Annotated in this window: 47 protein-coding genes and 1 tRNA gene; 4 read left to right on the forward strand and 44 right to left on the reverse strand. The window is 60.6% G+C overall.

Translation table 11 applies throughout. The annotated features are described in order from the left end of the window. Positions 1-398: 398 nt before the first annotated feature. Positions 399-860, reverse strand: coding sequence for a 2-thiouracil desulfurase family protein (locus I2E13_RS07250; protein WP_195404665.1), 462 nt, complete (start codon positions 858-860; stop codon positions 399-401). A 76-nt stretch (positions 861-936) separates the two neighbouring features. Continuing rightward, the gene (gene ftsH / locus I2E13_RS07255; RefSeq protein ID WP_195404666.1) at positions 937-2829 is read right to left on the reverse strand and encodes an ATP-dependent zinc metalloprotease FtsH; all 1893 of its coding nucleotides are present in this window, start codon (positions 2827-2829) and stop codon (positions 937-939) included. A 92-nt stretch (positions 2830-2921) separates the two neighbouring features. Between ftsH and I2E13_RS07260 the strand changes: the two genes are divergently transcribed. Then, on the forward strand, positions 2922-3407 hold the full coding sequence (locus I2E13_RS07260) for a cob(I)yrinic acid a,c-diamide adenosyltransferase (protein ID WP_195404667.1): 486 nt from the start codon (positions 2922-2924) through the stop codon (positions 3405-3407). A gap of 85 nt (positions 3408-3492) precedes the next feature. Here I2E13_RS07260 and I2E13_RS07265 read toward each other — a convergent pair whose 3' ends face one another. The 4 genes from I2E13_RS07265 to thyA all read right to left on the reverse strand — a co-directional run bounded on the left by I2E13_RS07265 (position 3493) and on the right by thyA (position 7368). Then, entirely contained in the window at positions 3493-4842 is a 1350-nt protein-coding gene (locus tag I2E13_RS07265; protein ID WP_195404668.1) for an MATE family efflux transporter, read from the reverse strand. Between the two features lie 125 nt (positions 4843-4967). Further along, positions 4968-5882, reverse strand: a complete 915-nt coding sequence (locus tag I2E13_RS07270) for a TrmH family RNA methyltransferase (RefSeq protein ID WP_055286414.1) — start codon at positions 5880-5882, stop codon at positions 4968-4970. Between the two features lie 109 nt (positions 5883-5991). Continuing rightward, positions 5992-6510, reverse strand: coding sequence for a dihydrofolate reductase (locus I2E13_RS07275; protein WP_195404669.1), 519 nt, complete (start codon positions 6508-6510; stop codon positions 5992-5994). Positions 6511-6519: 9 nt separating this feature from the next. After that, positions 6520-7368 carry a thymidylate synthase gene (gene thyA / locus I2E13_RS07280; protein ID WP_195404670.1) on the reverse strand — a complete coding sequence of 283 codons (849 nt, stop codon included), beginning with the start codon at positions 7366-7368 and terminating at the stop codon, positions 6520-6522. Positions 7369-7534: 166 nt separating this feature from the next. On the opposite strand from thyA, the gene I2E13_RS07285 reads away from it, so the two are divergent. Then, on the forward strand, positions 7535-8299 hold the full coding sequence (locus I2E13_RS07285) for a NifB/NifX family molybdenum-iron cluster-binding protein (protein WP_195404671.1): 765 nt from the start codon (positions 7535-7537) through the stop codon (positions 8297-8299). A 120-nt stretch (positions 8300-8419) separates the two neighbouring features. On the opposite strand, the gene ffh is transcribed toward I2E13_RS07285, so the two are convergent. From ffh to I2E13_RS07405, 24 genes are all read right to left on the reverse strand, one after another. Then, on the reverse strand, positions 8420-9895 hold the full coding sequence (ffh, locus tag I2E13_RS07290; protein WP_055251122.1) for a signal recognition particle protein: 1476 nt from the start codon (positions 9893-9895) through the stop codon (positions 8420-8422). A 10-nt stretch (positions 9896-9905) separates the two neighbouring features. Next, complete coding sequence (gene ftsY / locus I2E13_RS07295; protein ID WP_161115837.1) at positions 9906-10823, reverse strand: signal recognition particle-docking protein FtsY; 918 nt, start codon at positions 10821-10823, stop codon at positions 9906-9908. Then, on the reverse strand, positions 10823-14359 hold the full coding sequence (gene smc / locus I2E13_RS07300; protein ID WP_118080545.1) for a chromosome segregation protein SMC: 3537 nt from the start codon (positions 14357-14359) through the stop codon (positions 10823-10825). Before smc ends, ftsY begins: the two co-directional genes overlap by 1 nt. A gap of 10 nt (positions 14360-14369) precedes the next feature. Then, entirely contained in the window at positions 14370-15095 is a 726-nt protein-coding gene (rnc, locus tag I2E13_RS07305; RefSeq protein ID WP_117629289.1) for a ribonuclease III, read from the reverse strand. Between the two features lie 3 nt (positions 15096-15098). Beyond that, positions 15099-15341 (reverse strand): acyl carrier protein, encoded by a 243-nt coding sequence (locus I2E13_RS07310; RefSeq protein ID WP_035138134.1) that lies wholly within the window; start codon positions 15339-15341, stop codon positions 15099-15101. Between the two features lie 114 nt (positions 15342-15455). Continuing rightward, entirely contained in the window at positions 15456-16475 is a 1020-nt protein-coding gene (gene plsX / locus I2E13_RS07315) for a phosphate acyltransferase PlsX (RefSeq protein WP_195404672.1), read from the reverse strand. 88 nt (positions 16476-16563) lie between these two features. Beyond that, complete coding sequence (gene rpmF / locus I2E13_RS07320) at positions 16564-16743, reverse strand: 50S ribosomal protein L32 (RefSeq protein ID WP_022094017.1); 180 nt, start codon at positions 16741-16743, stop codon at positions 16564-16566. 64 nt (positions 16744-16807) lie between these two features. Beyond that, positions 16808-17362 (reverse strand): YceD family protein, encoded by a 555-nt coding sequence (locus I2E13_RS07325; RefSeq protein ID WP_195404673.1) that lies wholly within the window; start codon positions 17360-17362, stop codon positions 16808-16810. After that, a complete protein-coding gene (locus I2E13_RS07330; RefSeq protein ID WP_022094019.1) occupies positions 17362-17859 on the reverse strand; it encodes an ATP synthase subunit B family protein in 498 nt (165 codons plus the stop codon). Before I2E13_RS07330 ends, I2E13_RS07325 begins: the two co-directional genes overlap by 1 nt. Before the next feature lie 68 nt (positions 17860-17927). Beyond that, positions 17928-18425, reverse strand: coding sequence for a pantetheine-phosphate adenylyltransferase (gene coaD, locus I2E13_RS07335; RefSeq protein WP_118080536.1), 498 nt, complete (start codon positions 18423-18425; stop codon positions 17928-17930). Then, positions 18418-19062, reverse strand: coding sequence for a 16S rRNA (guanine(966)-N(2))-methyltransferase RsmD (rsmD, locus tag I2E13_RS07340; protein WP_229057877.1), 645 nt, complete (start codon positions 19060-19062; stop codon positions 18418-18420). Before rsmD ends, coaD begins: the two co-directional genes overlap by 8 nt. Further along, the gene (gene recG / locus I2E13_RS07345; protein ID WP_118080534.1) at positions 19059-21236 is read right to left on the reverse strand and encodes an ATP-dependent DNA helicase RecG; all 2178 of its coding nucleotides are present in this window, start codon (positions 21234-21236) and stop codon (positions 19059-19061) included. Before recG ends, rsmD begins: the two co-directional genes overlap by 4 nt. A gap of 10 nt (positions 21237-21246) precedes the next feature. Then, positions 21247-22908 (reverse strand): DAK2 domain-containing protein, encoded by a 1662-nt coding sequence (locus I2E13_RS07350; protein WP_006234030.1) that lies wholly within the window; start codon positions 22906-22908, stop codon positions 21247-21249. Between the two features lie 27 nt (positions 22909-22935). Next, positions 22936-23325 (reverse strand): Asp23/Gls24 family envelope stress response protein, encoded by a 390-nt coding sequence (locus I2E13_RS07355; RefSeq protein WP_172674604.1) that lies wholly within the window; start codon positions 23323-23325, stop codon positions 22936-22938. Positions 23326-23486: 161 nt separating this feature from the next. Then, positions 23487-23561, reverse strand: a tRNA-Asn gene (locus tag I2E13_RS07360). 164 nt (positions 23562-23725) lie between these two features. After that, positions 23726-25072: an RNA polymerase sigma factor RpoD gene (rpoD, locus tag I2E13_RS07365; protein ID WP_055251140.1), complete on the reverse strand. Its 1347-nt coding sequence runs from the start codon at positions 25070-25072 to the stop codon at positions 23726-23728. A 110-nt stretch (positions 25073-25182) separates the two neighbouring features. Beyond that, entirely contained in the window at positions 25183-27294 is a 2112-nt protein-coding gene (dnaG, locus tag I2E13_RS07370) for a DNA primase (RefSeq protein ID WP_195404674.1), read from the reverse strand. Continuing rightward, complete coding sequence (gene ribF / locus I2E13_RS07375) at positions 27287-28294, reverse strand: riboflavin biosynthesis protein RibF (protein WP_055251144.1); 1008 nt, start codon at positions 28292-28294, stop codon at positions 27287-27289. Before ribF ends, dnaG begins: the two co-directional genes overlap by 8 nt. Further along, complete coding sequence (truB, locus tag I2E13_RS07380) at positions 28291-29223, reverse strand: tRNA pseudouridine(55) synthase TruB (RefSeq protein WP_055251145.1); 933 nt, start codon at positions 29221-29223, stop codon at positions 28291-28293. The genes ribF and truB overlap by 4 nt, the downstream gene beginning before the upstream one ends. Before the next feature lie 15 nt (positions 29224-29238). Continuing rightward, positions 29239-30282, reverse strand: coding sequence for a DHH family phosphoesterase (locus I2E13_RS07385; protein WP_195404675.1), 1044 nt, complete (start codon positions 30280-30282; stop codon positions 29239-29241). After that, positions 30275-30685: a 30S ribosome-binding factor RbfA gene (rbfA, locus tag I2E13_RS07390; protein WP_195362079.1), complete on the reverse strand. Its 411-nt coding sequence runs from the start codon at positions 30683-30685 to the stop codon at positions 30275-30277. The genes I2E13_RS07385 and rbfA overlap by 8 nt, the downstream gene beginning before the upstream one ends. A gap of 11 nt (positions 30686-30696) precedes the next feature. Next, positions 30697-33411, reverse strand: a complete 2715-nt coding sequence (infB, locus tag I2E13_RS07395; protein ID WP_195404676.1) for a translation initiation factor IF-2 — start codon at positions 33409-33411, stop codon at positions 30697-30699. A 91-nt stretch (positions 33412-33502) separates the two neighbouring features. Then, positions 33503-34750, reverse strand: coding sequence for a transcription termination factor NusA (nusA, locus tag I2E13_RS07400; protein ID WP_195404677.1), 1248 nt, complete (start codon positions 34748-34750; stop codon positions 33503-33505). Position 34751: 1 nt separating this feature from the next. Beyond that, positions 34752-35246 carry a ribosome maturation factor RimP gene (locus I2E13_RS07405; RefSeq protein WP_195404678.1) on the reverse strand — a complete coding sequence of 165 codons (495 nt, stop codon included), beginning with the start codon at positions 35244-35246 and terminating at the stop codon, positions 34752-34754. A 368-nt stretch (positions 35247-35614) separates the two neighbouring features. Between I2E13_RS07405 and I2E13_RS07410 the strand changes: the two genes are divergently transcribed. Next, positions 35615-36187 (forward strand): hypothetical protein, encoded by a 573-nt coding sequence (locus I2E13_RS07410; RefSeq protein WP_195404679.1) that lies wholly within the window; start codon positions 35615-35617, stop codon positions 36185-36187. Positions 36188-36291: 104 nt separating this feature from the next. On the opposite strand, the gene leuS is transcribed toward I2E13_RS07410, so the two are convergent. Continuing rightward, positions 36292-38868 (reverse strand): leucine--tRNA ligase, encoded by a 2577-nt coding sequence (leuS, locus tag I2E13_RS07415; RefSeq protein ID WP_195404680.1) that lies wholly within the window; start codon positions 38866-38868, stop codon positions 36292-36294. A 370-nt stretch (positions 38869-39238) separates the two neighbouring features. Continuing rightward, complete coding sequence (locus I2E13_RS07420; protein WP_195404681.1) at positions 39239-40750, reverse strand: IMP dehydrogenase; 1512 nt, start codon at positions 40748-40750, stop codon at positions 39239-39241. A gap of 193 nt (positions 40751-40943) precedes the next feature. Between I2E13_RS07420 and I2E13_RS07425 the strand changes: the two genes are divergently transcribed. Further along, complete coding sequence (locus I2E13_RS07425) at positions 40944-41288, forward strand: winged helix-turn-helix domain-containing protein (protein WP_195404682.1); 345 nt, start codon at positions 40944-40946, stop codon at positions 41286-41288. On the opposite strand, the gene I2E13_RS07430 is transcribed toward I2E13_RS07425, so the two are convergent. From I2E13_RS07430 to I2E13_RS11290, 12 genes are all read right to left on the reverse strand, one after another. Then, positions 41278-42282 carry a PLP-dependent transferase gene (locus I2E13_RS07430; protein ID WP_195404683.1) on the reverse strand — a complete coding sequence of 335 codons (1005 nt, stop codon included), beginning with the start codon at positions 42280-42282 and terminating at the stop codon, positions 41278-41280. The two genes, I2E13_RS07425 and I2E13_RS07430, sit on opposite strands and share 11 nt — an antisense overlap. Positions 42283-42394: 112 nt before the next feature. Then, complete coding sequence (locus tag I2E13_RS07435; RefSeq protein WP_195404684.1) at positions 42395-43060, reverse strand: DUF4956 domain-containing protein; 666 nt, start codon at positions 43058-43060, stop codon at positions 42395-42397. A gap of 3 nt (positions 43061-43063) precedes the next feature. Next, a complete protein-coding gene (locus tag I2E13_RS07440) occupies positions 43064-43855 on the reverse strand; it encodes a polyphosphate polymerase domain-containing protein (protein ID WP_195404685.1) in 792 nt (263 codons plus the stop codon). Next, entirely contained in the window at positions 43842-45611 is a 1770-nt protein-coding gene (locus tag I2E13_RS07445; protein ID WP_195404686.1) for a CotH kinase family protein, read from the reverse strand. Before I2E13_RS07445 ends, I2E13_RS07440 begins: the two co-directional genes overlap by 14 nt. Further along, a complete protein-coding gene (gene pelG, locus I2E13_RS07450) occupies positions 45601-47145 on the reverse strand; it encodes an exopolysaccharide Pel transporter PelG (RefSeq protein WP_195404687.1) in 1545 nt (514 codons plus the stop codon). The genes I2E13_RS07445 and pelG overlap by 11 nt, the downstream gene beginning before the upstream one ends. 3 nt (positions 47146-47148) lie before the next feature. Then, a complete protein-coding gene (gene pelF / locus I2E13_RS07455; RefSeq protein WP_195404688.1) occupies positions 47149-48576 on the reverse strand; it encodes a GT4 family glycosyltransferase PelF in 1428 nt (475 codons plus the stop codon). Next, positions 48573-50453, reverse strand: a complete 1881-nt coding sequence (locus I2E13_RS07460) for a DUF2194 domain-containing protein (protein ID WP_195404689.1) — start codon at positions 50451-50453, stop codon at positions 48573-48575. The genes pelF and I2E13_RS07460 overlap by 4 nt, the downstream gene beginning before the upstream one ends. Next, positions 50450-51355, reverse strand: coding sequence for a hypothetical protein (locus I2E13_RS07465; protein WP_195404690.1), 906 nt, complete (start codon positions 51353-51355; stop codon positions 50450-50452). Before I2E13_RS07465 ends, I2E13_RS07460 begins: the two co-directional genes overlap by 4 nt. After that, positions 51352-53490 (reverse strand): DUF4118 domain-containing protein, encoded by a 2139-nt coding sequence (locus tag I2E13_RS07470; protein ID WP_195404691.1) that lies wholly within the window; start codon positions 53488-53490, stop codon positions 51352-51354. Before I2E13_RS07470 ends, I2E13_RS07465 begins: the two co-directional genes overlap by 4 nt. 623 nt (positions 53491-54113) lie before the next feature. Continuing rightward, positions 54114-55523, reverse strand: a complete 1410-nt coding sequence (locus I2E13_RS07475; protein ID WP_195404692.1) for a hypothetical protein — start codon at positions 55521-55523, stop codon at positions 54114-54116. 551 nt (positions 55524-56074) lie between these two features. Beyond that, on the reverse strand, positions 56075-57007 hold the full coding sequence (locus I2E13_RS07480) for an Abi family protein (RefSeq protein WP_117779136.1): 933 nt from the start codon (positions 57005-57007) through the stop codon (positions 56075-56077). A gap of 271 nt (positions 57008-57278) precedes the next feature. Then, a complete protein-coding gene (locus I2E13_RS11290; RefSeq protein ID WP_195404693.1) occupies positions 57279-57506 on the reverse strand; it encodes a DUF2188 domain-containing protein in 228 nt (75 codons plus the stop codon). Between the last annotated feature and the right edge of the window lie 165 nt (positions 57507-57671).

Consider the following 57671-nt stretch of genomic DNA (forward strand, 5'->3'; position numbering starts at 1 on the left):
CAACCGTATTCCAGGTTCCTGGACGCCGAGCCGACTCGCTTCGGATCGAGCGCTACACCAACTTTCTCGACACTACCGCTGGCGGGGGTCCAGTCCGACCAGTCCCTGCCGTACCAGAACTCCTTCTTGAGCAGGCCGAAGAAGCCCTCCATCGCCGCGTTGTCCGGGCTGCAGCCCTTGGCGGACTGGATTGGCTACACTGATGTGGACAGTTCCGGGAGGGGCGCAAGAGACGGGAAGGCCGTGTGCGCGTTCCTGCGCGAGGGCCGCGGGGAGGGGCTGCCTGGGTACGGCGCCTGTCAACTCGGTCTACGTCTTTGATGACCGGGTCGTACTCAATATCAACTTCACGGATGATGCCAAAACGGTCACCCGTGAGGAAGTGTTGGGTTCGAGTGCTATGGACAATGTTCCAGCATGCTGGGATCGAACTCGCTAGCCGGAATCACACGGTACCCGTGACGCAGCAGCAGATCGACAAAAACACCGTTGCCCGCTGTGAGGGTGCCGCTGAATGTTCCATCGTAGATGCGGCCGGCACCGCACGAGGGACTGCGATCCTGAAGAATACACGCGGCAATCTCAGACGGGCCACCCGCCTGCTCGCACATATCGAGTGCGCGCTGGGCGCCCAGGCGAAACTCGCGATCGACCGAGATGCCCTCGCAGGTACGGACCTCGCCGTTCACAATCTCGGACGGCTTGCGCGGCGTGGGCAGGCCGCCAAAGACCTCAGGGCACACCAAGAGTACCTCGGTCCCCGTGCATTCGCACGCTTCGACCAGCTCGCGATGGTAGTTATCGAGCCCGTTATACTTGCAGCTCTCGCCCATCAAGCAGGCACTTACCACGATCTTCATATTCAACTCTCCCCACGCAAAACGCCCCATTTGAGATGGACACTCAAATGGGGCGATAGACACTGCGCAACCAGTATTACTGCTGCTTTGGCATCAGCGGATTCTCGCGCGTGAGGAGATTCATAAACTCCTCGCCCGTGATCGTCTCCTTCTTGTACAGATAACGAGCCAGCTCGTGGAGCTTAAACTTGTTTTCCCTCAGGATCTGCAGGGCGCGGTCGTGCGCATCCTCGATCAGCTTGGCGACAATTGCATCCACGCGCTCGGCCGTACCGGGGGCGCAAGTGAGCGACGTATCCTGGTTGAGGTACGCGTTCTGGACAGTACCGAGCGCCATCATGCCAAACTCGTCGGACATACCAAAGCGCGTCACCATGTTGCGGGCAAGCTTGGTTGCCTGCTCGATATCGTTGGCCGCGCCGGTCGTCATCTCGCCAAAGATGAGCTCCTCGGCCGCGCGACCACCGCAGTAGACGGCGAGCTTGTCCAGCACCTCCTGGCGCGTGGTCAGGAAGCGCTCATCCTCCTCGACCTGCATGGTGTAGCCCAGAGCGCCGCTCGTACGCGGCACGATGGTGATCTTGGTAACCGGCGCAGAACCCTTCTGGCGGGCGGCAACGATGGCATGGCCGATCTCGTGATAGGACACGACCTGTTTCTCGTGGTCGGACAGAACCGTGGACTTGCGCTGCTGACCGGCGATGACAACCTCCACCGACTCCTCAAAATCGTCCTGTGTAGCGCGCTTGCGACCCTCGCGGACGGCACGCAAGGCGCCCTCATTGATGATGTTGGCCAGGTCGGCACCCGAAGCGCCGGGCGTGGCGCGGGCAATCGCGGTCAGGTCGATCGGCGGCTCCGTCTTCACGCTCTTTGCATGCAGCTCGAGGATGTTCTTGCGGCCGGTCAGGTCGGGCAGCTCAACGGGGATGCGACGGTCAAAACGACCGGGGCGCAGCAGGGCCGGGTCAAGGCTGTCGGGGCGGTTGGTAGCAGCAAGAACGACGATACCCTTGTGGTTATCGAAGCCGTCCATCTCGGTCAACAGCTGGTTGAGCGTCTGCTCGCGCTCGTCGTTGCCACTAAAGCCGCCGCCATCGCGCTTCTTACCGATGGTATCGATCTCGTCGATAAACACGATGCACGGGGCCTTTTCCTTGGCCTGCTTAAACAGATCGCGAACCTTAGCGGCGCCGCGGCCAACGAACATCTCAACAAACTCAGAACCAGAAATACTAAAGAACGGCACGCCCGCCTCGCCGGCCACAGCCTTGGCAAGCAGGGTTTTACCGGTACCCGGAGGGCCAACAAGGAGAGCACCGCGCGGCAGCTTGGCGCCGATCTCCTCGTAGCGCTGCGGCTTCTCCAGAAAGTCGACGACCTCCTTGAGAGACTCCTTAGCCTCTTCCTGGCCGGCGACGTCCTTAAAGGTCACGCCCACATCCTTGGAGGCGATAACGCGAGCGCCAGACTTACCCAGTCCACCGCCGCCAAAACCACCGCCGCCAAAGTTCATCGAGGGACCGTCATCACCCATGGCCTTCTTCATGCGGCGGTTGAGCCACCAACCGATGAGGAAGAAGATGGCCATGGGAAGGATGAGCGTGAGCAGGTAATAGGTCATCAGACCCGAGTTTTTATCGGGAACGACCGATTCCAGGGACGCACCGGATTCAAGCACGCGATCGGTAAAGCCCGCATCGTTCGGCACACCGGTCGTCTTGTAGGCGATGTTCTCGTCCTCGCCCTTTTTGGTGTAATAAATCGTGTAATCGTCCGTGTTGTATTCGACCTTGTCGACACTCTTCTTATCGAGCGCTTTGACAAAGGTCGAATAATCGGTCTTCGTAATCTGCTGCGTGTGACCGATGTTGGGGAACAGAACGGTCGAGAGCACGAGGTAGACGACGAAGGCGATGAGCACGTAGAGGATCATATTCCGTCTACGTTTGTTGTCATCCATCTCCATCTGCTTGAACTCCATCTACTGGGGTTGATAATGCTATCTAGAATACCCAACCCAGACGGCGATAAACCGACGCCGGGCACGAAAGGACAGAGATGGCATCACTGGAAGTCGGCAAGGTTCAAATCTACACGGGCGACGGAAAGGGCAAAACCACGGCCGCCTTGGGGCTGGCTTTGCGTGCCACAGGTTATGGTCTCAACGTACTCATGCTGCAGTTTGCCAAGAAGCTGTACTGCGCCGATCACGATGCCGCACCGCGCCTGGGACTGCGCATTGTGCAGGCCGATCGCGACACGCCCGAGGCTTGCGCCGCGCAGATCATGGAGCTCGCACGCGAGCAGATTAGCCAGGTAGACATGCTGATCTTGGATGAACTGGGAGAAGCCATGCGACGGGGCTTTGTGACGCGCGAAGATGTCGAAGCGTTGATCACGATGAAACCGACCACCACAGAGCTCGTGCTCACCGGCCGCGGCTTGCTGCCCCTCGCCGACCTTGCCGACCTAGTAACCGAAATGCGTCCCATCAAACACTACTTCGACGAAGGCCTCCTAGCCCGCCAAGGCATCGAATACTAATTGATCCGAAGGGGACGGAGGCAAACGGATCATCGACATCACGACGGAGAGCAATGATCCGTTTTCCTCCGTCCCCCAGGGATCATTAGGCAGTGGCGCGGCCTAGCCAATTGCCGCTGTGATGGTAGACGGTGAACATCGCGGCGGTGATTACCCAGGTTACGGGGTAGACCAGCAGCAGATGCTCGAGCGAGGGGTCAAGCGGCATAATCGCGAACACCCACGCCACGCGGAGCACGACCGTGCCGAAGATCGTGAGCATCATAGGCTGGAAGCTCACGCCAGCGCCGCGGATGGAGCCGGACGCGTTTTCGATAATCGAGAAGATCGCGTAGAACGGCGCGATGAAATGAAGAATCGTCGTGGTGTAGGCCGAAATCGAAGCATCGTCGACAAACAGACGCGACAACGGACCCGAGAACACCAGTAGCACGGCAGACAGGCCACCAATGAGCATAAACGACAGCACAAGCGACGTATGGTAGCCCTTGCGCATGCGCTCGTAGTTGCGCGCGCCAAAGTTCTGTGCCGAGAACGTGGTGATCGAAACGCCAAGCGCCTCGGTAACCATCCAGACAATGCCATCCAAACGGCCCGAAAGACCCCACGCCGTGGTGACATCGGCACCAAACGAGTTGACCGACACCTGAATCAAAACGTTGGAAATCGAATACGCAGCAGACTGAAAGCCAAGCGGCAGACCACACGAGATCATGCTCTTACAAATGCCAGGATCAATGCAGAGTTTGGACAGTGAAAGCCGCCACGCACCCGGAGCGTGCATCATACGAATCACGATCATCGTGGCATTGGAGCAAATGGTCAGCGCCACCGCGATGCCGCAGCCCAGAGCCTCCATATGAAGCACGGCAACGAAGATGACATCCAGCACCGCATTAACAAGGCAGCCGGAAGCAATGATCACAGCAGGACCGCGTGTGTCGCCCACGGCGCGCAGCAGCGCCGTTCCCATATTGAGCAGCAGCGCCGCAACCATGGCGGCAAAATAGCAACGAGCATAGGCCACGCCCTCGGCCAATAGTTCATGCGGCGTGTTCATAAGTACCAGCATGGGCTCAACGAACACTATGCCAAGAATCGAGAAAACGATACCGCCCACCAGCGCGAGCGTCATGGCCGTATGGACCGAACGACTCAATCGCTCATCATCGTGCTGACCAAAATACTGACCGGTAATGACCGCGCAGCCAGCGCCAACGCCAACGCAAAAGCCAATGCAGAGCTCGGTGAGCACCATCGTGGCTTGAATGCCACCCAGCGCGAGCTTGCCGCCAAACTGCCCGACGATATACGTACCAATAAGCGTGTAAGCCTGCTGAAAAAACGAGCTAAAGAAGATAGGGACGCACAGCGACAGCAGCTGTTGCCAAATGACACCCTGCGTTACATCGATAGCCGTAGATTTCTTAGCCACACGCCCTCCCCACCAGCGTACGTCAAACAACAAAACGGCAATTTAAGACCAAAGCCAATACCAGCTTAGCACCGACCGACGTCGGCCGAAACGCCCCGAACCAGAGCCCGGTGCTAACTATCTGCCTAGTGATACAGCCCCGGCTGGTAGTGGTACTCGTTGCTCACATGCGGGCACAGCTGCCAAAAGGCAACAGCGCTTGCCGCGGCCACGTTGAGTGAATCGACCCCATGCGCCATCGGAATACGCACGGCGCGGTCGCAGCCTGCAATGGTCTTGGCGCCCAAGCCAGCACCCTCGGTGCCCATAAAGATTGCCAGGCGGTCAATCTCCTGGAGCGCGGGATCGTCCAGCGACACCGAATCATCCGTCAACGCCATAGCGGCACACGAAAAGCCGGCATCGTGTAGCGCCGCCAGCCCATCATGCGGCCATACGCGCGCTTCGCTGCCAATGCGTGTCCAGGGCACCTGGAACACCGTGCCCATGCTCACGCGGGCCGAACGACGATACAGCGGATCACAACACGTAGGACTGACCAAAATGCCGTCGACGTTGAGCGCGGCCGCCGAGCGGAATATTGCGCCCACATTGGTATGGTCGACAATGCCCTCGAGCACGCACACGCGCACCGGGCGCTCCCCCGCCGCCTCGACGACGCCGCCCAAGAACTCATCAACCGGAATCTGTCGCGGGCGACGAAATGCCGCGAGCGCACCGCGCGTCACGTTAAAACCCGTCAGACGCTCCATAAGCTCCATCGAGGCAACGAACACGGGAACCGGACCCGCGCCCTCGCGTACCGCCAGGCGCTCAAACAGCGGCATCATCTGGTCGAGCCAGCGCTCGCCCAAAAGAAAGCTCACCGGCTCGTATCCGGCGCGAACCGCACGTTCGATGACCTTGGCACTCTCGGCGATAAAAATGCCCTTCTGCGGCTCCAGCACGCAGCGCAGCTCGCGCTCGGTCAGTCGCACGTAGGCATCGAGCCGCTCGTCCTCGAGCGAATCAATTCGCAGAACCTCAACGGCATCAGTCATAGCAGCCTGCCCGCACCCTTCTTTACAGCACATCTATACCAAACGAGGCGACGCTAAGCGCCGCCCCATGCATTCAATCAACCCGATGATACCGTTCGCGCCAGGCGATTTACGCCCCAACGCGACGATACGTCACGAACTCATAATCGACACCTTCGTCGCCCTCACCCGCGGCAATCGTGGCAACCCCGCCAGCCCGCGAAACTTCCCATGCAGGATCGGCATCCAAATTGGGAAAATACGTGTCCACGGGATGGACGCAGTGGTTATGCGTGACCTCGGCCTCCACGCAGTACGGCAAAAATTGCCGATAGACATCGCCGCCGCCGATCACCCACGCAACGGGCTCATCGGCAACCGCAGCGAGCGCCTCGTCGATGCTATGCACCACGTCGACGCCCTCGGGAGCAAAGCTCTCGTCGCGGGTGAGCACGATATTGCGGCGGTTTTTGAGCGGACGCCCACCAGGAAAACTCAGTAGCGTCTTGCGCCCCATAATGACCGCGCAACCCTTGGTGCAGGCCACAAAATGGCGCATGTCGGCGCGATTGGAAACCACCATGTCGCCCTCACATCCAATGCCCCAGTCGTCACACACGGCGACGATGGCAGAAAGCTTACACGTCATGAGCGCCACCTACACCGCAATGGGAATGTTCTTGACCTGCGGGCCGTGCTCGTAGCCCTCGACGATGAGGTCATCGGTCGTAAACGCATAGAAATCGTGCACGTCGGGGTTAAGCGTTACCTTGGGCGCCGCAAACTGCGGACGCTCGATAAGTTCACGGACAATATCGACATGACGGTCGTAAATGTGGGCATCGGCAATCACATGCAGCAGCTCACCGGGAATCATATCGACCGACTGCGCGACCATCATCAGCAAAATGGCGTACTGGCACACATTCCAGTTGTTGGCGGCTAAAATGTCCTGGCTGCGCTGGTTGAGAATCATGTTGAGTGTGGGTTTATCGTCCTGCGGGCGCTGCGTCACGTTATACGTCACGCTGTACGCGCACGGATACAGGTGCATTTCGGACAGGTCGCTAAACACGTACGTGTTGGTCATGATGCGGCGGCTGTACGGCGTGTTCTTAAGGTCGTACAGCACGCGGTCCATCTGGTCAAAGTCACCCTCGGCATAATGGCTTTTCTGCCCAATCTGGTACCCGTAGGCCTTGCCGATGGAGCCAGTCTCGTCGGCCCACTCATCCCAAATATGGCTGTTGAGGTCGAGGACGTTATTTGACTTCTTTTGATAGATCCACAAGATCTCGTCCATGGCAGACTTAAGCGCCGTGCGACGCAGTGTGAGCGCGGGAAACTCCTCACGCAGGTCGTAGCGAGCCGTAACGCCAAAGTTTTTAATGGTATAGGCAGGGGTGCCGTCCTCCCACACCGGTCGGACCTTTTGGCCCTCGGTGGTGGTGCCATGGTCCAAGATATCGCGGCACATGGTTACAAACTGTTGATCAGCCTTGCTCATTGACCCTCCTGTCAGTCGCCTATAAGCGAAATTCATTGTAGCCTAGGCGCACGCGACCCCACAGCCCAAACATAAGCCCTCATTTTCTGACATATGCCAGAAATTCCTTGCGCAAATCCGTACGGTCGATATTCTATTGTTGACATATGTCAGATAAGGAGAGTGAATGGCAGGAAGACGAGAAAAATTGCGCCGCGTTGGGATCATCCCCGAATATCGCGGTTTTACCCCCGACGGCCTTGCCAGCGGAGATGCCATCGACATGACGGTCGACGAACTCGAGGTCCTGCGACTGTGCGACCTGGAAGGACTCAATCAGGAGGCAGTCGCCCAACAAATGGGTATCGCTCGCGCCACCGTGGCGGCCATCTGCAGCCGCGCACATCGCAAGGTGGCAAACGCGCTGGTCAATGGACGGGCGATTGTCATCGAAGGCGGCAACATCGCGTATTCCCCCATCACCACGACGACGGCCGCATGGCCAGCAAAGGAGGTCGACACCATGAGGGTGGCAACGACGTACGACGACGGCAATATCTTTATGCACTTTGGCCGCAGCGAACAGTTCAAGATCTACGACATCCAGGATGGCAAGGTGCTCAACGAGCAGGTCGTAAACACCGGTGGCACCGGCCACGGCGCCTTGGCGGGCCTGCTTGCCAACGGTGGCGTTGACACGCTCATCTGCGGCGGCATCGGCGGCGGCGCCATCAACGCGCTCGCCCAGGCCGGCATCACGGTCTATGCAGGAGCCCAGGGCAACTGCGACGCTTGCGTCGAAGCCCTCATTGCCGGTACGCTCGCGCAGACCGGCGAGGCCACCTGCGACTGCCACGGCCATGACTACGACCACGCCCACGAACATGGCGAGTCCTGCAGTTGCCACGGCCATCACGAGCACGAGGGCCACGAGGGCTGCGGCTGCCACTAACGGCACGGCACCGCGAGCTCGGGGCGCGACACTGAACGCAGCCCAACTATCAAAGCCAACAACAAAGGCCACCCGGTAACTTCCGAGTGGCCTTTGCCATATCAAGCTGGAATTACAGCCCTATTTCTTATTGCGCATCTGCGCTTCCATTTGGCGCAGCAGCTCCATATCGGACTTGGGACCGCCCGTACCCAGGCCGCCCATACCGCCCAGACCCATAGCGTCCAGCCCAGGGATATTGGGCATGCGCATCTTTTTGCCCTTCTTGCCCTTTTTGCCCTTCTTGCCGCCGGCCTGTGCCTGATTGGCCATCGTGCGCATGCGGCCCATCATCTTGTTCATCTCGCCCCACTGCTTCATAAGGCTATTGACCTCGGTGGGGGTCACACCGGCGCCCTTGGCGATACGCGCGCGGCGCTGGCCGTTGATGATGGAGGGACGCAGGCGCTCCTCCTTGGTCATCGACATGATGATGGCCTCGTTCTTATCGAAGATGCCCTCGTCCAGGTTGCCGCCCATCTGGTTGAGCGCGCGCTGACCGCCGGGAAGCATACCCAGAATGCCCTTCATGCCGCCCATCTTCTTGACGGCCTTCATCTGGTCGAGCATGTCGTTCATGGTAAAGCCCTCGCGCAGCATACGCTCGGCAGCCTCGAGCTGCTCGGCGTCGGCCGCCTCCTGGGCCTTCTCGATGATGCCGACAACATCGCCCATGCCCAAGATGCGCTTGGCCATGCGGTCGGGGTAGAACGGCTCCAGCGAATCGGGCTTCTCGCCCATGCTCACGAACTTAATGGGCTTACCGGTCACCTGGCGCACAGAAAGCGCGCCGCCACCACGGGCATCGCCGTCGAGCTTGGAGATAATCACGCCGTCAAAGTCGGTGCGCTCGGCAAAGGTCGAGACGACGTTGACGATATCCTGGCCGGTCATGGCATCGACGACCATCAGCACCTGATCGGGCTTGACGGCCTTCTTGATGTCCACGGCTTCCTGCATCATCTGCTCGTCGATCTGCAAACGACCGGCGGTATCGACGATGACCACGTCACGCAGGTGGTCGACGGCCTCCTGAATGGCGCCCTTGGCGATATCGACCGGGTGCTCGCCGTCACCGCGGAAGACCGGCACGCCGATCTCTCCGCCGAGCGTGGCCAGCTGGTCGGCAGCGGCGGGACGGTAGACATCGCACGCGGCGAGCAGCGGCGAGCGGCCCTGCTTCTTGAGCAGGTAGGCCAGCTTTACGGCAGCCGTAGTCTTACCGGAGCCCTGCAGGCCGACGAGCATGATGACATTGGGAATGCGGTTGCTAAAGACGAGCTTGCTCTCGGTGGAACCGAGCATCTCGGTGAGCTCGTCGAGCACAATCTTGACGACGTTTTGCGCCGGCGACAGCGACTCCATGACCTCGGCGGTCATGCAGCGCTCCTTGGTCTTGGCGACGAACTCCTTGACGACCTTGAAGTTGACGTCGGCCTCGAGCAGCGCCATGCGAATGTCGCGCATGGCCGAGGTAATATCGGCCTCGGTCAATTTACCCTTGCCGCGCAGGCGGTCAAATGTGTCGTTGAGGCGATCGCTCAGAGAATCAAACACTAGTCACTCCTTAATTGGACTCGCCCACCAGGGCGCGGCAGAAATCTTTGGCATTGAACTCCTGCAGGTCATCGACCTGCTCGCCCACGCCAATGCGCAGGATTGGGAGCTTGAGCTTCTCGGCCACGGCCATGGCGATGCCACCCTTAGCCGTGCCGTCCAGCTTTGTCATGATAATACCGTCCAGACCCAACGCCTCGTTAAACTCGAGCGCCTGGTTCAGGCCGTTTTGGCCCGTCGCGGCATCGATTACGAGGACGACCGAGACGGGCATGGGGCCGGCGGCCATATTGGCGGCGCGCTTACGCGTCACGTTGACCACCTTGGCAAGCTCGCGCATGAGCTCGGGGCTCGTGTGCAGACGGCCGGCGGTGTCGATAAGCACCAGGTCGCTGCCGCGCTTGTCGGCCTCGTCGAGCACGTCGTAGCAAACGCTCGCCGGGTCGGAGCCGCGGTCGCGCTTGATGACGGGGACGCCGGCGCGCTGGCCCCACACATCGAGCTGCTCGATGGCGGCGGCGCGGAAGGTATCGGCCGAGCCAATCACGACATTCTTGCCGCGGGCAGCCATGGCGCTCGCGATCTTGCCGACCGTGGTGGTCTTGCCGGCACCGTTAATGCCCACAAACAGCACGCAGCTCGGCGTGTCGGCGAACGGATCTCGCTCGGCGGGCACAAAATGTTGCTCGAGCTGCTCGGCCAGGGCGCGACGGAGTTGCGGGGCGGTCTTGAGGTTCTTCTTGGCCGCGGCATCGCGCAGGTCATCGGACACCTTAATCGCGACCTCGGCACCCATGTCACCCATGACGAGAGTGTCCTCAAGATCCTCCCAAAAATCCTCGTCGACCTCGCCGCCAAAATAAAAGACCTCGTTGAGGGCCTCGCGGCTGCGCTCAAGTCCGCGCGAGAGAGCATCGAAGAATCCCATTATGCATTCACGACCTTTCCGGTTTCGCGATCGAGTTTTTGCGAGACGACGCGGCTGACGCCGTCGGCTTGCATCGAGACGCCGTAGAGGACGTCAGCGTCCTCCATAGTACGGCGCTGATGCGAGATAACCAAGAGCTGCGTATCGGAACGCAAAACATCGAGCGCGCCGATGAGCTTGGACAGGTTGGCGTCATCGAGCGCCGCCTCGACCTCGTCCAGCACATAGAACGGCACCGTACGCGTGCGATACACGGCAAAGAGCAAGGCGAGCGCCGTCAGGCTCTTCTCGCCGCCCGACATGAGCATCATCTTGGTGATGCGCTTGCCGCGCGGCTGCGCCACGACCTCGATGCCCGTCTCGGCAGGATGCTCGGGGTCGGTCATCTCCAGATGCGCCTGGCCACCCGGGAACAGCATGGCGAAGATCTCGCGGAAGTTCGCATCGACCTTCTCAAAGGTCACCAGGAAGGCTTTACGCATCTTACGGTCAATGGCCACGGTAATCTTGGTGAGCGCCTTGCGCGCGCTCTCCAGATCGGCCAGCTGCTCCTCGATATAATCGGCGCGGCGCTTGAGCTGCTCGTACTCCTCCATCGCAACCTGGTTCACAGGGCCCAGGTTGTTGATCTGACGCACGAGCTGGTTGAGCTCGCGCTCGGCGGCGTCGCGGTCGGTGGGCGCAGGAAGCATGAGAGCTTCCTCGAGCACCGTGGTGCCATCGGCGGTAATGGCCTTGATGGCCGCCTCTACCTGCACCTCGAGTTTGCCGCGTGCGACCTTGAACTCGTTTTGCGTCGCCGTGGCGGCATCGACCCGCTCCTTGGCGCGGGAGACCTCGGCCTTGGCGTCCTCGATGGTCTTCTTGAGCGAGGCCGAGTCCGCCTCCTCGAGCGAAGCCTGGTCACGCAGGCGCGCGGCCCAATCCGACGCGCGCTCCAGCAGGGCCGAATAGCGCTCGTGCATGGGGTCGACGCGCAGGCGCAGCAACTCGAGCGAGCGCGAGGCCTGGCGTGTTCCGCGGATACGGCGGTCGATGCCCTCCAGACGATGCTCAAGATCGGGCACGCGGCCCTTCAGCGAACGCAGGCGCTCGCTCGTCTGAGCCAGGCGGACCTTGGCATCGGCGAGCTTACCGGCTGCCTCAGAATCGTCACGGCGCACGCGATCGAGCTCATCGTTGGCTTCGGCAATCTGAAGACCAAGGTCGCTTGCCTGCGCACGGGCCTCGTCGCGCGAACGGGTGAGCTCGTCAACGCGCGGACGCGCAGCGCGGACGGCCTCGGCGGCCTGCTCGCGGCGCTTCGAGATGCGCACGCGCTCGACCTCGGCATTGTTGGCGCTTTGCTCCAAGCGGCCGATCTCGGAAAGCAGCGAGCGGCGCTCGCCCTCAAGACGGGCGATCTCGCCGGCGGCATCGCCCTCGGCGGCACGCGCCTCCTCGACGGCCGCATTGGCCTCGACGACCTGGTCTGACACATGCTCAAACACGGCAGCCAGATCGGGCTCCAGGCCCTCTAACTCGCGAATGCGACGCTTGCGCTCCAAGGCACCCGAAGCCTCGCCGGCATCGAGCCCCACGCGCACCAGGCCGCCACAGCTCACGCGGGCGCCATCGGGAGTCACGTAGGTCACACCGTCAACGACTGGTGCCGCCAGCGCGGCGGCCAAGTCATCGACCACGTAATAGCCGCCGAGCAGGGCCTCGACAACCGGGCCATAACCGGAGCGCACGGACAGACGATCGACCAGACGCGAACCGGCAGCACCCTTAGCAGCAGCACCGCCGCTCACGCCGCGCGCCATCAGCAGCGCCTCGCCCGAGGCCTTCTTTTGGTCCAGAGCCGCACGACCGGCGCGCTCAAGCGTAGCGGCATCATCAAACAAAAGAGCATCGATATCGCCAGAAAGCAGCTGCTCGACCAGGCCCTCGAGCTCACGAGGAGCCTCGAGCACGTCGCCCAGACGACCCGAGACATCATCGCCCAGCGCACCCATCAGACGGCTCACCAGCGGCGAGCTGTCTGCCATGCGGGCATCGAGCTTCTTTTGGCTCGCGAGCTCAGAGCGAACCTCGGACAGTTTGTTGCGCGCCTCGCTCTCGCGATTACGCAAGTCCTTCAACGCCGCACGAGCGACCTCGGTGGCCTCACGCGCATCGACCTGGGCTTGACGGGCCTGATCGAGCGCGCCTTCGAGCTCCTCAGCGCGGTCGCGACGGCTCTCGAGCGAGGCCGTGACCTCCTCGAGCTGCTCGTCGATCTGCTCCAGGCGCGAGGCGTACATGTTGTCCTCGACCTCGGCGTTGCTCAGCGAGTCCTTCACCTTGGCAAGCTCGAGCGCGGCGTTGTCGGCCACACGCTGCACATCGCGCTGCTCGCGCGTGAGCTGCGAAATCTGATTGTCAAGCGCAACGCGACGCTCGTGGAGCTGGGCGGCAGCAGGACCGGCGGCGTCAACGTCGGACTGGGCCTGCATGTGCGCACCGGTCACCTCCTCAAGCTGGGCACGTGCATCCTCGAGCTCCTCGACAACGCGACGACGCTGATGCTCGGAGCTCGAGATCTGGCCGCGCATGTCGGACAGGCGCGACACCATGTTGTGGCCCTTTTCCTCGAGCAGGCGCATATCGGAATTGATGCGGCCGACCACGTCTTGCATATGGCGGCGCTGCTCGCCCAGATCGCCCACAAACAGGCCCTTTTCCTCGAGCATAACCTGGAGCTTCTCGAGCTCGCGCTCTTTCTCACCCAGGCGGTACTGCGCGAGCTCCAGCTCGGCGGCGCCCTCCTTAGAGCGGCTCTCCAAGTCGTTCCACTGCGACTGCAGCGAACGAAGCTCGTCGACGGCCAGCATCTGCGTAAGCTCGTTCGCGCGCGAGGACAGCTCTTTGTACTTGCGCGCGCGATCGACCTGACGCTCCAGCGGCCGCAGCTGGCGGGCGATCTCCTTATTGATGTCGCGGGCACGGGTCAGGTGCTCGTCCATCGACTTGATCTTTTTGAGCGCACGCTCCTTACGGCGCTTGTGCTTGGAGATGCCGGCAGCCTCCTCAATAAGAGCGCGGCGCTCCTCGGGGCGGCTCTGCAAAATGGCATCGAGCTTGCCCTGGCTGATGATGGAATGCGTATCCTTGCCCAGGCCCGAATCGTGCAGGATGTCCTGAATGTCCATCAGGCGGCACGGGCTCGAGTTGATGAGGTACTCACTCTCGCCCGAGCGATACATGCGGCGGGTGATAGCCACCTCTTCAAAGTCGACGGGAAGCATATGGTCCGAGTTGTCGAGCACCAGCGTAACCTCGGCCACACCCACCGGCTTGCGCGCCGACGAGCCCGAGAAGATGACATCCTCCATGGCCTGGCCGCGCAGCTGCTTGGCGCTCTGCTCGCCCAGGACCCACAGAATCGAGTCGGAGATGTTCGATTTTCCCGAGCCGTTGGGACCGACGATGACGGTCAGGCCAGGCTCAAATGACATATGGGCGCGGTCGGCAAACGACTTGAACCCTTTGAGCGTGAGGGACTTGAGATACACGGTTCCTCGCTTAAACAGGCTTCTTGTTGAGAATCACGCCGTTGGTGGTGTAGCCCATGCGGTCGAGCGCCTCGAGCGCAGCGGCTCCCTCGGCCTCCTTCTTGGAGGAACCAGTGCCGCGGCCTTGACGAATACCGTCGATGAGCACCACAGCGGTAAAGGTGGGCGCATGCGCGGGGCCCTCGGAGCCGACCAGCTTATACGCGGGAGGCTCGTGGCCGTCTGCCTGCACGCACTCCTGCAAGAACGACTTGGGGTTCGCGGGGTGCTCGGCACGCTCGGAGGCCAGGTGCGGCTTGAGCGTACGGTGGATGAACTCCGCCGCCGCATCCCAACCGGCATCCAGATACAACGCACCCACGAGCGACTCGTAGACGTTCTCGAGCGCCGAATGCAGGCCGCGGGCGCCGGTACCGGTCTCGGAGGCACCAAAGATGATGATGTCGTCGATACCCAGTTCGTGCGACACCTCGGACAGCGTAGCGCCCGAGACAAGGGACACCTTCAGGCGCGTGAGCTTACCCTCGTCAAACTCGGGATAGGACTCAAAGAGCGAACGGGCCACCACGGCGCCCAAAATGGAATCGCCCAAAAACTCAAGGCGCTCATAGCTGGCAGAGACCGGCTGACCCTCGACGGCCGAGGGATGCGTGAGCGCCGCGCGCAGCAGCACCTTATTATTGAACTCATGGCCCAGAATCTCCTGGGCGCGCGTGAGTCGTTCAGACAAAGCCAAGACTTAGGCCTCCTTGGCGTTTTCAATAGCGTCGACAGCGTCGGCGACAGAGTTGAGCGACAGCAGGGTCTCGTCATCGATCTCGAGGTCGAACTCGTCCTCGATGGCCGTCACCAGCTGCAGACGCTCGAGCGAATCGGCATCGAGATCGTCAAAAGTGGTCTCGTCGCTAATGTCGGCGACATCGACACCCAGCACGTCAGCGGCGACTTCGGCGATCTTATCGAAGATTTCGGAGCGATCCATAGCGCTTCCTCTCGTATGTCATGGAACACAACACAACACGGCAATCGGAGCCGCGTTGCAATACGGCTCCGATTCTACCCCACGCGGTACAGGTTGAGCCACGTAACGCGGCCTTTATAAAACGATACCGTCCATAGAATTGGCAACGTCCTGGACAAGCCCGGCGCGCACGGCCTGGGCCGCGGCAAGCGTACCGTTCTTGACGGCCTCGACCGACGTGGCACCGTGGCCGATCAACACGACGCCGCGCAGGCCCAGCAGAATCGCGCCGCCCTTGGCGTCGCCCGAAAGCTTGGCCTTAATCTGGCGCATCTGCTTTTTGATGAGCAGCGCGGCGATCTTGGTGCCGAGCGAAGACATAAAGGCACCCTTGAGCTCCTGCAGCAAAAACTTGGCAGCGCCCTCGGTGGCCTTGAGCGCAATATTGCCCGACATACCGTCGGCGACCACGACGTCAAAATTGCCCGACGTAAGATCGGTGCCCTCGCAGTTGCCCACAAAGCCGGGAACCGCGGCCTTCATGGCCGGGAAGCACGCCTTGGTAAAGTTGGAGCCCTTCTCGTCCTCGGTGCCGTTGGCAAGCAGGCCCACACGCGGATGCTCAATGTCCAAAACCACGCGGGCATAGGCAGCACCCATCTGGGCGAAACGCACCATGTCGTCCACCGTGACATCGGGATTGGCGCCCATATCGCACAGCACCGTCAGGCCGCCGGCGCGATTAGGCAGTGCGTTAGTCAGGCACGGACGGACCGGCTGCTTCTTGCCCTCCGCCAAATACCTAAACGGCGTGACGTAGGCCGTGGCGGCAGCGGTCATGGCACCGGTCGAGCCGGCCGAGAAAAACGCGTCCGCATTGCCCTTCTTAATGGCACGGCATGCAAGCACGATCGAGGACTTGCGCTTAGTCATCACGGCGCGGATGGGATCGTCCTCCATGCTGATGACGTCGGGGGCCTCCAAGGCCTCCACGCGGGCATGCGCCGCTGCAAAGGGGTTGACGATTTCAGCGGGACCGACGGCCAAGACCTCAATCTCGGGATCTGCCGCAAGCGCAGCCTCGATACCGTCGAGGACAACCTGGGGCCTCTCGTCTCCGCCCACAACGTCTACACAAACGCGAACGTTACTCATTTCATATGCTCCTTATACAAAAATGGCCGACTCATTGAGCCGGCCATTGTGGTTCCAGTTGGAACGGCATCGTATCCAGAGTATACAGTTACTCGGTAACGATAACCTCGCGGTCCTTGTAGAAACCGCAGCTGGGGCACACGTGGTGCGGGAGCTTAACAGCGCCGCAACGGGGGCACGTGGACTGAGCCGCAGCCGAGATCTTCATGTTGGCGGAACGACGGGTATGGGTGCGGATACGACCCTGCTTTTGTTTAGGTACGGGCATAGTGACCTTCCTTATGAACTATCCAGTGTGGCGATTACGCGCAAGTAGCGATACTACCACAGTTTTACTCGTCAAGCTTGAGATTCTTCAATGCTGCAAATGGATTTTCCGTGGCAGCGGCCCATTCGGCCTCCGCCTTGGCGGCGCACTCACATTGCTCGACGTTGAGATTGTTGCCGCAGGTGGGGCAAAGGCCGCGGCAATCGGGCTTGCACAGGACAACGAACGGCGTGTCCATGACGACCGCGTCGTTGATGGGCTCACCCAGATCGACGATGCGATCCTCGCCCAGCAACTCGTAGCCGTCTTCGTAGGCCTCGGGGTCCTCGGGCTCCTCAAAGAGGTAGAACTCCTCGATCTCGCCTGCGATATCAAACGAGGCGGGCTCCAGGCAGCGATCGCACTCGCCGGTGGCGTGAGCGCGGACCATGCCCGAAAGCAGAACACCGGTACCGGCGTTGGTAAAGACCACGTCGTAGGCAATGCCGTCCTGCAGCTGGTACTCCTTCTCGCCCACCGTGTAGGTGGCGACATCGACCTTGCCGGTCAGCGGGTATGAGTCTCCGGGAAACTCGAGCTGCTCGGAAAGATCGACGGTTACGCTCGGGAACTCGGCCATTACCACTGACCGTTCTGCTGAGCGGCGCCCTCGTTGAGCTGCTGACGGCAACGGGTGACGGTGCCGGTCAGGCTCTTAAGGTTCTCCTCGAGGTGCGTAAAGACCTGCTCGGCGTAATCCTCGGCGGCATAGCGCGTCTCGCGCTCGTACTGCTGGGCACGGTCGCGGATGTCGTCGGCCTGCTGCTGTGCCAAGCGGACAATTTCCTGCTCACCGGCAATGGTGAGCGCCTGCTGCTGAGCATCGGCAATGATGGAATCGGCCTGAGCGGCGGCGGAGGCCATAAGCTCCTCGCGCTCTTTGAGGATACGGCGGGACTTCTGCCACTCCTCGGGATAGCTCATGCGGATCTCATCGAGGATGTTAAAGAAGACGTCGGCGTCGATAACCTTCATCTGGGCGTTCTTGCCGAACGGCGTCTTAGCCTCTTCGATGAGCCCCTCGAGCTCGTCGACAAGACTCACGATCCTGTCGCCAGGAAAATTCTCGCCCGGCATCCGGTCTCCTTTCATAGGTAACATATCATCGTGTTAGTTTACCACATGCCACCAGGCAATAAAAAACGTCACGAAAAGCGATGTTTGAGCGCTGCGACCACGTTGGGCGGCACAAACGTCGATACATCGCTGCCAAGCGAAGCGATCTGGCGCACCACCGAGCTCGAGATGTACCCGTACTGCGGAGCACTCATGACAAAGATGGACTCCAGCTCGCAATCCAGGCGATAGTTGAGGTCGGCCTGCTGCAGCTCGTATTCAAAGTCGGTCATGGCGCGCAGACCCTTAACGACGGCACCTGCCCCCTGCTCACGTGCAAAGTCGACCAGCAGGCCGGTGAAGGGCAGCACCTCGACGCCGTCCAAATCGCCGAGGGCCTCGCGGGCCAGCGCCACGCGCTCGTCGAGCATAAAGGTGGTGCCCACGCCGTTTTTACCCTGCGATTCGGCCACGGCGACGATCACGCTGGGAAAGATGCGGCGGGCTCGGCGGATCACGTCAATATGGCCAAAGGTGATGGGATCGAAGGTGCCCGGGACGATCACGCGGTTGATGGTGTCATTCATGGGTGTCCTCCGAAGGCGCATCCTCGTCATTTTCGTTCTCGTCAGCATGGTCGCTCTCGTCCTCGGTCACCCAGTGCAGCAAGTCAACCGAGGTAATGCCGTAGCGCTTCTCTCGTACAGTCTCAAAACCAGCTGGATGAGCGCCCGCATCGGTTGCGGCATGCTCAAACAGGGCAAAGGCCCCGGGCGTCAGCAGTCCCTGCTGGGAAAAATTTTGCAGCAGCTCCTCGACCGGCTCGGCGCCAAAGGCATACGGTGGATCGAGCAGGACCAGATCAAAAGGACCACCTGGCACGCGGCCGCGCGAAGCGCTCGCCAGCACATCGCCGGTAACGACGCGCCAGCGCGAGCGGTCGCGGCACAGCGACTCGATATTCTTGGTGATCAGACGAGCGGCATTGCGATCGATCTCGAACGTGGTGAGCGAGCGGGCGCCACGCGAGAGCATCTCGATTCCCAGGGCGCCGGAGCCGCCAAAGGCATCCAGCACGCGGACCTCGTCCAAATCGAAGTCGAACGCCGACATGACCATGGAAGCACATGCCTCGCGCACGCGATCGGTCGTGGGACGGGTGACATCGCGCCCACGCGGCTCTTCGATCTTGCGGCCGCGCCATTCACCGCCGATGATTCTCATCCTCCGCTGACCTCCTTAAAGATATGTCGATAGCGTGTGGCGACCGCGTCGCGCAAGGGGCGCGTCGCCACGGAGTCAAGGTTGCAAGCATACCGCAAGAGCTCGACCGCGTCCAAATGGGCCCATTCGATAAGATCCTCGTCGGCGTCCAGGTCCACAAAGCGCAAGGTCACGCCGCCGTGCTGACGGTAGCCCAGGATTTCGCCCTCGTGGCGCAGGCGCAGGTCCATCTGGGCGAGCGTAAAGCCGTCCGAGGTCTTTTCGAGCGACTGGAGACGGTCTTGCGCCGCCGATGCGCCGCCATTGCCCTTGGAGTGCGTCATGACCAGGCAGGTGCCCGACACGCTGCCACGGCCCACGCGACCGCGCAGTTGGTGCAGGGCCGCCAATCCAAAGCGCTCGCCGTTCTCGATGACCATGACGGTGGCGTTGGGCACGTCGACGCCCACCTCGACCACCGTGGTCGAGACGAGCACATCAATCTCGCCACGCTTAAAGGCATCGATGACCCGGTCCTTCTCCCCCGCCGGCATGCGGCCGTGAAGGCGCTCGATGGTAAGTCCCGGCAGGGCCAGACGCAGTCGTTCGAGCTCGGTTGCCGTATCGTGCAGCGGCACGGGGACGGTCACGCGGCCCTCGTCGTCGCGGGCGATACCGGGCACGTCTTCCAGCTCATCGGCCGAGTCACTCGGCTCCACGAGCGGGCAAATCACGTAGGCCTGCTGGCCCTTTTCGCGCGCCTCGCGAATGGCGCCGTAGGCAAGGTCGCGGCTCGACTCGGTGAGCACACGCGTCGTAACGCCCGCCCCCGGAACAGGCCGATGGCGGATGATGCTCGTGTCCAGGTCGCCGTAGACCGAGAGCGCCAACGTGCGCGGAATCGGTGTCGCCGTCATAACAAGCAGATCGGCACCCGGGCCCTTGGCACGCAGGGCATTGCGCTGACCCACACCAAAGCGGTGCTGCTCGTCGATGACGACAAGCGAAAGATGCTTAAACGCCACGTCATCCGAAAGGACCGCGTGAGTGCCAAAGAGGACGTCAAGCTCGCCCGATTCCAACTGCGCATGGATCTGCTCGCGCTCGGCCGCCGGCGTGGCACCCGTCAGGAGCGCCCAGGACATACCAGCCTGCGAGAGCAAGGGACCGGTCTTATCGGCATATTGGCGCGCCAGCACGCCCGTTGGCGCCATAACGCAGGACTGGGTGCCCGAATCGGCCGCGACAGCCAGCGCGCAGGCGGCGACGGCCGTCTTGCCGGTACCGACGTCGCCCAGAAGCAGGCGGTTCATCACGCGCCCGCCATCACGCATATCGTTCAGGATGTCTTGGAACGCGCCCTCCTGCTCGTCGCTCAGCGAAAACGGTAGGGCTTCCCTGAGCGCCGCCAGGTGCTCGCCCGCGGTATGGGCGTAGGGAGCGACTTCGACCAAGCCGCCGTCGTTGCGCAGGCGCAGCGCCAGCTGAAGGCAGAGGCACTCCTCATAGGCAAGGCGGCGGCGCGCGATATCGCGCTCGGCCATGCTCGAGGGAAAGTGAATTGAGCGCAGCGCGCGGGCATTGCTCATCAGGCGGCGCTTGGCGCGTAAGCGGGCGGGAATCGGGTCGAAGGGATTGCCGACAACCTCGAGCGCACCGCTAACGATGCGGCGCATCCATGCCTGGCTCACGCCATCGCTCACGTAATGGACCGGCAGGATAGTACCCGCGGCACGTCCTTCCTCGAGCTTTTCGAAATGCGGAGAGGCCATCTGCTTAAAGCCGTAGGCAAACTCGACCTTACCCATCACGGCCAGGCGGTCGCCCTGCTTAAATTGCTGGGCAATCCAGGGCTGACGGAAAAAGGCGACTTGCAGCACCCCCGTCTCGTCCACCAGCGAGACCTCGGTCACCTGCATACGCGGACGGGGCTGCTTTTGAACGATACGATCGACCGTGGCGACAATCGTGCACACGGTACCGATGGGCGCCATCTCAATGGACCAGGAGCGCGTAAAGTCGAGATATCGGTGAGGGATATGGAGAAGGAGGTCCCCCACCGTCCGAATTCCCAGACGGCGAAGGGCCTCCTCACGTTTACCCGAAACATATTTGAGTCGCGCGATATCCTCGTCGAGCGCATTGCTCTGGGCAAAGCGCTCCGAGACGCGCGGCACGGAGCACAGCTCGGACATGGGCAGATGCCTACTCGATCGAGAAGATCACGGGATAGAGCGGCTGCTCGCCACGATGAGCGTCGATCTCCAAGTCGGGCTGAGCCTCCTCGATGGCGTCGACGATCTCCTGGAAGGCCTCATCGGACAGCTCCTCGCCGGCCAGAATCGTCAGCGCATCGCCCTCCTCTTCCTCCTGCATGCGGTTGATGCAGTCGAGCGTGACCTGCTTAACATCGGAGCCGACCACGTCGATGGAACCGGCAATGATACCCATGACGTCACCGGAGTGAATCGGAGAGCCGTCAGAGGCACTGGAATCGCGCACGGCACGGGTAACCTCGCCATCGCGAACTTCGCTGATGGCGTCGACCATAGCGGCAACGGCGTCCTCGAGCTCGGAATCGGGCAGGACCGCGAACAGTGCGGAGAACGCCTGCGGGACGGTCTTGGTGGGAACGACGGCGACCTTCTTGTCGGTGCAAGCAGAAGCGGCGGCCTCGGCAGCCATGCGGATGTTGCCGTTATTGGGCAGGATAATGACCGAGGTCGCGTTGACCTGGTCCACCGCGCCCAGCAGGTCGGCGGTCGAGGGGTTCATGGTCTGGCCACCCGAGACGATCACGTCGACGCCGAGGGACTTGAGGATATCGGCCTCACCGGAGCCGGCGGCAACAGCGACAAAGCCCAGCGCCTTGGCGGGCTCGGCGGCCTTTTCCTGGTCCTCGTGAATCTTGGCGGTACGGTCGTGGGCCTCCATCTCCATGTTGTGGATAAAGACCTCGTAGATCTGACCAAGCTGCAGCATGTGCTCGAGCACCAGGTTGGGGGTGTTGGAGTGCACGTGGATCTTGTAGTCGGGGTAGGCACCCACGAGCAGCTCGCAGTCGCCCATGGAGCCCAGGAACTTAAGGCACTCGTCCTCGTCAAACGGGGCGTCGGCCTTAAAGAGGAACTCGTTGCAGTAGCGGAACTCCGAGCCCTCCCAATCGTCGTTGGCCTCAATCTCAACGCGACCGAGGGCCGCGTCGCGGGCAGAGCCAGCGGAATCAAACGTGGCGGAGAAATCCTCGACAACGGTGCTGCGGCCAAGCGCGGCGGCGACAAAGTTCTCCAGGAAGATGGCAAAGCCAAAGGCGCCGGAGTCGACCACGCCGTTCTCCTTCAGAACGGGCAGCAGGTCGGGCGTGCGGGCGACGGACTGGTAGGCCTCGACGACGATGGCGTCGAGCGCGTCCTCGGCCGAGAACTTCTTCTTTTCGCACTCGTCGGCCTTGGTCGAGACATCGCGCAGGACCGTGAGAATCGTGCCCTCGATGGGCTTGCGGACGGCCTGGAAGGCGACCTTGACGGCGCGGCGGAAAGCGAAGGCGATGTTGGCGGACGTGATGGGCTCATCGGCAGAAACGAGACCCTCGGCAACACCGCGCAGGATCTGCGAGGTGATGACGCCGGAGTTGCCGCGGGCGCCCATCAGGGAGCCGTGGGTGATGGCGCCGGCGATGGCCTCCATATCGGCATCGGCGGGAAGGGCGGAAAGCTCCTTGGTCACCGAGGCGAGCGTGAGCGACATGTTGGTGCCGGTGTCGCCGTCGGGTACGGGGAAGACGTTGAGCTTGTTGATCTCCTCGGCCTTGTCGGAAACGGCAGCCGCAGCGATCGGAAAACAGGTGCGAATGGTCTTTGCAATCATGGGTATTTGAATCTCCGTTTTCGGATGCTAGTTCAGACGGCTCTTGAGCGCGTCGATGTGGATGCCGATCTTAAGGCTGGCGGGATCGATCTGGGCGATCTCCTGCAGGGTGAAGGCAACGGAGCTCGAAAGATTGTGGCAGACGGACTTCATGTTGACGCCGCTCTCGAGCACGACGTGAAGATCGACCGTAAGGCCGTTCTCGTCGGCGGAGACAAGCACGCCCTTGCGGAGGCGCTGACCGGCAAGCAGGCGCACGCTCTCGGCGCCCTGGAGCTGTTCGGCCATACCGACGACGCCGTAGCACGTCATCGCGGCATAACCGGCAATATCGGCAATAACGTCGTTCGAGACGCTCAGGCTGCCGTTAATGGTCTCAGACACAAGAATCTCCTTATCTGGTGCTCGCGGCACCATCTCGTGGGAGCAATCATTGCAATATTCTACAACGACCGCGCCGTGTTGAGGTGGTGGGCCGCGGGATTACATCCTCGACACGAAATGTTGATATGGCAACGTTCGCGCTAGGAGATCGCGGCATGAAAAAACCCGCCGCATAAGCGACGGGTTTTACAACCTGGCTCCCCGGGTAGGACTCGAACCTACAACAGCGCGGTTAACAGCCGCGTGCTCTACCATTGAGCTACCGAGGAATAGGTGCGTGCTCTCAAGCAACGAAGTTTATTATACGGACGAATCAGCTTAGGGCAAGAACTTTTTTGAGAATTTTTCCGACCTAGTCATTGGGGACGTCCCCAATGACTACATGAAAGCGCCCCCAAGCGGATGTGCTTGAGGGCGCTTCTTGCTTGCGAGGTTAAGACTCGATGTAGTCCTTAAGCTTGCTGGAACGGCTGGGATGGCGGAGCTTGGCCAGAGTCTTGGACTCGATCTGGCGGATGCGCTCGCGCGTGACGCCAAACTCGCGGCCGACTTCCTCGAGCGTACGGGGATGTCCGTCGACAAGGCCAAAACGTAGCTCGATAACCTTGCGCTCACGATCGGCAAGCGAGTCGAGCACCTGGGTGAGCTGCTCCTGCAGCATGGAGAAGCTGGCGGCATCGGGCGGAACGATAGCCTGGGAGTCCTCGATGAAGTCGCCCAGCTGGGAATCCTCTTCCTCGCCGATGGGGGTCTCGAGCGACACGGGCTCCTGCGAGATCTTCTGGATCTCGCGGACGCGGTCGGCACTCATGTCCATCTCGGCACCGATCTCCTCGGGGGTCGGGTCGCGACCCAGGTCCTGAAGAAGCTGGCGCTGCACGCGGACGAGCTTGTTGATGGTCTCGACCATGTGCACGGGAATACGGATGGTACGGGCCTGGTCGGCGATAGCACGCGTGATGGCCTGACGGATCCACCATGTGGCGTACGTGGAGAACTTAAAGCCCTTCTGGTAGTCGAACTTCTCGACGGCGCGAATCAGACCGAGGTTGCCCTCCTGGATCAGGTCCAGGAACAGCATGCCGCGACCGACATAGCGCTTGGCGATGGAGACGACCAGGCGCAGGTTGGCGCTGATGAGCGCCTGCTTGGCCTCGAGACCCACGTTCTCGATACGGGTCAGGCGACGCATCTCGACGCGGGTGAGCTCGATCTCGCCCGCCTCGGCAGCCTCGAGCTTCTCGGTGGCGTCAAGGCCGGCCTCGATCTTCATGGCCAGATCGACCTCTTCGGAAGCGGTCAGCAGGTCGACCTTACCGATCTCCTTAAGGTACATACGAACCGGGTCGCCGGTCAGCATCACCGTGGAGGCATCGATGCCGCGCACGCGCGAACGCGAACGGGACGTTCGCACGGTGCGCTTCTTCTTGCTCTTGGAAGAACCCATCTCGGCGTCGGCCTGACGGGCCATCTTAAGCTCGTGATCGTCGAGCGAGCCGGAATCGTGCTCGTCGTCATCGAAATCATCGGTATCGCTATCGTTATCGTCATCGTCGACGTCCATGGGGGCGTCGTCGTTTCCGCTCGCGGAGATAATCTGGATGCCGCTGTTGCGCAGCGCGGAATACACCGCGTTGAGCTGCTCGTCAGACACATCGATATCCTTCAGGGCGACCTGAATCTCGTCCTCGGTTACCGAAGTCCTGTTTGAGCCGTTGCCCATGAGCTTTGCAACGTAGGATTCCAGCCCAGTACCCGTGCTCTCACTCTTTTTTGGCACAGATTCTCCCTTCATAGTCCACAGGACTCATTACTTTAGCACACACATTGACGTCTATACCCAAAAATCAGACAGGATATAGGCGCAAATACGCTGGTTGACCACAACATCTAGGCCTGATCGGCACCCGTTGTCTCCAAACCGATCAAACGGAACGGGTCAGCCACGCCGCCGATCGACTTTTGGAGCTCGCGCTGGCGCTGAGAATCTTGCATCGCCTGCATCGTCAGCACACGGCGCGCCTCATCGTCGAGCGACCGGTCCTGACGAAGCTTTGCCTGCGCGGCGCGCATGCGGCGCTTGATGGTGTAGAGCTCAAGGGTATCAAGCATAAACACGATGTTCGTCTCGGTGGGATGCTTACTCGTCGACGAAATGCGTCCGGCGCTGACAAGCGACGCTGCCTCGGGACACACCGCGCGCGCCGCATCCATACACGCCGTGGGGTCGGTGCCCGGCGGCGTCGCGAGCACGGCCCATGCGATGGACTCGTGGCGCGGATCTACCCACTCGATCGAGCAGATGCGGTCGGCATACGTGCGGAGCAGGTCGGGATAGCTCGTGAGCATCGTCAGCAGCTCGCGCTCCCCCGCCAAAGACTTTCGCTCCAGGTCGGTCAGCACGATTGGCATCGTCGGCGCGGACGCGCCAGAAGCATCGGCGGCCGGCGCCGCGCCATCCATACCAGCCGGCACATCGATAGGCGGCATATCGTCGACGACCTCGGCCGGCGCGGCCCCGTAGGCCTCAAGCGGCACATAATCATACGGCTCTTCCTCGACCGGTGCGGACACCGGCGGCGTCACCCCCGACGCCCAGACACCGCGAGACACCCCCTGCGAACCTGATGCCCGAACGCCCGCGCTGCCTGCACGCTCGGTTTGCGCCCGCTGGCGCTCGTAGTTCTGCTCGCGACGACGCTCGGCGTCCTCGCGCTTGGCAACATCGCGAAACACACGGCCCGAGCTCGAACGCACCGTCTCCAAGTCCAACCCCAGCAGGTCGGCAATCTGGATAAAGTACGTATCGATCATGTAGCTATTGCGCAGCGGATAGATGAGCGTCAGCGCATCCTCGAGCGCCTTGGCACGACCGCCCGGCGTGGAAATGTCGCTCGACTCCTGCACTGAGCGGTACACAAAGTCCATGAGGGGCTCGGCGGCGTCGATACGCGCCTGCAACGCCTCGCCACCATGCGCGGTGATGAACTCCATGGGGTCGTTGCCGTCGGGAAGCACCACGCAGCGCAGGTCCATCGAATCCTGCTCGATAAACTGAATCGCGCGGCGCGCGGCCTTTTGACCGGCAGCGTCGCCATCGAACATATATACAATGCGCTTGGCAAAACGGGTGAGCGTCTTTACATGATGTTCCGTCAACGCCGTACCCAGCGTGGCGACGACGTTTTTGATCCCCGCCTCCCAGCAGGCGATACAGTCGGTATATCCCTCCACCACGATGGCGGTATCCTGCGCGACGATAAACTCCTTAGCCCAGTTAAAGCCGTAGAGGTTTCGCTTTTTATGGAACACGCTCGTCTCGGCGGTGTTGAGGTACTTAGGCTGGCCGTCGCCCATAATGCGCCCGCCAAAGGCGATGTTATGACCCTGCTCATCAAAGATGGGAAACATCACGCGGTCGTAAAAACGGTCGGCAAGCTGCCCGCGCCCACGGCTCACGGCCACGTTGGCATCGATCATTTCCTGCGGGGTAAAGCCTGCCTGCGACAGATGCGACACCAGCGCGTTGCGACCCGGCGCAAAACCCAGGCAGTAGCGGCGGCAGACGTCGCCGCCCATACCGCGGCTGGCGAAATACTCGCGCGGACGGCTGTCCTTACCGCGCATGAGCATGGTGTGGTAGAACTGGGCGGTCTCGGCGCACAGGTCGTAGATGCGGGCACGCTTGGTGCCGCGCTCGCGATAGGCGCCGGTATCGTGCAGCTCAATGCCGGCACGGTCGGCCAGGTAGCGAATCGACTCAGGGAAGCTCAGGTTCTCGCGCTTCATGATGTAGGTGAAGACGTCGCCGCCCTCGCCACAGCCAAAGCAGTGCCACACCTGCGTGGCGGGGATAATGTGAAACGACGGGGTCTTTTCGCCATGAAAGGGGCAGCAACCCCAAAACTCATGGCCGCGGGGCTTGAGCTCAACCGTTTCCTGCACGATGGCAACCAGGTCGGACGCAGCGCGCACCTGGTCTTTTTCCTCATCGCTAATCACGGATGCTCACCCCCTGCTCACCCAAATGATGACGGATATCGTCAATATTACCCTCGACGGTCGCGATAAGCTCGTCCAGCGAATCGAACACGCGCGACGGGCGCAGCCAACGTGTAAACGCCAGCGAAACCGAGGCGCCGTACAGGTCGCCTGCATACCCGATCAAGTTGGCCTCGAGATGAGCCGAGGCGGCATCGTCGGCATACGTCGGCGGCAGGCCCACGTTGACGGCGGCAGGCCATACGGTATCGTCGACCAGCACCAAGCCCTCGTAGACGCCATCGGCAGGCACCTGAATGCCCTCGGGCACCTGAATATTTGCCGTGGGAAAACCCATGTCGGAGCCCTGGTGACGACCGCCGGCAACAATACCTCGCAGCATATACGGGCGGCCGAGCAGCTCGGCGGCAAGCTCAACATGACCCCGGCGCAGCTCCTGGCGAATACGGGTGGCGCAGATCGTCTGCCCATCGACGCACAGCAGCTCGTGGCCATAGACGTCAACGCCGCGCTCGGCTCCCCATGCCTGCATCTCGGCAACGCCCGAGGCACCGCCGCGGCCCAACCTAAAGTCGCTACCCACGCGAATCGAGCGGATATCGACGACGCGCGACAGCAGCTTAAGAAAGCCTACGTGGTCGAGTGCCGCCACCGCGGGCGTAAAGGGAACGGCCACGACTGCATCGACCCCGGTGAGAGCCAGGGCATGCAGACGGTCAGCCGTCGTCATCAATTTTTGCGCGGGCGTAGGGCTCACCACCACGTCCGGGTCGGGATCGAAGGTGACCACGACCGCCTTGCAGCCATGGTCACGCGCATCGCGAACGACCGCGTCGATCAATTCGCGATGCCCCCGATGCACGCCGTCGAACACGCCGATGGCGATCGACGCGGCACCCAGGCACGCGCAATCATCAAATGCATCGGCGGCGACGATGCGGGCCTCATCCGACTCGCCCGCGAAAAAAATACGCGCGAGCTCGTGGGAGGCCAGCATCATCGAACACCGCCGATCGCCTGCGGAAAGACATGCTCCATAACAAAGCGGCCGCCCTCGATACGGGCAAGCGCCTTGAGCCCGCCATCGAGCACCAGCGCAAACGGCGCCTTCGACGCATCGAAGCTCGCAAGCGCGCGCTCAATAGGAATACGACGTCCGCACAGCAGATCGTCGGCAAGATCACCCGGCAAGTCGACGCGCGTGGCGCCCAGTGCCGCAATGGGATCCAGGGCAAAGCCGGCAGCGGACTCGGCAGAAAGTTCCTCGACCGCATGACAGGCACCGATGGAAACAACACCGGAGGCCGTACGGCGCAATGCAGAAATATGCGCCGCGTTGTCGCAGGCACGACCCAGGTCGCGAGCGAGCGCACGGATATAGGTGCCCTTACTCACCGAAAACGCCACGGTCCAAACGCACGCTTCGCCCTCGCCGCTCACGGCAATCAGGTTAGCGGAGTACACCTCGACCGGACGCGGGGGCAGCGACACGGCATTGCCCTCGCGCGCAGACTTATAGGCGCGCACGCCGTTGACCGAAATGGCCGAAAACGCCGGCGGCACCTGCATCTGAGGGCCCAGCATGGCGCACAGGCGCTCGCGGGCATAGGCCGGATCGCGCAAGTCGGCGGCAATGGGCACTGTGCGGACGGCCTCGCCCTCCGCATCATCGGTATTGGTCTCGACGCCAAACGAAATGTCGGCGACGTAGCTTTTGGTATCGAGCGTGAGCATGCCCAGCAGACGCGTTGCCTGGCCTACGCCCACCACCATGACACCCGATGCCATGGGGTCGAGCGTTCCGGCATGACCGACGCGCCGCTCATGGAGGGCGCGTCGGCATTGCGAAACCACGTCGTGGGACGTGCAGCCCACCGGCTTATCGACGGCGAGCAGCATATTGAGTTGAGAAGGTGTACGACGAGCCATGTACCATCCAAAAAGTTAGAGCTCGACGGTCACCGAAGCGGGATCCTCCCCTACCAGCTCGGCCAGCATGGGAAGTGCCGCGGTGAGCGTCTCGGAAATCGTTCCGGCGTTGGTAAAGCCGGCGGCAGCGTGGTGCCCACCTCCGCCAAAGTTGGCCGCAATCTCGGAAACATCAAGATCGCCCTTGGAGCGCAGGTTGCCGCGCACCTTAGTATCGCCCCCGATGCCCTTAAGGAACAGGCAGACCTCGACGCCCATCACCGAGCGCACCACATCGACCAGGCCGTCGCACTCATCCGAGGTGACGCCGCATTCCTTGAGGTCACTCTCGTACGCGTAGCTATATGCCACGCGCCCGCGCGCGACCGTCTTGATGCGACCCATGACGATGGACTTGAGGTGCAAGAACTCGACACGCATGCTCTGATAGACCTCGAGCGCGACGCGCGCCGGATCGGCACCGTGCGCCACCAGACGCGAGGCGGCATGAAAGGCTGCGGCATCGGCATTCTGATACTGAAAACGACCGGTATCGGTGACCAGGCCGCACAGCAGGCAGGTGGCGATGCTATCGCTTGCGGTAATGCCGCAATCGGCCAAAAAGCGGTCGATAATCATGGCGCAAGCAGCGGCATTGACACACCTAAGGCTGACCTCGGCAAACTCCTCGCGTGCCGGATGATGGTCAAAGCACGCCACGTGGGCCGAACGACGCAGCACCTCGGCGGAATTATTGAGGCGCTCGACGACCGGCACGTCCACCGAGATGAACAGGTCCGGGTTGCCGGTGTAGGCAGATGCCGGCACCAGCAGATCGGAGCCCTCCATAAATCGGTAGATGCGCGGAACGGGATCATCGTCTGCCAGCAGCAGGGCGATGTCCTTGTCGGGGAACACCTTCATAAGCGAAAGGCCCAGGCCCAACACGGAGCCCAGGGCATCGCCGTCGGGAGAGGTGTGACCCGAGATCGCAATGGAGGACGCATCCTCGATGAGCTCGAGGATGCGTCGTTTAATATCTGCAGACTCGCACGAGGCGAGGTCGGCGGAATTAGTCATCTAAAGCTGCCTCCTGGGCGGCATCCACAATTGGGTAGCCGTCCTCGTCCTTTTCGATCGCAAGCGTGGCCGGAACGTTCTCCAGCGCACGCGTGATGCGCTCGGCCTCATCGGTCGAGCGATCGATGCGAAAATCGAGCTCGGGCGTGACGCGCCAATCGAGCGAGCGAGCCAACAGACTGCGAATACGGCCCTTGGCGCTGGCGAGTGCCTCCATGACCTCATCGTAGCGGCTCGCATCGCACGACACGTACACGCGCGCGAACGAACGGTCCACCGCGACCTCGACCGCAGTCAGGGTGACCAGGTCGAGACGCGGATCGGAAACCTCAAAGAGCAGGATATAACCAAGCTTCTCGCGAAGCTGCTCGCCCAAACGGCGGGTTGCCTGCGTTTGCTTCATAGCGCTACCCCCTACTCGGTACGGGCAACCTGGTCGATGCGATAACCCTCGATCTGGTCGCCGGGCTTGATGTCCTGGAAGTTCTCCAGGCCAATGCCGCCCTCGGAACCGCTCTTGAGGCTCTTGGCCTCGTCCTTGTAGTGGCGCATCGAGGCAATCTTGCCGTTGAAGACCACAATGCCGTCACGCACCAGGCGCACGGAATCGGTCGCGGCGATCTCGCCCTCCTCGACGCGGACACCGGCGGCGATGCCGACTTTGGGCACCTTGAAGGTGTCCAGGACGGTCGCGGTACCCGTGGAGACCTCGACCTCGGTGGGCTTGAGCATGCCGATGCGGGCAGCGTCGAGCTCCTCGAGGCACTTGTAGATAACGTCGTAGCAACGGATCTCGACGCCCTCGCGCTCGGCGGCGGAGCGGGCCTTGCCGTCGGGACGCACGCCAAAGCCGATGATGATGGCGTTGGAGGCGTCGGCCAGGACGACGTCGGTCTCGTTGATGGCACCGACAGCGGAGTGGATCGTGTTGATGCGGACCTCGGACTGATCCATCTTGTCGAGCGAGTCCTGAAGGGCCTCGATGGAACCCTGGACGTCGGCCTTGATGATCAGGTTGAGCTCCTTGACCTCGGCGTCGGCGATGGTCTCGAAGAGGTTCTCGAGCGTGACGTGCTTCACGCGGCTCTGCTCCTCGATACGGGCCTTGAGCGAGCGCTCATCGGCCAAGGCGCGAGCCTCGCGCTCGTCCTCGAACACGCGGAACTCGTCACCGGCGTTGGGCACGGACTGCAGGCCCAAGATCTCGACGGCGTCGGAGGGACCGGCCTCGGTGACGGCGTTGCCCTTGGGATCGAGCATGGCGCGGACGCGGCCGTAGGTAAGGCCGGCGACCAGCGTATCGCCCACGTGCAGGGTACCGCGGGTCACGAGAACCGTGGCAACCGAGCCGCGGCCCTTGTCGAGCTTGGCCTCGAGAACGTTGCCGGAGGCAAAGGTGTCCGGGTTGGCCTTGAGCTCGAGCACGTCGGCCTGGAGCAGCACGGTCTCGAGCAGGTCATCGATACCGATCTTCTGCTTGGCCGAGATATTGACGAACATGTTCTGTCCGCCCCACTCCTCGGGAATGATGCCGTACTCGGTGAGCTCCTGGCGCACGCGGTCGGGGTTGGCGCCCGGCTTATCGATCTTGTTGACGGCGACGACGATGGGTACGCCGGCGGCCTTGGCGTGGTTGATCGACTCGATGGTCTGAGGCATGACGCCGTCGTCGGCAGCCACGATCAGGATGACGATGTCGGTCACCTTGGCGCCGCGGGCACGCATAGCCGTAAAGGTCGCGTGACCAGGGGTATCGATGAAGGTGATCTTGCGGTCGTTGATCATGACCTGCGAAGCGCCGATGGCCTGGGTAATGCCGCCCGCCTCGCCGGCAGCGACACCGGTGTGACGGATGGCGTCGAGCAGGCTCGTCTTGCCGTGGTCGACGTGACCCATGACGGTGACGACCGGGGCGCGGGGCTTAAGGTCGGCGGGATCGTCGTAGAACGAGAAGGTGTTCTCCTCCTCGGGGGTGATGATCTTGATCTGACGGCCCAGGTCGTCGGCAACGAGCTCGACGAGGTCGTCGGACATGGACTGCGTCATCGTGAGCGGCGTGCCCAGCAGGAACAGGCGCTTGATGATGTCGTTGGCCGGAACGTCGAGCGCCTCGGCGAGCTCCTGGACGGTAACGCCCTGGGAGACCTTGATGGCGTCGAGCTCCTCGGGGTTCACGCCCTGGGCCAGCGCCTCCTCAATCTTGCGCTCCTCCTGAGCCTTAGCAGCCTCGCGCTCGCGCTTCTCCTTGCGCTTCTTGCGGCGACCGGTGGACTCGCGAGAGGCCTCCTCGACGGCGGCGCGGGCCTCCTCGAGCACCTTCTCGCGGCTGTACTCCTCGGCCTCACGCGCCATGCGGCTGTAGTGGTCCTCATCGTTGCCGTGACCGCCCTTGCGCTTCTTGCCCTTGCCCTGCTTATCGGGGTTGGGGAAGTCCATGCCAGCAGCGACGTTGTTGCTGGCGTTGGTGCGATGGCTGTGCGGACGGCTCTCGGAGGCGTTACGCTCGGAGTTGTTGTCGGAGGCGTTGCGGTCGTTACGACGACCACCGCGACGGTCGTTGTTGCCGCCACGACGGTTGCCGCGCTCGGCGGCACGCTCGGCCTTGGCCTTCTCCTCGGCGTCCTTCTTCTCCTTGAGCACGGTCTCCTGTGCGGCGATCTGGTCAAGCAGCGAACGGAAGCGCGAACCGGAGTCGGAAGCGGGGACGGCGCGGCGCTGGGCCTCGCGGGCGGCCTCCTCCTTCTCGCGGGCAAGGCGCTCCTGCTCGGCCTTCTTCTTGGCCTCGGCCTCGGCGCGGGCGGCCTCCTCGGCAGCCTGGGCGGCGGCGAACTGGCGGCGCTCCTCCTCGCGTGCCTTCTCGGCGGCGATGCGCTCACGCTCGGCCTCGGCAGCGCGCGCTGCCTCCTCGGCGGCGGCTGCCTCCTCCTCGGCCTGCTTGGCGGCCTCGACTTCCTTGGCGCGGGCCTCGATCACCGAGGCGAGCTGCTTGCGGACCATGGCGACGTAAGCGTCCTCCAGAGCGGAGGAAGCGGACTTAGCGGGAATCTTCATTTCGGCGAGATGACCCATCAGTTCCTTGGAGGTCATGCCGAACTCTTTGGCCAGGGTGGACACACGGACTTTTGCCATATGACTTCACCTACCCTTTCTGGCACCTTGGGTGCCTAGAGACTGAACGAGCGTGGGAGATGCGCCGGGACCCGCCCGGCGCGACCGCGCGCTAGATCAGGTCCTCCGCATCATCGAAGGCGTCGGTGTCGTGGACACCGCAGAAACGGGAGCCGGGACGGGCCTGGTTGCGGCACTGGATGCCGTCCTCGGACACGTACTCGCAGCGACGGACGTCGTCGTCCTCCTCGTCACCGATCAAGTCGGCGGCGGGCTCCTCGTGAACGGGGACGTTCTTGAGGATGTCGGCGGCAAGGGTCTCAGACTTGATGTCGATGTGCCAGCCGGTCAGACGGGCGGCGAGGCGGGCGTTCTGGCCCTCCTTGCCGATGGCGAGCGAAAGCTGGTCGTCGGGCACGATAACGCCGGCGTAGGCCTTCTCCTCGTCGATGAGGACGCGGGTGACCTTGGCGGGCGACAGGGCGTTGGCGACGTAGACGGCCGGATCGGCATCCCACAGGATGACGTCGACGCGCTCGCCGCGAAGCTCGCCTACGACGGCACGAACACGGCTGCCCTTGGGACCGACGCAGGCGCCCACGGGATCCAGGCGATCGTCGAGCGAGTGGACGGCGACCTTGGAGCGCTGGCCGGGCTCGCGGGCGATCGACTTGATCTGGACGGTGCCCTCATAGATCTCGGGCACCTCCTGCTCAAACAGACGACGCATGAGCTCGGGATGGGTGCGGGAGATGACGATCGGCGGACGGCTGTGCTCGCCGCGAACCGGCTGCAGGTTGGAGTTGGGGTCGCGGACGTCGATGATCACGGCCTTGATGTGCTGGTTGTGCAGATAGCGCTCGCCCATCGGACGCTCGTTGCGCTCGTTCTCGTAACGACGCTGGTCAAAATGCGGCAGCTCGGCCTCGACGCCATCGCGGATCTTGACGATCGTGAAGTCGGGCGTGGACTGCAGCACGGTACCGCTGATGAGGTCACCGATACGGCCGGAGAACTCCTCGTAGATCTGCTCGCGGGCGGAGTTGCGCACGATGGCGTTGATCTCGGCCTTGGCGTGCTGGGCGGCGATGCGGCTCGTGTTCTTGGGGGTGACGTCGATCTCCTCGAACTCGGTGAAGTTGCCCTCCTCGTCCATGGAATCGTCGATCGGCTCCAGGCGGTAGACGTAGATCTTGCCGGTGGTGCGGTCGATGGTCACCTTGGCGCCCCACTCAAGATGCAGGATCTCGGCATAGCTCTTGGCGAGCGACTGCTCCAGGCGGTCGATCAGGTAGAGCTGGTCGATGTGCCTCTCCTGGCAAAGCTCCATCAGGGCGGACATCATGTCGGATGCTGCCATGTTAGTTTCCTTCCTTCGCGGGCTTGAAGTCATAGGTGGGCTTCAACTTGCACTTTTTAACATCAGAGAAATCGAGGGTGACGGACTCGCCGTCCTCGAGCTCGAGGGTCACGTTCGTCTCGGTCGCGGCGGCAATCTTGCCGGAGTACTTGCGACGGCCCTCGGTGGCGGTGGAGGTGAGCTCGCAGTCCTCGCCCACAAAGCGGGCAAAGTCGCGCGGACGGCGCAGCGGGCGCGCCATGCCCGGGCTCGACACCTCGAGCGTATAGCTCGAAGAAATGGGGTCGAGCTCCTCGATCACGTCGCCGACCCACTTGGTATTGGCCGTGACGTCGTTGAGCGACAGGCTCTGACCCTCGGCACCCTCGATACGCACACGCACGCAGGGGGCCTTGGTGGCGCCCACGAGCTCAACGTCGACAATATCGACATCGTGCTGGGGAGCGACGGCCTCGAGCGCGTCGATGATCGCCTGCTCGGTCTTGGTCTTGACCATTGCGGCACCTCCATCCATACAAAAAAGAAGCGGGGCCGAAACCCCACTTCTTTCAATTACAACTTCATTTGCAAACAAACTATACCAATACCTGCGAAAACGTGCAAGCGTCAAAGAAATTCGCAGGTCAGCGCGCCCACAGCTTCTCCACAAGAATAGGACAATTAGACGAGGGCTCCTGTGCGGTGCTCCCCAAAAGCCCCAAAACGGGCCATGCGTCCCAGCGCAACGACCGAATCGGGCCCTATGGGCATTCCATCCCCAGGCGCACATAGGCCAGACTAGAGCTGAGAGGCATTCTGTAACGAGAAAGCCTGCCGCACGCATTGACCGCACATCTTCCAGTATCTCTACGGCAAGGAGACACCATGGAACGCCTAGGCACCCTCTGCGCGACCGCGCTCGTCGTCACTGCCTGCTCGTTCGCTCTGATGGGCTGCAGCAACATCGACGGCAACACCGGACCATGCGAGCCGGATCTCGGCAGCTCCAAAGCAATCGAGAAAACGACACCTTCGGAGCGCTTCGACAAAATAGACGAAGATATAGTCGACCCCCAGGGCTTAGGTCCCGACCCTCAAGAACAGTTCCCCATTGACCTTGAGGCAGACGAAAACGTCCATGTTACCTGCGTGGGCAAGGACACGGATGGCTACGGCGACGCCGTATTAGTCTTTACGGTGACAAACAGCACCGATGTCGACATGATGTTTGGCGATGTCGATGCTTATGCCTACGTCAACGGTGTCGTCCGCGACGTGCGCATGCGCCAGCCTGTCGCCGCAGGCGAAGAAACGACCGCGATGCTCACCTTTGTAGGCACCTTCGACGATCCGGACTTTGACGTGAACAACGACCTCAACGACATCTACCTCAACATCTGGATGTTCGAAGAGCAGACGGGCAACGTCTACTTTAGGGACCTGGTGCACATTCCGTAGAGGGTGACGCTCGGCACAAGCCAAGCGGGCCATACAACGCAAAACGAGGGACGACCCCATCGGATCGCCCCTCGTCTTTTATGCGTCAGTTATGCTCGCAGTGCTTACTTGACCACAAGATTGACCAGCTTGCCAGGCACGCAGATGGCCTTGACGACCGTCTTGCCCTCGAGCCACTTGGCGACGGCGGCCTCGGCGGCAGTCTGCATTTCCTCATTGGAAGCATCGCGGGGCACGTCGATGCGGCCGCGGACCTTGCCGAGCACCTGGACGACGATCTGCACCGTATCCTCGATGGACTCGGCCAGGTCAAACTCGGGCCAGGCGGCGGTGTAGGCGTTGCCCTCGCAGCCGAGCGCCTCGTGCCACAGCTCGTCGGCCCAGAACGGGCAGATGGGCGCCAGGACGCTCACAATGTCCTTGGCCACGCCGTAGCACAGGGCCTTGTCGCGGTCAGCGCCCTCGGTGGCGTTAAGGTAGGCGCTCGCCGCGTTGACGAGCTCCATGACGGCTGAGATCGCGGTGTTGAACTGGCCGCGGTCGAAGTCCTCGGTGCACTTGGCGATGGTGCGGTGACGCTCGCGGTAGAGCTTCATCGCGGTCTCGTCGAGCACGGACTTGTCGAAGGCCACGCTGGCGTCACCCGACTGGACGAGCTGCCACACGATACGCCAGGCGCGCTTGATAAAGCGGTTGGCGCCCTCGACGGCCTTGGGATCCCAGTCGAAGTCCTTCTCGGGCGGGGCGATAAACAGGATCGCCAGACGCATGGTGTCGGCGCCGTAGGGCTCGATAACCGAGCTCGGGGGCACGACGTTGCCCTTGGACTTGGACATGGTGTCGCCGTTCTCGTCCTTGACCATGCCCTGGCACAGCAGGTTGGTGAAGGGCTCGTCAACGCTCAGCAGGCCCAGGTCGCGCAGCGCCTTGGTAAAGAAGCGGCTGTAGAGCAGGTGCAAAATGGCGTGCTCGATGCCGCCGATGTAGTTATCGACGGGCATCCAACGGTCGGCGGCCTCACGGGAGAAGGGCAGCTCGGTGTTGTGCGGATCGGTATAGCGCAGGTAATACCAGCTGGAGCAGGTGAAAGTGTCCATGGTATCGGTCTCGCGCTTGGCCGGGCGGCCACAGACCGGGCAGGTGGTCTCGTAGAACTCCTTGCACTCGGCGAGGGTCTCGCCGGCGCCCAGGTCAAGATTCTCGGGCAGCGTCACCGGCAGCTGGTCCTCGGGCACGGGTACGATGCCGCAGTGCTCGCAGTGGATGGCCGGGATGGGGTTGCCCCAATAGCGCTGACGGGCAATGAGCCAGTCGCGCAGACGGAACTCGACCTTGCGACGACCGCAGCCCATGGCCTCGAGGTCGGCCACGATCGCAGCCTCGCCCTCGGAGTGCTTGCCGCCGCGCATGCCGGTGTACTTACCGGACTGGACGAGCGTGCCCTCGGCAGCGTGGGCGCAATCCCAGTCGACGGTCTCGGCATGGAAGGTATCGATGGTCTCACCGTTAGCCTCGACGGCTGCGCGGTCGTCATCGTCCAGGATGATCGGCACGATCGGCAGGTCGTACTTGCGGGCAAACTCAAAATCGCGCTGGTCGCCGCAGGGAACGGCCATGACGGCGCCGGTGCCGTAGTCGGCAACGACATAATCGGCAACCCACACGGGGACCTTCTCGCCGTTGACGGGGTTTACCACATAGCGGCCCGTAAAGGCACCGTGCTTCTCGAGAGTGCCCTGGGCACGCTCGACGGCGGAGATATGCTTGGAGTCCTCGACAATCTTGGTCACGGCCTCCTCGTACTCCGTGCCCTCGACGAGCTCGTGCAGACGAGCGTACTCGGGGGCCAGGACAAAGAAGGAGACACCAAAGAGCGTGTCGGCTCGCGTGGTGAAGACGGTGATCTTACCCTCGTCGCCCTCGATGGGCTCGCCATCCTGGTCGCACAGGGTAAAGTCGACCTCGGCGCCCTCGGAACGACCGATCCAGTTGGTCTGCATCTGCTTGACGCGCTCGGGCCAGCCGGGGAGCTTCTCCAGGTCGTCGAGCAGTTCCTGGGAGTAATCGGTGATCTTGAAGTACCACTGCTCCAGGTCGCGCTTCTCGGGCTCGGTGCCGCAGCGCCAGCACTTGCCCTCGGTGACCTGTTCGTTGGCCAGAACGGTCTTGCAGGTGGGGCACCAGTTGACCGGGTTCTTCTTGCGGTAAACCAGGCCCTTTTCCCACAACTTCTCAAAGATCCACTGACCCCAACGGTAATAATCGGGGCTGCAGGTCTTGACCATGCGATCCAGATCGTAGGAGAAGCCCATGCGCTTCATCGTGGCGAGAGCCTGGTCCATGTTCTTATACGTCCAGGCGGCAGCCTGCGTGTTGTGCTTGATGGCGGCGTTCTCGGCAGGCAGGCCAAAGGCGTCAAAGCCGATGGGGTGCAGCACATCGTAGCCGCGCATGCGGGCCTGACGGGCCATGGCATCGCCGATGGTATAGTTGCGCGCGTGGCCCATGTGCAGGTCGCCCGACGGATACGGGAACATCTCGAGCACGTACTTCTTGGGCTTGCTGGCGTCGGTGTCGACGGCAAAGAGGTTGGAGTCCTCCCAGGCCTTCATCCACTTGGACTCAATGGCCTGCGCGTCGTAGGCAGGGATCTCATCCTTATGATCTGTGCAATCGCACATATCAGCTCCTTTAATCTTTAATGGGGTCGGTCGGCTTAGCTTTATTCGCTACTGCGGACAGTCCTGCGCAAGACGAAGAGCACATTAAGTGCTCTTCTTTGCGTGCGGAACTTGTAGCGAACAAAGCTAAGCCGCCCGACCCTAAGGTTAACTTGACTGATGATAGCAAATACAACAAGCGAGATGCCTGCGACTTGCAGGCATCTCGCTTTATCTTAATAACGTGGTTGTGAATCAACCGCTATTTGTTACCCGCCCAAGCATGATCGGGTTTTCCAAGTGCCGCAGATTGCCGTGAAAGAGGAGCGAAGCGTACTTTGGTACGCGAGCGACGGTTTGAACGGCAAGGTGCGGTGCTTGGGAAAGCCGCTTAGCGGTAGGTGACACTCTGCTGGGAGTCTTTCACTACAACGTCGTGGGCTCCGCCTTCGACGATGGAGGTGGAGCTGACCAGGGTCAGGCGTGCCTTTTCCTGGAGCTCGGGGATCGAGAGGGCGCCGCAGTTGCACATCGTGGACTTGACCTTGTAGAGCGTGCCGCCCACACCGTCCTTGAGGGAGCCGGCGTAGGGAACGTAGGAGTCGACGCCCTCGACGAAGCTGAGCTTCGCGGCGCCGCCCAGGTCGTAGCGCTGCCAGTTGCGGGCACGCGCAGAACCCTCGCCCCAGTACTCCTTCATGTACTGACCGTTGACGTTGACGCGCTCGGTCGGGCTCTCGTCAAAGCGGGCGAAGTAACGGCCCAGCATCATAAAGTCGGCACCCATGGCAAGGGCGAGCGTCATGTGGTAGTCGTAGACGATACCGCCGTCGGAGCACACGGGCACGTAGACGCCAGTCTCCTCGTAGTACTCGTCGCGAGCGCGGCAGACGTCAATCAGCGCGGTGGCCTGGCCACGACCGATACCCTTGGTCTCACGGGTAATGCAGATGGAACCGCCGCCGATACCGACCTTGATGAAGTCGGCACCGCAGTCGGCCAGGAAGCGGAAGCCCTCAGCGTCGACGACGTTGCCGGCACCGACCTTGACGTCCTCGCCGTAGTTGGCGCGGATCCACTCGATGGTGCGCTTCTGCCATTCGCTGAAGCCCTCGGAAGAGTCGATGCACAGGACATCGGCACCAGCCTCGATGAGCAGCGGCACGCGCTCGGCATAGTCGCGGGTGTTGATACCGGCGCCGACCATGTAGCGCTTGTCGTTATCGAGCAGCTCGTTGGGGTTGGTCTTGTGGCTGTCGTAGTCCTTGCGGAAGACGATGCCCATAAGGTGATCATTGTCGTCGACGATAGGCAGAGCGTTGAGCTTGTTATCCCAGATGACGTCGTTGGCAACCTTGAGGCTGATGTTCTTGTCGCCCACGATGAGCTGCTCACGCGGGGTCATGAACTCGGAGACCTTCTTCTGGTGGTCATCGCGGCTGGGACGATAGTCACGGCTGGTGACGATACCCAGGAGCTTGCCCTTGGGGGTGCCATCGTCGGTAACCGGCATAGTGGAGTGACCGGTCTTCTCCTTGAGATCGATGACCTGCTCCATGGTCATGTCGGGGGTAAGCGTGGAATCGGACTGAACGAAGCCGGCCTTGTGATCCTTGACGGCCTTTACCATAGCGGCCTCGGACTCGGCGCTCTGGGAACCGTAAATGAAGGACAGGCCACCCTCGGTAGCGAGCGCGACACCCATGTCGACGCCCGAGACGGACTGCATGATGGCGGAAACCATGGGGATGTTCAGGGTGATTGCCGGCTTCTCACCGCGCTTAAAGCGGGTTAGCGGCGTCTTAAGAGAGACGTTGTTGGGGATGCACTGCGAGGACGAGTAACCAGGGACCAGCAGATACTCCGAAAACGTGTGGGACTCACCGGGAAAGAACGTAGCCATGTTTCTCCTTTTTCCATGCGACCGGTCGGCTGCAGGCCTCGTAGGACCCAGCCCAACCTTGGGCGCCCAATACTGGGGAAGTATCTTAACGCACTTTGACTGCTACAATGCATGATTTAAGAAGAGCACACGAGGGTTTGACGCAGGCTTTGCGTTTGCCCAGCAAACACTTTAGCGGGGAGACGTGGAGCACATGGAGTACAAGACGACGGCAAAGTTGGTCATTCAAGCGTGCGACAAGGAATTGCCAGGCGTCTTCGGCCACGGCTGCGTCTTGCTGCTGCAGGGTATCGCCCGCGAGCACTCGCTCAACCGTGCCGCCAAGAGCATGGGCATGGCGTATTCCAAGGCCTGGCGCATCGTGAACGAAGCCGAAGGCCAGCTGGGTTGCAAGCTCATCGAGCGAGACGGAGCCCGCGGATCCACGCTCACCCCCGCCGGCGAGCGAGCCATAGCGGTCTACGAGGAGCTGCAGGCCGACATCAACAACGTCATCGCCACCAAAGCCAGCGACCTCATTGCCACCATCAAAGAGTAGCTAACTTGCGAAGGGCGTTGTCTAGGGTGGACGCTACAACCAGGGGATCGTCGGTACCGGCGAAGAGGCGGATGGTTCCCCCCTGCTTGCCGCGTGGGGCCGAAAGGCGTGTCGTTGCGCCGCCGGCGGGCGACGTGCGGAACTCCCCCGGCAATGTGTCGAACAGCTCACCCGCACTTCGCTCGATAAGGTCAAACTCAACTGCCGGGCCAAAGCCGTGCTCGAGGATTCCCGTTGCAACCGCATGATCGGGATGCGAACCCAGCCCTGGATAGCGCACGTTGCGCACCATCTCGTTGGCAGCCAGATACTCGGCCAGTGCACGGGCGCGGTCGAAGTGAGCCTGCATGCGAGCATCGAGCGAGTCCAGCCCGCGCTCCAGCACGTCGGCCTCGTCAGCAGTCAAATCAAGCTTGGCCAAGCCGCAGCCCTCAAGCAGGGCATGCGTGCACTCGGCAGCTGCATCCACACGATGGCGCTTGAGCTGCGAGCGCGCCACCGAGACGGCGACGAGCTTGCGCGGAGCTTCGCCGGCACACACGCGATCGAGCGCCTCGAGCGACAGCGCAGCACCCAGCCGCAGCGGATCGCAGCCAAAAGCCGACGCCACGGTGTTGTCCACAACCAGCAGCGCATGAGCCTCACGCGCCGCCCAACCCAGCGCGCGCAAATCGGGAACACGCAGGCCAAAGCCGCCGATTGAATTCACAAACCACCACAGGTGCGGCACCTCGGCATCAAACGCGGTGGCAAAACCCTCGGACGCGGCGGCAAACGCCGCAACCGACGGCTCCCCCACGAGCACAACGTCGCAGGCATCAAAGCCGCGCGCAAACGCATCGGCAAAGTCATCGGCAAACACGACCAGGTGATCGCTGGGACGCACAATCCCCAGCAGCGACAGCGCCGCCGGCACGTGCGAGGCCGCAACAAGACGCGCCTCACGCGCGCCGGCCCTTGCAGCCCAGGACTCTTCTAGCTGTTGCACGTCCACACGGCACCATCCCTTACATAAAACCAAACCAAGACCAGCCCACCCAGGTCGAGAAAACGTCAGCGCAAGCAGCGTCGAGCGGTCCGGCGTTTGTTAAAACGCCGGAACATAGTTAGCCGTGGTACTCGCCGTTGTACTGGATGAGCGTGAGGTCATCCACGCCGTCGAGCGCGCGAATGGCGTCCGCATAGGGCATGTCAACGCCGTCCGAGAACACCTCGACGGCCATCTCGACCTTGTCGCCGCGCATGGTCTTAGACTTGACGGTGAACTTGGTGCGCCCAAATGCGCGCACGATATCGTCGCCGGTGGTCTGACCCGTGTAGTGGATGACCATCATGTACACGCGCGCCTTGTCCTGGTGGCTCGCAAAGCCGGCGATCATCACCACGATCACCACTGCCGTGAGTCCTACGAGCGCATACATGCCGGCGCCCGCCGTAATGCCCGTGGTAATGGCCCAAAACAGATACAACAGGTCGAGCGGGTCCTTGACCGCCGTGCGGTAGCGGACGATAGACAGAGCACCGACCATACCGAGCGAGATGACCACATTCGTCGAGATCGCGAGCGTGACCATGCAGGTGAGCACGCATATGCCCACGAGCGTTACGGCAAAACTGCGCGAATACACCACGCCGGTAAAAAAGCGCTTGTACACGTAATAGATCAGGATGCCCATGGCGAGCGCCACGAGCAGTGACAAGCCGATCTTGGCAGGGTCGACCTGACCAAACGCCTCCAAGACGGAGTTCTTAAAAAAGTCCCTGGTGCTCATGGTCTAAATATCCCCTCGGTTCTCAAAATCCGATTCCCAGTAATTAAATCCGCGCAGGTAGGCGGTCTTGTCATAACACAGGCAGTACTTAGAGACCGCCGTGAGTTCGGCCGCACCTGGCGGCACCATATCGCGTACCAGCTGCGGGCAAAACTCGGTAAACTTGACCTCCATCACCAGCTTGCCGGGCTCCAGTACGGGCAACGCGGGCAACGTCGCGTCAAAGATGTCAAAGCTCCCCACCGCCGCACGCACGTTGCTATCAAAGGTAATGCGCACGGTGCCCTCGTCCATCACCCACGGCTCGCGCTCGTAGTCCACGATGGTCCGCGGGCGCATCATGTTGCAGATGCACTCGATGTAGAACTCGCGACAGAGCGGATAGGGGCTCCTCAGCAAAAAGTCGTAGTCACCGGCCAGAATCTGCTCAAACTCGCCACGCGTGAGCGGCGCGTCCTCCTTGTAGATCCAGCTGCCGTACTTCTTTTTGCGCTCGAGCTTAATCACCTTGTCGCTGCCGTTATAGATGCGCACGCGATACTTTTTGCGCATGAGAATACCGGCGTCTTTTTCCTCGTAGGCCGAGTTGCAGTAGTCGTCAAAGTACAGGCTGCGAATGGTGTAACCACCCGCCCGCGCATGCTTGTCCAGCTTAAACACCGGCGCCATGCGGCAGGCAAGCGCGGCGTGCTCGCCCTCGTTAATGAGATATTTGAGCTCGTGGCGGTAACGCTCCTGCGTGGCACGCACGGGCGGAGCCGCCAAGCGCTCAAGCAGCGCGCTAGCCCTCCTCATACGTGTCCTCCACGACCTTACCGCCGTCTTGCACGTAAAAACACTTCATGCCATAGTGCTTGCCGTCGTCGGTCACATAATAGTCAAACGCATCTTGCGTATAGCCGTCTGAGTTGGTGGCGCGCACGCGCACAAAATACTGGCCGGCATCGGGCGCATCGCAGGTCACTTCGGGCAGCAGCACGTCCTCGGCCTTAAAAAGCACGTCGCTTATGGCATAGTCGCGCGCCAGCTCCACGGTATAGCGAATGTCACGCGCCTTAAAGTCGTAGGACGCATCCCAGTTAATGCGCAGCTTACCGTTATCGATCTGCGGCACGCCGATGTAGAACGGCATGGGCTTTTTAAAACTCTCGCGAAAGCTCTTATAGTTCTCCTCGATCTCGGAGGGAATCGCCGCGGCGATCTGCTCGTATTGGTCCTTGGTGACAGGCAGATGGTCGATATCAGGCGAAGCAAAGACCAGCGATTCAGTCACCTCGCGATAATGTTTGATCATCTTGGTCAGGCGAGTCTCGGTCAAATACGAACGCAAGTCCTTGACGGCACGGTCGAGTTCGCTGCGGAACGACTTGCTGCGCAACGCGCGGTTAAACAGCACGTTGCCCCAGTAGTTGCTTGCACCGCGCTCCCAGCTCGCGTAGTCCGAAAACCCAGTAAGAGAAAGCTCCAGCTTACGCAGCATGCCGTCGTTATCCCAATCTAAAAAGTACCAGGTATTTGAGTTGAGCGGGCTGTACAGATAGCAGTTACGGTTCTGCGTATCGCAGTTGCCCGTCAGAATCTGAAACGCCAGCCAATAGACCAGGTTCTCGGTATCAAAGTAGGTATCGAGCACGTCGTCGATCTTTTGCGATTCGTCGTTGAGCGCGTCGAGCATCTCGATGAGCTTGGTGTGGTCCGAATCGCCCTTGATCTCGAGCATGCCCTCAAAGTTTGCCTGGTTGTAGTCGGGGTCGTCGGCAAGCTTAATAGTTTCCTCATAGCGATGGAAATCGAAGCTGTTCACCTTGTACAGATGCCCGTTCTTATCCAGGCCATGTGCCTTGAGCGCGGTCTTGTTGAGCTGTTCCACCTGCGTATACAGGCCGTAATCCTCAAAGGTATCGTTGGACTTTTCGGTCTGGTCGCACACCCACAGATGCACAAACTGCGTGCGCAGGCCCATCATCTGGGGAATCCCGCGGATAAGGTCGTAGGCCATCTTGTTGCGAAAACGCATACCCTCGCCCATGTGCTTGTTGAGCGCAATCGCGCGCTGTTGGCGCCAGGTGCCCTTGCCTTTTTTGAGCTCCACCTTGTAATTCTTTTGCGTGTAGGAGCTCGACGTCTGGCCGCGCACCTGCACGGTGGCATTGGGCGCTTCCTCGCCATAGCCAACCTCGCCGGCCACCGGGCCGTCTTCGTCGCCCGCCTGCAGCAGACCCATAACCTGATAGCGCGTCACGCCCATGTCGGCATAGTCATACACCGAGTACGTGTTGATCTCGGCCCAGCTATGGTCCGTGTTCTCGGAGCTGTTGCCGCGAGAGACCGTCAGATACATGGTCACAATGCCCGAGTCATCATAGACCTCGTACAGCTCGTCCTTATCGCGCAGATGCTTGGACTGGACGGAGGCCTCGGCCTTTTTAATCTTGTCCTGCTTTTTTACCTTATTTGTCGAGGATTCGTCCTGAGATGAGCAGCCCGAAAGCAGCAGCGCGCCGGCAGCCGCCTCGATCAGACAGCGGCGAGACATCAACTTATCGATCATCAGAACCTCCCCAATGGTTGCGATACACGCGGACCACCATGCGCTCAAACGCGCCATGCGGCTCGCCGTTTTGGCGATCTTCCTCGTAGCGTTGCACGGCACGGTCGAGCATGCGGCCCAGCTGTGTAAAGCGACCCATTTTGTCGGTCGCCACCATGGGCTGCTGGCTCAGGATACGATACGGCAAGTTGGCGGTATAGGTATCGAGCCGCAGCAGCGCCACGATAAAAAACACCGCCGCGCCCAACAAAAAGCCAAAGCCGTAAAACTGCTGCGGCAAAAGCAACGACACGGCGGTCGCCAGCCCAGCCACACCGGCAAACAGGCCCGAGGCCAGCACGGCCCCCTTGTAGTCGGTAAAGTACAGCAAGATCAGCAGAATCGTGTTGCCCACGGCATACAGGCCGTAGCCCACGCACAATGTACGGAAATACCCGTGCATAAGGTTGTTAAAGCCCAGCGGCAGGGCCGAGAGCACTGTGGTCTCGAGCGAAATGACCGCTGCGGTCACAAACAGCTGCTTGAGCGCACAAAACCGCAGTTCTCGGTTGAGCGTGGCAAGCATTTCCTCCTCGGCCACCACAATGTCGCCCACCACGCCACCGTCGTTAAACAAACTGTAGTAGTTGCGGTACCGCGGATAGAAGTTGACCTCGACCGACACCACAAAGTTGACGGTCGTGACCAGGATGGTCAAAAACGCGATAAGCGCCGGCACGTCGTGGTAGGGCGCGCCATAAAACAAGCCCTTGACCTGCACGCCGATGGGTCCCGCCCAAATAATCACCAGGTGCGCAAAGAGCCCCAGGTTGGTAAACAGGCCCGTGAGCGCCAGCGGCATAAACTGATCGAGCCATTGCAAAAAGAGCCAGGGACTCCGGTCACTCCGTGGAAAATACCGGTACAGCAGTACCACATCCCAGGCGAGCATGACGCCGTAGCCTAGGGCGATTGACGCCAACAGGCCCTCGACCGGCGGCAGCCCCAGTGCCAGCGCGGCCAGGGCGCACAGGCACGCCACACCAATGGCAGCCGCAAAGCTGCACAGGATACCGCGGTAATCTTTGATGGCCGTGAGGTAGCTCATGCCGTTCCAGTTGACGATCATGATGTTGAAGAGCCACAGGCACAGCAGCCCCTGCAGCAGCGTGGCCCCCGAGAACAGCAAAAAAACGCCGTAGAGCACCGTGCCCGCAACGAGCATGACAGCATTGGAGCCCCAAAACGAAGGCAGTATCTCATCCTCGCGCTCGGCAAACAACATATCAGCCAAAAAGCGCGTGACCGGCATGGAGAAAAAGCTCGTGAGCGCAAGCGAGGCCAGCAGTGTATAGGTCACCATGCACACCAGCAGATCCTGGTTGGCACGGCCCACACCCCACAGACCGCACAGCACCAAGATACCCACCTGGAGCAGCACACCCAGCAGCATGGGGCCCGTGCATACGATGCCGGCGTAGCCGTAAGCGCGCATCGTGGCAAACAGGCCCTTGCGCCTAAACAGGCGCTTGAGCTCAAAACCAATTCCGGCCAACGGCTACTCCCCCTCTCTGGGCAGGTCAAACGCGCGCGCCGTCTCGTCGTACAGCGCGCGATAGTTGGCGAGCATCTGCTCGTGCAAAAAGTACGTGGCAACGCGACGCTGGCCACGCTCCCCCATCTCAATGCGACGGGCGCGGCTTGTGCACATGCGCTCCATGGCATCGGCCAAGCCCTTGCGATACATGGGCGGCGTCACAAAACCTGCCACGCCAAAGTCATCGCCCGGGGCGCCTTCGAGCAGCTCGCGGCAGCAGCCCACCTCGGTCGTCACGCAGGGACGGCGCGCTGCAAGCGACTCCAGCACGCTGAGCGGCTGGCCCTCGGAGATGCTCGTCAAAATGGTAAAGTCGAGCTTTTCCATGTACTCAACCACGTTGACGCGGCCGGTAAAGATCAAGTCGCGCACGCCCAGGGCATCGACCAGCGCGTGACACTCGGCACCGTACTCCTCGTCATCCACGCCACCCATGATGTGCAGGCGCACGCGGGGCAGGCGCTCGTGCAGCTCAAAGAAGGCATAGATCATGGTCTTGACGTCCTTGATGGGCGCCAGGCGCACCACCGCGCCAATGTCCACCCAGCCGTCATCGGGCTTTAAGGGAATGTCCTTAAAGCGGTCAAACTGGATGCCGTTGGGAATAACCATGCATTTGTCCGCATCGCAGCCCATATCGATCTGCGTCTTGCGAGCGTTATGGAACAAGCTCGTCACGCGGAAGGCGCGGCGGTAGATCTCCTCCGAAAGCAGGTAGAAAAAGCGAATCCAGCGGTCCTTAAACGACGGCACCACCCAGTCGGCACGAATGATCTCCTCCTCGCGCTCGCGGGTATAAATGCCGTGCTCGGTCAGCAGCACCGGAGCCTGGTGAACGCTTGAGCCCAGGCAGGCGAGCAGGCCGCCGTAGCCGGTCGAGATGGCGTGGTACACATCGGCCACCGGCACCTCGCCGCCCAGAAGGTAGAGCACGGGCAGCAGCATGGAGCGCATGGTGTGGAATGCATCAGCAAAGGGCGTGTATGGGTACTCGGCCAGGCACACGTCGCGAAAGATATCCATAAAGGCGCGACTCTGCAAAAACGAGAGCGGATGCACGCGACGGCGCTGGAAGATATCGAATAGCACGTCCCAGTCCGGATTGGAGAGCGACACCAGGCGGCGCAGCGCCTCGCGCTCGCGGGCGTTAAAGTCGGCCTCTTCTTGCTCGCCCGAAAGCCGCAGGGCGTCGTCCAGAAACACCTCGTGCACCTCGACCACGTTGCCGGGCAGCTCGTAGACAAACTTGCCGCGGTCGGCAGCATGCGCGCCGATCACCCACAGCACAAACTCGTGCTCGGGCATGGCCTGTATGTAGCCGTGCATCCAGGTGGACACGCCGCCGTGCACATAGGGGTAGCAACCCTCGAGTACCAAGCAGATTCTCATTTGTCGCCACCCTCCTTGCGTGCAATGGTCACCGTCTTGTCCGTGGCTTTGACCAGGTACAGGTCGCCCGTCAGATGCGTAATCTCGCCACCCGTGACTGCACCCGGGTCGCCGTTGTTGGCGCGGAACATGAGCCACGCCTCGTCGTGGAAATCGCCCAGGCTGAGCGTCCAGGCATCCGCACTTGTATCCACGCTCACCGTCACGGACGAAAAGCGCTGGATGGCGCCCGAGCATTCCGAGCCGGTCTGGCGACGCAGGTCGGGCGCAGACTTGGAAAGCCAGTCCAGGTAGTCGGTCAGGCCGCCCTTGTAGACCTCCCAGCCCTCCTTAGCGCCGCGATCGGGGTCCAAAAGGTCGTCCGGATGCATAAAGTGCGTGCTCACGTAGTGCATGTTGAGCTCGGACACGGCTGCCAGACGCATATAGGAATCGTTGACCATGCCGCCCGAGACAATACGTGGCTGCTCCACAATGCCATCGCTCGCCACGCCAAACTCCTGCACATAGGGCAAGTCGGTGCCATCCTCAAAATACGTACTGGCGATGGTCTTAATGCGCGGAACGTCAGTACCGATAAGCTTGCGCGCACGGGCCGAAAGGATATTCGACGGTGGCACATATACCGAGCCGTGCGCGTTGGGCAGCACCTCGTCCTGGAAGGCTATAAGCTCGTCGAGCGATGCGACGAGCGCCTCCTTGTTCTTCCACGTCTTGTAGTCGTACAGTGTGCGATAGTCGGTATCCCAGAGCGCCAGCGGCTGATGGTTGTAGCCGTGGAAACCCAGCTCTCCGCCCATCTGCAGCAGCATGCCGCCAAAGTAGCGGAACTGCGTGGTATCGGCCTGGCGCGCGGGCTCGGTCTGGTTGACCGCGTCCTCGTAGTTTTCGATCATCACGCCGGTAAAGCGAACGCCATATTTTTGCGCGAGCTTTTGCAGATCGGGCCACCAGACCTTGGCATAAAAGTCGGCGATAGAAAGCCCGTAGTCGCGCTTGATATAGGTGCCGTCGCCCGAGGGCACGGGGCTGGGAAAGTCGTCCAGATAGAAGACGGCGCTGTTGATGACGGGGTAGGCCGTGGCATCGCCCAGCAGGCTGATCGCCGCGGCGTAAAAACCGCGCATGACCTTGTCATAGATACCGATATTGCACACCACGGTGCGACCACTACCGCAGTCATTCGACCAAATGAGCGGGGCGCCCGCATCGCCGGTCTTAGCCCACACACGAGCCGTCTCGCGCAGCGAAACCGAAAGCGACGAATCAAAGGGGTCCGAGAGCTCGTAGCGCTCTCCCCCGCCCAGCATAAAGTCCTCGCTCGGCACAATGCTTTCGGCTTTTACATAGTCATATCCGGCAGATTCAATGCCAAGCTTGGGAGCAATCACTTGCAGATAGCCCGAGTTATCCGGAGGCATGGCGAGCATAAGCGAACCGCCGGCACTCACCCAACTCATAATGTCGCTCAGGTGCGTACCGAGCCCATCGAGCGACGGCATGAGCAAAATCACGCGATCGTAGGAGGTCAGCGAGGGAATGGCATCTGCGCCGTCCAGGGCAAGGTCCACGTCACGGTGCGCGATCTTCATGTCGAGCAGAATCTGGTCGAACTGCTCCTTTACGTCCTCGACGCCAGCTTGATCGGAATCGGTAATGACCAGGCACGTGGGCTTTTGGCCAAATATTGCCGAGGAGGCCGGCACCGCATCGTTGGCGGCAAGCATCCCCAGCTTATGCTGGCCCGCACTGTACTGTACGCCGGCGCGCTCCACCAGCAGCACGGCCGCCATGGCAATAAAGACCGCCCACACCACAAGCAGCCCCATCCAGCGAAAATGGCCCGCACGGTCGCGGATATGCTGTACCACGCTCATCGGGCCTCCTCTCCGTTGCGCCAAAACGCTAGTTCCTCGCGGTTGGCGGCGCTCAAGTATACATGCTGTTTGTCAATCGCATCGATCACGCGGTGGACCTCGTCACCGTCGCGGCGCATCACCGCAAGGCGCAGACAAAGCATCCAAACCTCCTGCTCCTCGGGCACATCGAGCACCAGCTGGTCGATCACGGCCTGCGCCTCGTCGATCTGTCCGACATCGGCCAGCGCCGTCACGTATCGAATGCGAAGCTCAAGGGTGTCCTCGCGCTCGCAGCGACGCGCAAGCAAGCGCGCGTACTGTTGGCGCTGAATCTGAGCCACACGCCCCTCGGCCAAGCCCGAGCCCAAGTATTCACCAAGAAAATCGCAGTATTCGTTGAGGTTTTGCGCGCTCGGGTCCGTCTTAAAGGCACGCTCCAGCTGCTGCAGTTTAAGGTCGGACTCCTTGGAGATCTGCGCCACCGCCGTCGCGGCATAGTGAGCCACCTCAACGTCGTCATTAAGCTTAGCCGCCTGCAGCTGCGCCAGGTACGCGTTGGGCTCCTCGGTGAGCATGGAGAGCATTAGGCGGCGCCGTTCTGCCGGGTCGTTGACGATGAGCGCCTCCTCGAGCGGCACTACGCCTGCATCGGCATCACGTTCGTGCACTAGGATGCTGCGATGCAGGTCGTCGTTGAAGCGCAGCGACTCCAGCGCAGACTCTTTCAGCCCCTCGCCAAACACCGCGCTGCGGACCGATAGCAGAACCACCAGCAACGGGCCCCACAGCGGCACCAGCACTATTACAGCCAGCATGTGCCCGCGCACCGGCAGCAGGCCCAACTTCATGAGCGTCCACAGCATCAGGCAAACCAGCGCATGAATCAGCAGCAAGACGGCAGCAACGACAAGCGAGATCAAGCGGCACCCCCCTCACCGTCACCGGTGTAAGAGATGTGCTGCAGCAGCGCCACGATGTCCTCGCCGTCAACGGGCTCCACCGCAATCTGCTTTGCGCTCAGGCGCTCGCGGATAATGGGCAGATCGCACGCCTTTGCCTGGCGCATAAGCAGGTAGAGCATGTCACCATCGACCAGGCCCGCCGCATCGCTCTCGCGGATTGCCGACCCAATTGCGCCCACCAGCTCGCCGACAGGCTCCATGCCCGGTACCACGCGCAGGAGCAAAAAGCTGCCCATCTTGCCATCTGCCAGCGCCTGCTCGGCCGCGAGCTCTTGACCAAAGGCAGCCTGCTTGAGCACGCAAGTGCCGTCAACGCAGCGTTTATCCTGTGCCACCGCCTCATAGTCAAAGGCACGGCCCAGCGCGCTTTCGACCAGGCCGCACAAGATGCGGAACAGGTTTTGGTAATAGAGCGTCATTTGGTTCTGGGCCGCACAGCGCACAAAGATCAACACGGCGGGCGCCCCGTCACGCTCGATCGTGTATCCAAACATGGGAAGCCCCGGCGTCAGCTCGCGGTTCACCCACAGGCTCGAACGACCCCCGTCGCCTAAAAGGGGCGCAAGCTGCTCAAGCGTAAGCGAGCGTGCGGCATCTTCGGCAATCGCGGGACTTGCTGCCATCAGGCGTGCAAATGCCCCGCCCGAAACATGGTAGATCGCCACCGAATCGTTCTCGAGGATCTCGCCCAGAAGCTCGCAGCACTTGCGATAGATGTCGCGTGGGTTGAAGACGTCAAGCTCCTGCGTTACGGCAAAGATCTTGCCAAAGCTGTCGTGGCGACCCACGATCTGGCGCCTGTACGCGCGCTTGTCCTCGATCGCGTCGTGGTAGAGCTGCGTAAGGAACGTATTGCGGTTGCGCACGAGCTCGTTTTGATCGCGCTCCGCCCTAATGGCTTCGCTGTTGCGCAGCTGCACATAGCCGCACACGGCACCCACAACAAAGTACGCGATAAACGGCAGCCAGTTGGACGGCTCGTAGAACAGGCCCTGGAAGGTATAGCCGTACAAAGTAAAGTAACTCGCAGCCAAACCCACCGACGCCAGCAGCGCCGCAACCAGGCCAAAGTCCAAGCCATACAGCGTGCCGATCAGCACCACGTAGAGCAGGCGATAATCGAGCACGTTGAGCTGGGTCGATTGGGAGAACACGCGCTCCAGCACTTCAAAGAGCACCCAGGCGGCTGCCGTCTCCAGGCATTTGACAGGCAGCGTGCGCATTTGAATGCGGTCGATGGCCGCGCGCAAGGGGTTGACCTTCTTTGCACGGCCAGCATCCCAGCGAGCCTGAATGGTCGAGAGGTCGCGCAGCAAGTCGTAGCGCTGAAACCAGCCATAGCGCACGCGAGCGACGTCGCTGGCGGGCAGGGCGTAGCCGGCAGAATCGCCATAGGCAACTGAGAGCCCTGGGAACAGTGCCTGAAGGGCCTCGCCCACCTCACCCACCGTGTGATGGAAGGTATCGGCTACGTCGAGCGTCTCAAAGTTACCATTCCAGCTGTCGAAGATACGGCGTACCAGCACCGCAAGCTCCTCGGCACACAGCAGAGGAAACGCCGCATCCTGCGCGCCCTGCAGAGCGGCCGATCCGGTTGAGCATTCGTCGAGCATCGGCACCAAAAACGGGTCCTCCAGCGCGGCAGACGCGGTATACAGGAACGGCACGCGCAGGATCTTAGTCTGAACGCCCTCGCGAGCAGCGTAGTAGCGGCACAGGTCGTTGGCTGCGTGCGCGATAATGCCCTTGCCCGTTCGCCCCGCGGCATCGGCGGCACCCTCGGCACCCGCGGGACCTGCTATATACAACAGCTGGATCCGGCGACCCGCGCACGCACGAAAGACCGAGCGCAGCAGCTCGATATCGCCCACGGTATCGGTATGCGGGGTTAGGTAATTAGACAGGTAGACCGCGCGGTCGAACTCGTAGGCCTGCTCCAAGTGCTGGAGCAGCTCTTTCCACGAGGCATGGGGCGACGACTCATCGCGGCGCGCTTCCTGCGCGGCTACAACCTTAACGTGGTCCCCAGGGAATGCCTTGGCGCAAAAGTCATCGTCAACATATGCGGTGTTGCCAACAACCAGCACCTCCATGGCGCACCCCTCCCCTAAAATCCACTTTGTTCATAGTCAAACATGCGTATTTTACGCTGTCAACGCGAGCTGAGGCGCCTTTAAGGCTGTTTTAAGAACTTTTTTAGGGGATGTGGAGACATCGAGAGTGCTAAATGAGCACTCAATCCAGAAGTATGCGGCAAATTCTTGACATGCCGACCACGCCGCATTGCGACAACGCTTCTACCTGCGGCTTCTGTTCATGAAAAGGGCGGTGTGCTCGAAGGTTCCGAAATTAGCCGCATACTTCCGGTGAATGATTCCGGAAGTGCGATGAAAATCCGAGATCTGTCGACCAGGCCCCGGTTTCGAGGTCCGGCGATCTGCGGTTTTGTTGCCAAAAATTGGGGTGTGCTCGGCGGTTTTCGGTTTTTCCTCGCACTTCCGAAAAACACGCTTAAACCGCGCGTCCCGAAGCATAAAACCGCCGGATATTTGCTTTTCCCCAAATGGGATCCTTGTTTTGCCAAGCCGAATCTTACATCTAAATAAAAAAGAGGGCCGACGCATCAACCCTCTTCAGGTGTCGCCCGAAGGCTTCCACCGCAATTAAGTGTATTCTAGTCGTTAACCTATGCTTGTGAAAGGCAAAGATGATTCAACTAGCCAACAAACATCCAGTCACTACCGGTAGTACTCGGAATCTTAGACGAATCGCCGATGCACACGATGGTCGCCGAAGCGCCGGCCACATACTTGACCTCAAGAACGGAAACACCTTGCTCCTTAAGCCTTGAGGTCATCTCGGTTATCTGAGTTTTATTCACGTCATTTTTGCTGACCAGCTTAACGCCATTGGCATCATTTTCATTCAGGCAGGATTCAACCGTATTGTAATCGGACCAATAACAGTACTCTCCAGAAAGCCATCCAAGCTCAGTGGCGCATATCGATCCAGTCGCAGAAACCGTCTTTGGAAGCAATCCGTAACGTTGCCTTTCCTCAAATTCCAGAACATCGCAAAATACGTGATTAGCATTAAGTAATCTCGTTCCACAATAGTCCCCATAAAATGGCGCAAAGTGATTGCGGATAGTCCGCGACAACATCAAGTAGTCGTAGGTGTAATAGCCCATGAAAAGTCGCAGACCGTCTCCCCCGGATCCCTCAGCAGAACGACCGAATTCAACAAGGAACTGGTCCCACATGCTCTCAATATAGGGAATTGCGAGTTTAACGCTATCCCTATCAGACAGAGGAGTCTCGCTCTTCTGCTGCATTATCCCCGTAGTATTTGCCAAATGGAAATGAGCGGCCATACGCTCGATCGTTCGGATGAACTCAGGACGATTCCCATCCTCTATAGCCATAATTGCGAAGAAAACACTTCTCAACAGGAGATCATTCGAAAAACGCTGAGGTAAAAGATCACCATATTCACGCTCGTATGCGAATAGCCTGGCTTCGCCCGTATCAATTGAAGAGTAATTAAATACGGAGTACGACGGAACAACATATGACGGAATGACATATGAGCGCACACGGCTACGCTTAATTTGATAACGCTTAAAAAAGGTGGAAATCCAAAAGGTCACAACACCAAATAATGCCAGCTCAAACTCAAAGGCAATACTCGAAGTATCAAGCACATCTAGCCCCAGTCCTCCGAGATAGCCATCGATAACAAAGTGATCGAATGCGACGGACAGCAAAAGAGACATGAACGCCTCGAATGAGAAAGGAAGGGTCCGGTACCGCAATTTACCCCTTGCATGCTTGATTACCCCAAGAAACAACCAATAGAAAAGGGTGGGCATGTATCGCAGCGAAGGACCTGGAACTGAAAACGCATCGCAAATCGCAGCCACAATAAACACGGGGAGCTGGCAACAAATTGTTGGAGCGAGAATTCGGTAGGCAACGTTCAACCTGCCCGACTCATCGGAGGGGTACAGTTCTTCGACGGTGTATTGCCCTCCAATCGCCAAGGGCCCAGCAAAGCGGACAAGCTGAACGCTCACCAAACCGGTAAAGACATAAAAGACAATCCAAAGAATAGTGACCGATTCCACCTGTAAACAATCTCCTCAAGTCATACGCTTGCGATTAATTGTAGATAGACAAAATTGAACAGGAAGCGACAATATTTGAAACTGTTGTTTTACGCTCCCCGGATCAAATGCCTTCAATTAAGAAACCCGGCGAAAAACCCAGACTACAAAATCGAAGAATACGCCCATGCAGAGCTTGACCTGAGCAGCAGCCTCACTGGCTTTTCCTGGAAGGTCTCGGTAACAAGTCTCGAAGAGGCGCAAGACGGCCTCATGTTGAAGCTGCCGCATCGCGTATAGTCAACCCAGCACGGGTCAGAGCGCCGCCGGGGACCAAAGCGGGCCCACCATCCGTCCCCTCCCCAACATTCCCCAGAAAGCTCGCTGATGTTGACTGGTGTTCCCGTAAAATAAACCCCAACAAAATATGTGCGGAGTGCCGGCCTGGAGCTGCCTTCGGACCCTATTGGCTGCTCACCGAGAGGCTCCGCTATGAAACGACCCCTTTACTACCTGCTCTGCGCGATCTCATGCGCATCCAACTTGTAGGGTAAATTCATCGCTCGCGTCGATTACGACCCCAATATTTCCTTAGGAAACACGCTCGGCAAATCGTTAACGCCCATAGCGAAAAGCACTTTTGCGCTGGCATCGTTGCTGAGCTCGTCGCTCAACTTAAGTGCATCAAGCAGTATATTTCGGCGTAAAATCTTATAGTCATCCTCAGTCAGCACTAGCTCAAGATCGCTTAAAACCCCTACTAGATTGACATCGTGAGACGGAGATACCCTGGCGCAGAATAGACGCTCGTCATGCGCACAGATATTTCGAAAATCTTTAATGTGATCATATGCAAGTCTTAGCCTACGTGGGCTGATGCGCTTATCGACTTCATGGGTCTCAGAATAGAGATCGGAAAACGACTTGGCAATGGAATTTCTCATGCTTTCTGGCTGAAACTCGTAGAACTTGAATGCCTGACCAAGCATCAAATAATTCATAAGAATCCATACCGGCGTATTATCGTGATTATTCTCATAATGCCGAATATAGTCCCTTTTATAATCGCTTTTCCATTTTTGAGACCTACATAGCACCTTCTCGAAATCACAAATGAGCGTGTCGATCTTTTTTCGATAACCAGCATCAGCACGGTAAGATCTTCTATCCAGGTATGCTTCCGGGCTATCTTTATGGGCCATTGCGAAACGATAAGAACAGACAGTTTTAAGAATCGCTTCCGCCTTGTTAAAGTACTCAAACATGAGCAGACGCAATGAACGGTCAAATTCGAATAAACGATATATATCAGAAAACTTCGTACCTTTTACGAATAGCTCGTGGCAAGAATCTCCGCGCTGGTCGAGAAATAAATCCTTGTAACCGTTAATAACCGGATAGTATCCCTCGCGCTCCAAAACTAAACGAGTATTGTTATCGCATTCGAGTCCACGGCTTTCAAGAATAGCAATCTGCTCATCAATAGATTTAAATGGTTTATCCATTAGGACCCCTTAAACGCGAAAACCGCCTTTCGGCGGTTCCCACGGACCAAGCCGGACGTACCGTCGCAAGGCCTCATCACAACGATTACTTTAAGGGAGAACTCGGGGTCCGTCAATCCAATACCACGAATCCCCCAAATCAACCCTTTGAAGAGACCAAACAACCAATTCAGGTAAAATAGCCCCAAGCTCGTATTTCGCCACAATGAAGAAGTCATTTAGCGACAACGGACGCGATATAACGGGCCGTTGTCGGCATGGAGCCGACCCCTTATCCCCTCGGTGGGAAGGGGTCGTGGCCATGGGAATCCCTTGCGCGGATTCTGCCGTCACGACGATGGATGATCAACTCCGACTCTTGATTGGAGCAGAAGCGTCGACCGAGCTTTATTGCCTCGCTCTGCGTTGTCGTAACGAAAGAAGCGCGACATGCCCCTTCGCCCTTAACCTGCCAATTGCCATCCGAACGCTTCGTAATGTGCTGATTTCTACCTTTCATAATCACCTCGCCTTCAACTCTGAACTTGCCGATGTGTCTACAGCATGAGATATGTGACAGAAGCCCTCGTGCCGTTTTTTCAAAAGTGTAAGCACTGGCGCGGACAAAAAACGAAGCGCACACAGCAGGACCGTTGACCCACCATGATCTACCCGGCGAGCAGGG

The organism is Collinsella aerofaciens, assembly GCF_015554145.1.
GTDB lineage: Bacteria > Actinomycetota > Coriobacteriia > Coriobacteriales > Coriobacteriaceae > Collinsella > Collinsella aerofaciens_AA.

Excerpts from the sequence above, each read along its gene's own strand:
- I2E13_RS07325 (WP_195404673.1), bottom strand. The coding sequence starts at position 17,362 with ATGGCCGAGTTCCCGAGCGTAACCGTCGATCTTTCCGAGCAGCTCGAG.
- I2E13_RS07420 (WP_195404681.1), bottom strand. The coding sequence starts at position 40,750 with ATGGCTACGTTCTTTCCCGGTGAGTCCCACACGTTTTCGGAGTATCTG.
- ribF (WP_055251144.1), bottom strand. The coding sequence starts at position 28,294 with ATGATGCTGGCCTCCCACGAGCTCGCGCGTATTTTTTTCGCGGGCGAG.
- coaD (WP_118080536.1), bottom strand. The coding sequence starts at position 18,425 with ATGAATGACACCATCAACCGCGTGATCGTCCCGGGCACCTTCGATCCC.
- thyA (WP_195404670.1), bottom strand. The coding sequence starts at position 7,368 with ATGAGCAAGGCTGATCAACAGTTTGTAACCATGTGCCGCGATATCTTG.
- I2E13_RS07285 (WP_195404671.1), top strand. The coding sequence starts at position 7,535 with ATGGCAGGAAGACGAGAAAAATTGCGCCGCGTTGGGATCATCCCCGAA.
- I2E13_RS07350 (WP_006234030.1), bottom strand. The coding sequence starts at position 22,908 with ATGATTGCAAAGACCATTCGCACCTGTTTTCCGATCGCTGCGGCTGCC.
- truB (WP_055251145.1), bottom strand. The coding sequence starts at position 29,223 with ATGGCTCGTCGTACACCTTCTCAACTCAATATGCTGCTCGCCGTCGAT.
- I2E13_RS07470 (WP_195404691.1), bottom strand. The coding sequence starts at position 53,490 with ATGGAGGTGCTGGTTGTTGGCAACACCGCATATGTTGACGATGACTTT.
- infB (WP_195404676.1), bottom strand. The coding sequence starts at position 33,411 with ATGGCAAAAGTCCGTGTGTCCACCCTGGCCAAAGAGTTCGGCATGACC.
- I2E13_RS07425 (WP_195404682.1), top strand. The coding sequence starts at position 40,944 with ATGGAGTACAAGACGACGGCAAAGTTGGTCATTCAAGCGTGCGACAAG.
- I2E13_RS07435 (WP_195404684.1), bottom strand. The coding sequence starts at position 43,060 with ATGAGCACCAGGGACTTTTTTAAGAACTCCGTCTTGGAGGCGTTTGGT.
- I2E13_RS07275 (WP_195404669.1), bottom strand. The coding sequence starts at position 6,510 with ATGACGTGTAAGCTTTCTGCCATCGTCGCCGTGTGTGACGACTGGGGC.
- nusA (WP_195404677.1), bottom strand. The coding sequence starts at position 34,750 with ATGGCAGCATCCGACATGATGTCCGCCCTGATGGAGCTTTGCCAGGAG.
- leuS (WP_195404680.1), bottom strand. The coding sequence starts at position 38,868 with ATGTGCGATTGCACAGATCATAAGGATGAGATCCCTGCCTACGACGCG.
- I2E13_RS07270 (WP_055286414.1), bottom strand. The coding sequence starts at position 5,882 with ATGACTGATGCCGTTGAGGTTCTGCGAATTGATTCGCTCGAGGACGAG.
- rpmF (WP_022094017.1), bottom strand. The coding sequence starts at position 16,743 with ATGCCCGTACCTAAACAAAAGCAGGGTCGTATCCGCACCCATACCCGT.
- pelF (WP_195404688.1), bottom strand. The coding sequence starts at position 48,576 with ATGAGAATCTGCTTGGTACTCGAGGGTTGCTACCCCTATGTGCACGGC.
- plsX (WP_195404672.1), bottom strand. The coding sequence starts at position 16,475 with ATGAGTAACGTTCGCGTTTGTGTAGACGTTGTGGGCGGAGACGAGAGG.
- rsmD (WP_229057877.1), bottom strand. The coding sequence starts at position 19,062 with ATGAGAATCATCGGCGGTGAATGGCGCGGCCGCAAGATCGAAGAGCCG.
- I2E13_RS07250 (WP_195404665.1), bottom strand. The coding sequence starts at position 860 with ATGAAGATCGTGGTAAGTGCCTGCTTGATGGGCGAGAGCTGCAAGTAT.
- I2E13_RS07480 (WP_117779136.1), bottom strand. The coding sequence starts at position 57,007 with ATGGATAAACCATTTAAATCTATTGATGAGCAGATTGCTATTCTTGAA.
- recG (WP_118080534.1), bottom strand. The coding sequence starts at position 21,236 with ATGTCCGAGCTGTGCTCCGTGCCGCGCGTCTCGGAGCGCTTTGCCCAG.
- I2E13_RS07330 (WP_022094019.1), bottom strand. The coding sequence starts at position 17,859 with ATGCCGGGCGAGAATTTTCCTGGCGACAGGATCGTGAGTCTTGTCGAC.
- I2E13_RS07410 (WP_195404679.1), top strand. The coding sequence starts at position 35,615 with ATGGAACGCCTAGGCACCCTCTGCGCGACCGCGCTCGTCGTCACTGCC.
- rbfA (WP_195362079.1), bottom strand. The coding sequence starts at position 30,685 with ATGAAGCAAACGCAGGCAACCCGCCGTTTGGGCGAGCAGCTTCGCGAG.
- I2E13_RS07355 (WP_172674604.1), bottom strand. The coding sequence starts at position 23,325 with ATGGTGCCGCGAGCACCAGATAAGGAGATTCTTGTGTCTGAGACCATT.
- I2E13_RS07260 (WP_195404667.1), top strand. The coding sequence starts at position 2,922 with ATGGCATCACTGGAAGTCGGCAAGGTTCAAATCTACACGGGCGACGGA.
- I2E13_RS07445 (WP_195404686.1), bottom strand. The coding sequence starts at position 45,611 with ATGATCGATAAGTTGATGTCTCGCCGCTGTCTGATCGAGGCGGCTGCC.
- I2E13_RS07310 (WP_035138134.1), bottom strand. The coding sequence starts at position 15,341 with ATGGATCGCTCCGAAATCTTCGATAAGATCGCCGAAGTCGCCGCTGAC.
- I2E13_RS07460 (WP_195404689.1), bottom strand. The coding sequence starts at position 50,453 with ATGAGCGTGGTACAGCATATCCGCGACCGTGCGGGCCATTTTCGCTGG.
- I2E13_RS07440 (WP_195404685.1), bottom strand. The coding sequence starts at position 43,855 with ATGAGGAGGGCTAGCGCGCTGCTTGAGCGCTTGGCGGCTCCGCCCGTG.
- I2E13_RS07385 (WP_195404675.1), bottom strand. The coding sequence starts at position 30,282 with ATGACTAATTCCGCCGACCTCGCCTCGTGCGAGTCTGCAGATATTAAA.
- I2E13_RS07405 (WP_195404678.1), bottom strand. The coding sequence starts at position 35,246 with ATGGTCAAGACCAAGACCGAGCAGGCGATCATCGACGCGCTCGAGGCC.
- ftsH (WP_195404666.1), bottom strand. The coding sequence starts at position 2,829 with ATGGAGATGGATGACAACAAACGTAGACGGAATATGATCCTCTACGTG.
- I2E13_RS11290 (WP_195404693.1), bottom strand. The coding sequence starts at position 57,506 with ATGAAAGGTAGAAATCAGCACATTACGAAGCGTTCGGATGGCAATTGG.
- ftsY (WP_161115837.1), bottom strand. The coding sequence starts at position 10,823 with ATGGGATTCTTCGATGCTCTCTCGCGCGGACTTGAGCGCAGCCGCGAG.